This window comes from Ruegeria sediminis (assembly GCF_005938215.1).
GTDB classification, from domain to species: domain Bacteria; phylum Pseudomonadota; class Alphaproteobacteria; order Rhodobacterales; family Rhodobacteraceae; genus Ruegeria; species Ruegeria sediminis.
Window position 1 is genome coordinate 53,776 of record NZ_VCPD01000009.1, and the last position, 54,835, is coordinate 108,610.

Annotated in this window: 57 protein-coding genes (1 of these 57 cut by a window edge); 32 read left to right on the plus strand and 25 right to left on the minus strand. The window is 63.7% G+C overall.

What is annotated here, in order from left to right; all coding sequences use genetic code 11:
* The 9 genes from FGK63_RS18960 to trmD all read left to right on the plus strand — a co-directional run.
* Positions 1–304, plus strand: partial view of a radical SAM protein gene (locus tag FGK63_RS18960; protein ID WP_218961168.1) — the end only. The gene continues 839 nt to the left of window position 1, outside the view; only the last 304 of its 1,143 coding nucleotides appear in the window; the start codon falls outside the window, past its left edge; it ends in the stop codon at positions 302–304.
* 213 nt (positions 305–517) lie between these two features.
* Positions 518–2,020 (plus strand): signal recognition particle protein, encoded by a 1,503-nt coding sequence (gene ffh, locus FGK63_RS18965; RefSeq protein WP_138845247.1) that lies wholly within the window; start codon positions 518–520, stop codon positions 2,018–2,020.
* A gap of 4 nt (positions 2,021–2,024) precedes the next feature.
* Entirely contained in the window at positions 2,025–2,579 is a 555-nt protein-coding gene (locus FGK63_RS18970) for a GNAT family N-acetyltransferase (protein ID WP_138845248.1), read from the plus strand.
* The gene (locus FGK63_RS18975; protein ID WP_138845250.1) at positions 2,576–3,181 is read left to right on the plus strand and encodes a GNAT family N-acetyltransferase; all 606 of its coding nucleotides are present in this window, start codon (positions 2,576–2,578) and stop codon (positions 3,179–3,181) included. Before FGK63_RS18970 ends, FGK63_RS18975 begins: the two co-directional genes overlap by 4 nt.
* On the plus strand, positions 3,174–3,470 hold the full coding sequence (locus FGK63_RS18980; protein ID WP_425471880.1) for a chorismate mutase: 297 nt from the start codon (positions 3,174–3,176) through the stop codon (positions 3,468–3,470). Before FGK63_RS18975 ends, FGK63_RS18980 begins: the two co-directional genes overlap by 8 nt.
* Before the next feature lie 51 nt (positions 3,471–3,521).
* Positions 3,522–3,911, plus strand: coding sequence for a 30S ribosomal protein S16 (rpsP, locus tag FGK63_RS18985; protein ID WP_138845254.1), 390 nt, complete (start codon positions 3,522–3,524; stop codon positions 3,909–3,911).
* Between the two features lie 11 nt (positions 3,912–3,922).
* Positions 3,923–4,558, plus strand: coding sequence for a 5,6-dimethylbenzimidazole synthase (gene bluB / locus FGK63_RS18990; RefSeq protein WP_138845256.1), 636 nt, complete (start codon positions 3,923–3,925; stop codon positions 4,556–4,558).
* A 146-nt stretch (positions 4,559–4,704) separates the two neighbouring features.
* Positions 4,705–5,208 carry a ribosome maturation factor RimM gene (gene rimM, locus FGK63_RS18995; protein ID WP_138845258.1) on the plus strand — a complete coding sequence of 168 codons (504 nt, stop codon included), beginning with the start codon at positions 4,705–4,707 and terminating at the stop codon, positions 5,206–5,208.
* A 3-nt stretch (positions 5,209–5,211) separates the two neighbouring features.
* Positions 5,212–6,009, plus strand: coding sequence for a tRNA (guanosine(37)-N1)-methyltransferase TrmD (gene trmD / locus FGK63_RS19000; RefSeq protein WP_138845260.1), 798 nt, complete (start codon positions 5,212–5,214; stop codon positions 6,007–6,009).
* A 4-nt stretch (positions 6,010–6,013) separates the two neighbouring features.
* Here the strand turns inward: trmD and FGK63_RS19005 are convergent, their stop codons facing one another.
* Positions 6,014–6,814 (minus strand): glycoside hydrolase family 25 protein, encoded by an 801-nt coding sequence (locus FGK63_RS19005; RefSeq protein ID WP_138845262.1) that lies wholly within the window; start codon positions 6,812–6,814, stop codon positions 6,014–6,016.
* 404 nt (positions 6,815–7,218) lie between these two features.
* Here FGK63_RS19005 and rplS point away from each other — a divergent pair, with 404 nt between their 5' ends.
* The 4 genes from rplS (at position 7,219) to FGK63_RS19025 (ending at position 10,800) form a co-directional block, all read left to right on the plus strand.
* Positions 7,219–7,602: a 50S ribosomal protein L19 gene (gene rplS / locus FGK63_RS19010; RefSeq protein WP_138845264.1), complete on the plus strand. Its 384-nt coding sequence runs from the start codon at positions 7,219–7,221 to the stop codon at positions 7,600–7,602.
* Positions 7,603–7,613: 11 nt separating this feature from the next.
* A complete protein-coding gene (gene rpmE / locus FGK63_RS19015) occupies positions 7,614–7,835 on the plus strand; it encodes a 50S ribosomal protein L31 (RefSeq protein WP_138845265.1) in 222 nt (73 codons plus the stop codon).
* Between the two features lie 104 nt (positions 7,836–7,939).
* The gene (locus FGK63_RS19020; protein WP_138845267.1) at positions 7,940–9,859 is read left to right on the plus strand and encodes a DEAD/DEAH box helicase; all 1,920 of its coding nucleotides are present in this window, start codon (positions 7,940–7,942) and stop codon (positions 9,857–9,859) included.
* 131 nt (positions 9,860–9,990) lie between these two features.
* Positions 9,991–10,800, plus strand: a complete 810-nt coding sequence (locus FGK63_RS19025; RefSeq protein ID WP_138845269.1) for a division plane positioning ATPase MipZ — start codon at positions 9,991–9,993, stop codon at positions 10,798–10,800.
* Here FGK63_RS19025 and FGK63_RS19030 read toward each other — a convergent pair.
* Together FGK63_RS19030 and FGK63_RS19035 are read right to left on the minus strand one after the other, a co-directional pair.
* Complete coding sequence (locus FGK63_RS19030; protein ID WP_138845271.1) at positions 10,797–12,032, minus strand: adenylate/guanylate cyclase domain-containing protein; 1,236 nt, start codon at positions 12,030–12,032, stop codon at positions 10,797–10,799. The two genes, FGK63_RS19025 and FGK63_RS19030, sit on opposite strands and share 4 nt — an antisense overlap.
* A 60-nt stretch (positions 12,033–12,092) precedes the next feature.
* Complete coding sequence (locus tag FGK63_RS19035) at positions 12,093–12,545, minus strand: MarR family winged helix-turn-helix transcriptional regulator (RefSeq protein WP_171052712.1); 453 nt, start codon at positions 12,543–12,545, stop codon at positions 12,093–12,095.
* Between the two features lie 57 nt (positions 12,546–12,602).
* Here FGK63_RS19035 and hmgA point away from each other — a divergent pair, with 57 nt between their 5' ends.
* The 9 genes from hmgA (at position 12,603) to FGK63_RS19080 (ending at position 20,887) form a co-directional block, all read left to right on the plus strand.
* Complete coding sequence (gene hmgA, locus FGK63_RS19040) at positions 12,603–13,958, plus strand: homogentisate 1,2-dioxygenase (RefSeq protein WP_138845273.1); 1,356 nt, start codon at positions 12,603–12,605, stop codon at positions 13,956–13,958.
* 44 nt (positions 13,959–14,002) lie between these two features.
* Entirely contained in the window at positions 14,003–15,259 is a 1,257-nt protein-coding gene (gene fahA / locus FGK63_RS19045) for a fumarylacetoacetase (protein ID WP_138845275.1), read from the plus strand.
* 10 nt (positions 15,260–15,269) lie between these two features.
* Positions 15,270–16,220: an MBL fold metallo-hydrolase gene (locus FGK63_RS19050; RefSeq protein WP_138845277.1), complete on the plus strand. Its 951-nt coding sequence runs from the start codon at positions 15,270–15,272 to the stop codon at positions 16,218–16,220.
* A 141-nt stretch (positions 16,221–16,361) separates the two neighbouring features.
* Positions 16,362–17,984, plus strand: a complete 1,623-nt coding sequence (locus FGK63_RS19055) for an FAD-dependent oxidoreductase (RefSeq protein ID WP_138845279.1) — start codon at positions 16,362–16,364, stop codon at positions 17,982–17,984.
* Positions 17,977–18,174, plus strand: coding sequence for a DUF2783 domain-containing protein (locus tag FGK63_RS19060; protein ID WP_138845281.1), 198 nt, complete (start codon positions 17,977–17,979; stop codon positions 18,172–18,174). The genes FGK63_RS19055 and FGK63_RS19060 overlap by 8 nt, the downstream gene beginning before the upstream one ends.
* A gap of 5 nt (positions 18,175–18,179) precedes the next feature.
* Positions 18,180–18,722: a VOC family protein gene (locus tag FGK63_RS19065; RefSeq protein WP_138845283.1), complete on the plus strand. Its 543-nt coding sequence runs from the start codon at positions 18,180–18,182 to the stop codon at positions 18,720–18,722.
* Between the two features lie 69 nt (positions 18,723–18,791).
* Entirely contained in the window at positions 18,792–19,433 is a 642-nt protein-coding gene (gene maiA / locus FGK63_RS19070) for a maleylacetoacetate isomerase (protein WP_138845285.1), read from the plus strand.
* A gap of 75 nt (positions 19,434–19,508) precedes the next feature.
* On the plus strand, positions 19,509–20,468 hold the full coding sequence (locus FGK63_RS19075) for an agmatinase (RefSeq protein WP_138845287.1): 960 nt from the start codon (positions 19,509–19,511) through the stop codon (positions 20,466–20,468).
* Between the two features lie 83 nt (positions 20,469–20,551).
* Positions 20,552–20,887 (plus strand): DOPA 4,5-dioxygenase family protein, encoded by a 336-nt coding sequence (locus FGK63_RS19080; protein ID WP_138845289.1) that lies wholly within the window; start codon positions 20,552–20,554, stop codon positions 20,885–20,887.
* Positions 20,888–20,938: 51 nt separating this feature from the next.
* Here FGK63_RS19080 and FGK63_RS19085 read toward each other — a convergent pair whose 3' ends face one another.
* Positions 20,939–22,567 (minus strand): acyl-CoA synthetase, encoded by a 1,629-nt coding sequence (locus tag FGK63_RS19085; RefSeq protein WP_138845291.1) that lies wholly within the window; start codon positions 22,565–22,567, stop codon positions 20,939–20,941.
* A gap of 219 nt (positions 22,568–22,786) precedes the next feature.
* On the opposite strand from FGK63_RS19085, the gene FGK63_RS19090 reads away from it, so the two are divergent.
* The gene (locus FGK63_RS19090; RefSeq protein ID WP_138845293.1) at positions 22,787–24,184 is read left to right on the plus strand and encodes an aminotransferase family protein; all 1,398 of its coding nucleotides are present in this window, start codon (positions 22,787–22,789) and stop codon (positions 24,182–24,184) included.
* A 186-nt stretch (positions 24,185–24,370) separates the two neighbouring features.
* Positions 24,371–24,904 carry an outer membrane protein gene (locus tag FGK63_RS19095; protein ID WP_138845295.1) on the plus strand — a complete coding sequence of 178 codons (534 nt, stop codon included), beginning with the start codon at positions 24,371–24,373 and terminating at the stop codon, positions 24,902–24,904.
* Between the two features lie 49 nt (positions 24,905–24,953).
* On the opposite strand, the gene FGK63_RS19100 is transcribed toward FGK63_RS19095, so the two are convergent.
* Entirely contained in the window at positions 24,954–25,937 is a 984-nt protein-coding gene (locus tag FGK63_RS19100; RefSeq protein WP_138845297.1) for a quinone oxidoreductase family protein, read from the minus strand.
* Between the two features lie 195 nt (positions 25,938–26,132).
* Between FGK63_RS19100 and FGK63_RS19105 the strand changes: the two genes are divergently transcribed.
* Entirely contained in the window at positions 26,133–26,990 is an 858-nt protein-coding gene (locus FGK63_RS19105; protein ID WP_138845299.1) for a DUF2189 domain-containing protein, read from the plus strand.
* A 54-nt stretch (positions 26,991–27,044) separates the two neighbouring features.
* Here FGK63_RS19105 and FGK63_RS19110 read toward each other — a convergent pair whose 3' ends face one another.
* Both FGK63_RS19110 and FGK63_RS19115 read right to left on the minus strand, forming a co-directional pair.
* Positions 27,045–28,031 carry an NAD(P)H-quinone oxidoreductase gene (locus tag FGK63_RS19110; RefSeq protein ID WP_138845301.1) on the minus strand — a complete coding sequence of 329 codons (987 nt, stop codon included), beginning with the start codon at positions 28,029–28,031 and terminating at the stop codon, positions 27,045–27,047.
* A 72-nt stretch (positions 28,032–28,103) separates the two neighbouring features.
* On the minus strand, positions 28,104–28,796 hold the full coding sequence (locus FGK63_RS19115) for a COQ9 family protein (RefSeq protein ID WP_138845303.1): 693 nt from the start codon (positions 28,794–28,796) through the stop codon (positions 28,104–28,106).
* A 112-nt stretch (positions 28,797–28,908) separates the two neighbouring features.
* On the opposite strand from FGK63_RS19115, the gene rpsU reads away from it, so the two are divergent.
* Entirely contained in the window at positions 28,909–29,115 is a 207-nt protein-coding gene (gene rpsU, locus FGK63_RS19120; protein ID WP_005614280.1) for a 30S ribosomal protein S21, read from the plus strand.
* Between the two features lie 75 nt (positions 29,116–29,190).
* Here the strand turns inward: rpsU and FGK63_RS19125 are convergent, their stop codons facing one another.
* The 3 genes from FGK63_RS19125 to FGK63_RS19135 form a co-directional block, all read right to left on the minus strand.
* The gene (locus FGK63_RS19125; RefSeq protein WP_138845306.1) at positions 29,191–30,192 is read right to left on the minus strand and encodes a DMT family transporter; all 1,002 of its coding nucleotides are present in this window, start codon (positions 30,190–30,192) and stop codon (positions 29,191–29,193) included.
* A gap of 112 nt (positions 30,193–30,304) precedes the next feature.
* Positions 30,305–31,489 (minus strand): cytochrome P450, encoded by a 1,185-nt coding sequence (locus FGK63_RS19130; protein ID WP_246044089.1) that lies wholly within the window; start codon positions 31,487–31,489, stop codon positions 30,305–30,307.
* Between the two features lie 75 nt (positions 31,490–31,564).
* Positions 31,565–33,115: an arylsulfatase gene (locus FGK63_RS19135; protein WP_138845310.1), complete on the minus strand. Its 1,551-nt coding sequence runs from the start codon at positions 33,113–33,115 to the stop codon at positions 31,565–31,567.
* Positions 33,116–33,426: 311 nt separating this feature from the next.
* On the opposite strand from FGK63_RS19135, the gene FGK63_RS19140 reads away from it, so the two are divergent.
* Positions 33,427–34,809: a CAP domain-containing protein gene (locus FGK63_RS19140; RefSeq protein ID WP_138845313.1), complete on the plus strand. Its 1,383-nt coding sequence runs from the start codon at positions 33,427–33,429 to the stop codon at positions 34,807–34,809.
* A 95-nt stretch (positions 34,810–34,904) separates the two neighbouring features.
* On the opposite strand, the gene ppk2 is transcribed toward FGK63_RS19140, so the two are convergent.
* Positions 34,905–35,822 carry a polyphosphate kinase 2 gene (gene ppk2, locus FGK63_RS19145; RefSeq protein ID WP_138845366.1) on the minus strand — a complete coding sequence of 306 codons (918 nt, stop codon included), beginning with the start codon at positions 35,820–35,822 and terminating at the stop codon, positions 34,905–34,907.
* 243 nt (positions 35,823–36,065) lie between these two features.
* The gene (locus FGK63_RS19150) at positions 36,066–36,524 is read right to left on the minus strand and encodes an Lrp/AsnC family transcriptional regulator (protein ID WP_138845315.1); all 459 of its coding nucleotides are present in this window, start codon (positions 36,522–36,524) and stop codon (positions 36,066–36,068) included.
* A gap of 137 nt (positions 36,525–36,661) precedes the next feature.
* Between FGK63_RS19150 and ald the strand changes: the two genes are divergently transcribed.
* Positions 36,662–37,783, plus strand: coding sequence for an alanine dehydrogenase (ald, locus tag FGK63_RS19155; protein ID WP_138845317.1), 1,122 nt, complete (start codon positions 36,662–36,664; stop codon positions 37,781–37,783).
* A gap of 76 nt (positions 37,784–37,859) precedes the next feature.
* Here the strand turns inward: ald and FGK63_RS19160 are convergent, their stop codons facing one another.
* The 3 genes from FGK63_RS19160 to FGK63_RS19170 form a co-directional block, all read right to left on the minus strand.
* The gene (locus FGK63_RS19160; protein WP_425471882.1) at positions 37,860–38,621 is read right to left on the minus strand and encodes a mechanosensitive ion channel family protein; all 762 of its coding nucleotides are present in this window, start codon (positions 38,619–38,621) and stop codon (positions 37,860–37,862) included.
* Positions 38,622–38,818: 197 nt separating this feature from the next.
* Positions 38,819–39,268: a YtoQ family protein gene (locus FGK63_RS19165; protein ID WP_138845321.1), complete on the minus strand. Its 450-nt coding sequence runs from the start codon at positions 39,266–39,268 to the stop codon at positions 38,819–38,821.
* A gap of 92 nt (positions 39,269–39,360) precedes the next feature.
* The gene (locus FGK63_RS19170) at positions 39,361–39,990 is read right to left on the minus strand and encodes a class I SAM-dependent methyltransferase (protein ID WP_138845323.1); all 630 of its coding nucleotides are present in this window, start codon (positions 39,988–39,990) and stop codon (positions 39,361–39,363) included.
* A gap of 84 nt (positions 39,991–40,074) precedes the next feature.
* Here FGK63_RS19170 and FGK63_RS19175 point away from each other — a divergent pair, with 84 nt between their 5' ends.
* The gene (locus FGK63_RS19175) at positions 40,075–40,959 is read left to right on the plus strand and encodes a LysR family transcriptional regulator (RefSeq protein ID WP_138845325.1); all 885 of its coding nucleotides are present in this window, start codon (positions 40,075–40,077) and stop codon (positions 40,957–40,959) included.
* Positions 40,960–41,024: 65 nt separating this feature from the next.
* Here the strand turns inward: FGK63_RS19175 and pheT are convergent, their stop codons facing one another.
* From pheT to pyk, 6 genes are all read right to left on the minus strand, one after another.
* Positions 41,025–43,421 carry a phenylalanine--tRNA ligase subunit beta gene (pheT, locus tag FGK63_RS19180; RefSeq protein ID WP_138845327.1) on the minus strand — a complete coding sequence of 799 codons (2,397 nt, stop codon included), beginning with the start codon at positions 43,419–43,421 and terminating at the stop codon, positions 41,025–41,027.
* Between the two features lie 74 nt (positions 43,422–43,495).
* Positions 43,496–44,569: a phenylalanine--tRNA ligase subunit alpha gene (gene pheS / locus FGK63_RS19185; RefSeq protein WP_138845329.1), complete on the minus strand. Its 1,074-nt coding sequence runs from the start codon at positions 44,567–44,569 to the stop codon at positions 43,496–43,498.
* Between the two features lie 140 nt (positions 44,570–44,709).
* Complete coding sequence (locus FGK63_RS19190) at positions 44,710–45,864, minus strand: WD40/YVTN/BNR-like repeat-containing protein (protein WP_138845331.1); 1,155 nt, start codon at positions 45,862–45,864, stop codon at positions 44,710–44,712.
* Between the two features lie 150 nt (positions 45,865–46,014).
* Positions 46,015–46,380 carry a 50S ribosomal protein L20 gene (gene rplT, locus FGK63_RS19195; protein WP_138845333.1) on the minus strand — a complete coding sequence of 122 codons (366 nt, stop codon included), beginning with the start codon at positions 46,378–46,380 and terminating at the stop codon, positions 46,015–46,017.
* Positions 46,381–46,395: 15 nt separating this feature from the next.
* On the minus strand, positions 46,396–46,596 hold the full coding sequence (gene rpmI / locus FGK63_RS19200; protein ID WP_130403305.1) for a 50S ribosomal protein L35: 201 nt from the start codon (positions 46,594–46,596) through the stop codon (positions 46,396–46,398).
* Positions 46,597–46,749: 153 nt separating this feature from the next.
* Entirely contained in the window at positions 46,750–48,195 is a 1,446-nt protein-coding gene (gene pyk / locus FGK63_RS19205) for a pyruvate kinase (RefSeq protein ID WP_138845335.1), read from the minus strand.
* Positions 48,196–48,312: 117 nt separating this feature from the next.
* Between pyk and FGK63_RS19210 the strand changes: the two genes are divergently transcribed.
* Positions 48,313–49,050 (plus strand): N-formylglutamate amidohydrolase, encoded by a 738-nt coding sequence (locus FGK63_RS19210; protein WP_138845337.1) that lies wholly within the window; start codon positions 48,313–48,315, stop codon positions 49,048–49,050.
* A 133-nt stretch (positions 49,051–49,183) separates the two neighbouring features.
* Positions 49,184–49,498: a DUF1244 domain-containing protein gene (locus tag FGK63_RS19215; RefSeq protein ID WP_138845339.1), complete on the plus strand. Its 315-nt coding sequence runs from the start codon at positions 49,184–49,186 to the stop codon at positions 49,496–49,498.
* Here the strand turns inward: FGK63_RS19215 and FGK63_RS19220 are convergent.
* The gene (locus tag FGK63_RS19220) at positions 49,485–50,675 is read right to left on the minus strand and encodes a CaiB/BaiF CoA transferase family protein (RefSeq protein WP_138845340.1); all 1,191 of its coding nucleotides are present in this window, start codon (positions 50,673–50,675) and stop codon (positions 49,485–49,487) included. The two genes, FGK63_RS19215 and FGK63_RS19220, sit on opposite strands and share 14 nt — an antisense overlap.
* A gap of 191 nt (positions 50,676–50,866) precedes the next feature.
* Between FGK63_RS19220 and FGK63_RS19225 the strand changes: the two genes are divergently transcribed.
* Positions 50,867–51,667 (plus strand): DODA-type extradiol aromatic ring-opening family dioxygenase, encoded by an 801-nt coding sequence (locus FGK63_RS19225; RefSeq protein WP_138845341.1) that lies wholly within the window; start codon positions 50,867–50,869, stop codon positions 51,665–51,667.
* A gap of 17 nt (positions 51,668–51,684) precedes the next feature.
* On the opposite strand, the gene FGK63_RS19230 is transcribed toward FGK63_RS19225, so the two are convergent.
* The 3 genes from FGK63_RS19230 to dgcN form a co-directional block, all read right to left on the minus strand.
* Positions 51,685–52,545 (minus strand): D-amino-acid transaminase, encoded by an 861-nt coding sequence (locus FGK63_RS19230; protein ID WP_138845342.1) that lies wholly within the window; start codon positions 52,543–52,545, stop codon positions 51,685–51,687.
* A gap of 10 nt (positions 52,546–52,555) precedes the next feature.
* The gene (dgcA, locus tag FGK63_RS19235; protein ID WP_138845343.1) at positions 52,556–53,521 is read right to left on the minus strand and encodes an N-acetyl-D-Glu racemase DgcA; all 966 of its coding nucleotides are present in this window, start codon (positions 53,519–53,521) and stop codon (positions 52,556–52,558) included.
* A 76-nt stretch (positions 53,522–53,597) separates the two neighbouring features.
* Entirely contained in the window at positions 53,598–54,599 is a 1,002-nt protein-coding gene (gene dgcN / locus FGK63_RS19240; RefSeq protein WP_138845344.1) for an N-acetyltransferase DgcN, read from the minus strand.
* Positions 54,600–54,835: the final 236 nt, after the last annotated feature.

Sequence of the window (54,835 nt, forward strand, 5' to 3'; positions counted from 1 at the left end):
CGAGCAGCGCGATCCCATCGGCAACATCCGCGAGCGTCCTTTCACCGAGATCTGGCGATCGCATCATGCCGACACAGTGCGACGGTCGATCGCCTGCAAGGAATGCTTCTGTACGAATGAGGTATTCATGTGGCCCAGCATCGTTTTCCAGCCCTTCTCGCTGGTCAGCTCCGTTCTGAGATCACATGTCTGGGAAAACGTCCCGCCTCTTGGGCCGGGTGAGAAGGCCGATTACACGGACGCCGCGCGTCCCCTTGCCAAACCGCCTGTGAACCCGGCCGCTGCGCTGCGCAAGGCGACCTGACCGTCGATCGGGCCGGCATAGCTTGACAGCGCAAGGCGCGGCGCGTAAATCACCCCGAAATCCGGGATGGCCAGTTGCCTTCCGGTCCCTTGAGTCGTTCAGGGATCGCCCTCCACCAGCGCGTTGCGCCCGTGGGGGCGATTGTGCATTGATCCATTCGTCCCCAACTTTCGGGGGCGGCAACGTGAAACCGGCAAAGGAGCCAGGAGAGCCATGTTTGAAAATCTGTCCGAACGCCTCTCCGGCGTCTTCGACCGCCTGACCAAACAGGGCGCCCTGTCCGAAGAGGACGTCAAAACCGCGCTTCGGGAAGTGCGCGTCGCTCTGCTGGAAGCCGACGTGTCGCTGCCCGTTGCCCGCGACTTCGTCAAGAAGGTGCAAGAACAGGCCACCGGGCAGGCAGTGACCAAATCGATCACTCCGGGACAGCAGGTGGTGAAGATCGTGCATGACGCGCTGGTCGACGTGCTGCGCGGCGAGGACGACCCCGGCAAGCTGAAGATCGACAACCCGCCTGCGCCGATCCTGATGGTCGGCCTGCAGGGTTCGGGCAAGACGACCACGACAGGCAAGCTCGCCAAGCGGCTGAAAGAGAAAGAGGGCAAGAAGGTCCTGATGGCCTCGCTCGACGTCTACCGGCCGGCGGCGATGGATCAGCTGTCCGTGCTGGGTGCGCAGATCGGCGTCGATACCCTGCCGATCGTGCCGGGCCAGAAGCCCGTGGACATCGCCAAGCGCGCCAAGCAGCAGGCGACGCTGGGCGGCTATGACGTCTACATGCTGGATACCGCGGGCCGCCTGCACATCGACGAAGTGCTGATGGACGAGGTCGAGCAGGTTCGTAACGTGGTGACCCCGCGCGAAACGCTGCTGGTGGTCGACGGGCTGACCGGCCAGGTCGCCGTCGAGGTGGCCGAAGAATTCGACGCCAAGGTCGGCATCTCCGGCGTGGTCCTGACCCGGATGGACGGAGACGGGCGCGGCGGCGCGGCCCTGTCGATGCGCGCCGTGACCGGCAAGCCGATCCGCTTCGTGGGTCTGGGCGAGAAGATGGACGCGCTGGAGACCTTCGAGCCGGACCGGATCGCGGGCCGCATCCTCGGCATGGGCGACATCGTCGCGCTGGTGGAGAAGGCGCAGGAGACCATCGAGGCCGAGCAGGCCGAGCGCATGATGAAGCGCATGGTCAAGGGTCAGTTCAACATGAACGACCTGAGGATGCAGCTGGAGCAGATGCTGCAGATGGGCGGAATGCAGGGCATGATGGGCATGATGCCGGGCATGGGCAAGATGGCCAAGCAGATGGAAGACGCCGGTCTGGATGACAAGATCCTGCGCCAGCAGATCGCCATGATCCAGTCGATGACCAAGAAAGAGCGCGCCAACCCGCAGATTCTTCAGGCCAGCCGCAAGAAGCGCGTCGCCGCGGGTTCGGGCATGGATGTCTCGGACCTCAACAAGCTGCTCAAGATGCACCGGCAGATGTCCGACATGATGAAGAAGATGGGCAAGATGGGCAAAGGCAAGATGCTGAAACAGGCCATGAAGGGCATGTTCGGCAAAGGCGGTCCCAGTCCCGAAGAGATGGCAGCCGGCATGGACCCCAAGGCGCTGGAACAGGCGGCCAAGGCAATGGGCGGCGGCAGGGGATTGCCCGGCATGGGCGGCGGCATGGGCCTGCCTGCGGGCCTGAGCGGGTTCGGAAAGAAGAAGTGATCTGATGGTGGCTCTCGACCTCCATATCCCGCGGCTTGAAACCGAGCGCCTGGTCCTGCGCGCGCCATGCGAGGCCGATTTCCAGGCCGAAGCCGAATTCTTCGCCTCGGACGCGTCGCGCTATGTCGGCGGGCCCAAACGCCCGGACGAGACGTGGCGGATGCTGGCGCTTTTGCTGGGCCATTGGGCGATGCGCGGCTATGGCTTCTGGGGCGTCGAGGAAAAGGAAACCGGCGCCTATGTCGGGCATGTCGGCCTTTGGTTTCCCCACAGCTGGCCCGAGCCGGAAATCGGCTGGACCCTGATGAACAACGCCACCGGCAAGGGGTATGCGACCGAAGCGGCGCTGGCCGCGCGGGCGCATGCCTATGACATCCTCGGCTGGGACACCGCCATTTCGCTGATCGACCCGGCCAATACCGCCAGCCAGGCCGTGGCCCGGCGCCTGGGCGCCGCGTTCGATCACACTTATGAACACCCGGAATTCGGCACCATGCACATCTGGCGCCATCCTGGCCCGGAAGATCTGGTCAATGGCGGGATGGAGGCCTACGCATGAGCGAGATCAACATTCCCGTCATCGAAACCAAGCGCCTCGTCCTGCGCGGCCCCGAGCCCGAGGACTATCCGAACTTCAAGGCCACCTTCACCAGCTACCGCGCGCGGTTCATGGGTGGTCCGCTGAACACCTATGAAGCGTGGATGCTCTATGCCGCCGAGATCGGACACTGGCAGATCCGCGGCTACGGCATGTGGATGATCCATGACAAGCGGACTGACGAGACCTATGGCATGACCGGTGGATGGAAGCCCGCGGGCTGGCCCGAGGCCGAGATCGCCTGGGTGATCTGGCCGGATGCGGCGGGCCACGGCTACGCACTCGAGGCGACTCATGCCGCACGGCGCTATTTCTATACCCAGCGCGGCTGGGAAAGCGCGGTCAGCTACATCGACCCGAAGAACCTCGACTCGATCCGCCTGGCCGAGCGCCTGGGCGCCAAGAAGGATCACGACGCCCCGACGATCGACGGCAGTGATGCGGTCTATCGCCATCCCTCGCCGGCGCAGTTGAACGGCACCCAACTGGCGCACGGGATCGAGATGGAGATCAGCCACTATGCCGACCCTCTCTTCAAACCGAAAGGATGGGCCCTTGACTGACGCCGCCACCCGCGCCGCCGCCGTGCTGAAAGAGCACCGCGAAAGCATCGACCGCCTGGATGCCATCCTCGTCTACACGCTGGGCGAGCGGTTCAAGCACACGCAGGCCGTCGGCAGGCTCAAGGCAGAACACGAGCTTCCCCCGTCCGATCCCGCGCGCGAAGCGGAGCAGATCGCACGGCTCGAAGACCTGGCGAAGGAGGCCGACCTGGACCCCGATTTCGCCAAGGCTTTCCTGACCTTCATCATTCAGGAGGTCATCCGACACCACAAGAAACACCAGGAATAACCGGACAGCAATTCAACCTGGACCGGTCAACGCCATCAAAGGAGAAAAACCATGGCAATGAAAATCCGTCTGGCCCGTGGCGGCTCGAAGAAACGCCCCTTCTACCGCATCGTGGCGGCCGACAGCCGCATGCCGCGCGACGGCCGCTTCATCGAGAAGCTGGGCACCTACAACCCGCTGCTGCCGAAAGACAGCGAAGATCGCGTGAAGATGGATGTCGAGCGCGTCCAGTACTGGCTGGGCCAGGGCGCGCAGCCGACCGACCGGATCGCCCGCATGCTGGAAGCCGCCGGCGTCAAGGAAAAGACCGAGCGCAGCAACCCCAAGAAAGCCGTTCCCGGCAAGAAGGCCACGGAACGCTCCGAGGAAAAAGCTGCCAAGGCTGCTGAGGCCGCCGAAGCCGCTGCCGCGCCGGCAGAAGAAGCCGCTGCTGAAGAATAAGCAGGTTCCGCGTGCGGGTTCAGACCTTCAGCGAAGACTTCCGCACGCAGTTGCATCTGCTGATGCGGCTCCGGCGCGACGTGCGCCGGTTCCGCACCGATCCCGTGGACGAGGCAGTGCTCGCGCGCTGCCTCGACGCGTTTCGATTGGCCCCGTCGGTGGGGCTGAGCGAACCCTGGCGCGTGATCCGCGTAGACAGCGCGGAGGCGCGCGCCGCCGCACTGAAGAATTTCGAGACCGCCAATGCCGAGGCGCTGACCGGCTATTCCGGCGACAAGGCGCGGCTCTACAGCCGGCTCAAGCTGTCGGGAATGCAGGATGCGCCGGTGCAGTTGGCCGTCTATTGCGATGACGCCACCGACAAGGGTCACGGGCTGGGCGCCGGAACCATGCCCGAGATGCGCCGCTATTCGGTGGTGACGGCCATCACGCTGTTCTGGCTCAGCCTGCGGGCCGAGGGGCTTGGCCTTGGCTGGGTGTCGATCCTTGATCCCGACCAGCTGGCCCGAGACCTGGCCGTGCCGGGGGATTGGCGCCTGATCGGCTATTTCTGCGTTGGCTGGCCGCAGGAGGTTTCGGAAACTCCGGAACTGGAAACGGTGGGCTGGGAATCCAGAAGCCCGCACCTGATGATCGAAACGCGGTGAGCGCAGATGTTCAGACCGATCAGATTTGTGCTGCTCATGGCAACCGCCTTCATCGTCGGGGTATTCTACGAACGCAACGCCCATACCGACAGGTGTCTTGATGCCGGCGGGCGGGTCGTGTCCAACTTGTGCGAAGGAGGGCAGAGATGAGCGATCTGGTGTGTGTCGGTTCGGTCGCGGGTTCCTTTGGCGTGCGCGGCGAAGTGCGACTGAAAAGCTTTTGCGCCAACCCCGAGGACATCGAGACTTATTCGCCCCTGACCGACGAAACGGGTCAGGAGCGTTATCCGCTTGTCCTGACTCGCCCGGTAAAGAACGGCTTCGCGGCCCGTCTTGGCGGCATCGAGACCAAGGAACAGGCCGACGCAATCAAGGGTCTGCGCCTGTTCGCGCGCCGCGACCAGCTGCCTTCGCTGCCCGATGACGAATTCTACCATGCCGATCTGATCGGGCTCGAAGTCTATGACACCGGCGGCGCGCTGCTGGGGCGGGTCAAGTCGGTGCAGAACCACGGGGCCGCGGACCTGCTGGAAATCCACGGGCCCGGGCTGAAATCCACGGTGCTGCTGCCCTTCACGATGGCTGCGGTGCCCACGGTCGATCTGGCGCAGGGCCGCATCGTCGCCGACCCGCCGGAAGGGTTGTTCTGAGCCATGTCCGATACCCCCTCGCGCTCGCACGGCCGCAAGTCGATCCGTCCGGTCCTCAAACCCCGCGAACTCATGACCCCGACTCCGGACCTGCACGGGCTTTGGAAGGCGAAGGTCATCACCCTGTTCCCTTCGGCCTTTCCCGGCGTGCTGGGCGAAAGCCTGACCGGCAAGGCGCTGCAGGAGGGGCTGTGGCAGCTGGAAACCGTCGATTTGCGACAATTCGGCATCGGCAAGCATCGCAACGTCGACGACACGCCGGCGGGCGGGGGCGCAGGCATGGTGCTGCGCGCCGATGTGCTGGGCGACGCGATCGAACACGCGATGGCGGGCGTGCGCGGCAACTGGCCTATCATCTATCTCAGCCCGCGCGGCCGCCGCATGGATCAGCCGCTGATGCGAAACCTCGCCCGGTGCGACGGCGTCACCCTGCTCTGCGGCCGCTTTGAGGGCGTCGATGAGCGGGTGCTGGAGCACTACGGCGTCCAGGAAGTGTCACTGGGCGACTTCGTGATGACCGGGGGCGAGATCGCGGCGCAGGCGCTGATCGACGCGACGGTCCGCCTGATCCCCGGCGTTCTGGGCAACCAGGCCTCGGCCGAGGAGGAAAGCTTTTCCTCGGGGCTGCTGGAACATCCGCAATACACGCGCCCGGCCGAATGGAAGGGCAAGCCGATCCCCGAAGTGCTGATGTCCGGGCATCACGGCCGCGTCGAGGAATGGCGCCGCCGGATGTCGGAAGAGATCACCAAGGCGCGCCGCCCGGACCTGTGGGAGGTCTACAAGAACCGGGACGGCTGATCGGTCAGCGGATTACGCCCGCCTTCCAGCGCAGCCAGGTTTCAGGCGCGTCATGGAACACGTTGATGTCGACCTCGCCATCGATGCCCGGCACCAGGCCGGTTCCCGTGTACTGCCAGAACCGCCAGAACGCGCCCGGATAGACCTGTCGTGGATGGCCGGCGACCGAGCGCAACCAGAATTCGGTTCCGTGCAGGCGACCGATACCGGTGTCGCGATAGAAATCGACGGTGGTGTATACGATCGGCCTGCGGCCGTAATGGGCCTCCAGGATATCCAGGAAGATGTCCGCCTCGGCGCGGATTTTGTCGCCGTCGGGGCGAATGGTGCAAGTCTTGGAATAGGGCGTCCATTCCATGTCCAGCACATGCGGAAGATCCGCGCCGCGCGGCACGTGGCGAATGAACCACCTGGCTTGCTCGGCGGCCGGGCGGCAGAAATAGAAGTAATGATAGGCGCCCCAGGGCACGCCCGCGGCCTGCGCTCCACGCCGGTGGGTTTCGAATTTCGGATCCGCCACATCGCCGCCTTCGGTGGCCTTGATGAAGGCGAAGTTCACGCCGGCCGCACGGGCAACCTGCCAGTCGATGTTGCCCTGCCAGCGGGAAATGTCGATGCCGTGGATCGGGTAGGATTCGGGACCGCGCCCCTCCCACGAATGCGGATCGGCATCGCCGAACTTGGGATAGGTCACGAGCGAGCGCGCCTCGGCCCGATAGTCTGGCCCGGCGACGGGCTCGGGCGCGCGGCGGCCGCAGGAAACAACCACCACCAGCACCAGGAACAGCGACAGAACATTTCGCATCAAATCACCCTGCCTCGACGATCCACGAAGGAATCTGTTTTGTTTTGTTGCCGCCAGATTGCTTTTTTCACGGCGGATGGCAATGCTGCTGATGGCTGGGAACGGATTTCCCGCGACCCGACGCCGATATTCCGGGAAATCGCGCCTTCGGGGCTTGATCCCGGCCGTCAAATTCCCTAAACGACCGAAATCCGGAATCGCCTGCGGCGGCTCCGGCGTTTTGGCTTGCACCGTACCTGACCGCCCGGCTTTCTTCAGTCTCTGGCGCAAAACGGACAGGCCGGACCGAAGGAACATTCGACCTGACCTCTGGCGGGCCGCCTTTGCGGGATCCGATGGAGACCAAGAGCTCTCAGGCCGTGCGCAACTTCGTGGGCCAACCACGAGCAGATAGGAGAACTGCGATGGACCTGATCGCACAGCTCGAGGCGGAACAGATTGCCGCCCTGGGGAAAGAAATCCCCGATTTCAAAGCCGGTGACACCATCCGCGTCGGCTACAAGGTGACCGAAGGGTCGCGCACCCGTGTGCAGAACTACGAAGGCGTCTGCATCGCGCGCAAGAACGGCAATGGCATCGCCGGCTCGTTCACCGTCCGCAAAATCTCGTTCGGCGAAGGCGTGGAGCGCGTGTTCCCGCTGTACTCGACCAACATCGACAGCATCACCGTTGTCCGCCGCGGCAAAGTCCGCCGCGCCAAACTGTACTACCTGCGTTCGCGCCGCGGCAAATCCGCCCGTATCGCAGAAGTCACCAACTACAAGACCAAGGCCGACGCCGAGGCGTAAGGAGCGGATCCATGAAAAAAGACATCCATCCCGACTACCACCTCATCGACGTCAAGCTGACCGATGGCACCGTGGTTCAGATGAAATCCACCTGGGGCGCCGAAGGCGACACCCTTGCCCTTGAGATCGATCCCGCATCGCACCCGGCCTGGACCGGCGGCTCCTCGCGCCTGATGGATGCCGGCGGCCGCGTGTCGAAATTCAAGAAGAAATACGAAGGCCTCGGCTTCTAAGCCGTTCAAGCCTGTTCAGACGCCAAAGGCTGCCTTTGCGAAGGCAGCCTTTTTTGATTTTCCCCATCCGCGCGCGTCCTTGCCCGCGAGAAAGCTGTCCCCTCGTGAAACAAGCCCTTGCCGACGCGCTTCAAGAACGCGGCTATGATACCCTGACCCCCGTGCAGCAGGCCGTGACCGAACCGGAACTGGAGGGCCGCGACCTGCTGGTTTCGGCGCAGACCGGTTCCGGCAAGACCGTAGGTTTCGGCCTGGCGCTGGCGCCGACCCTGCTGGACGGCGAAACTTTCGATGATGCGGCCGAACCGCTGGCATTGATCATCGCGCCGACCCGAGAGCTGGCGATGCAGGTAAAGCGCGAACTGGCCTGGCTCTATGCGAAAACCGGCGCCGTCGTGGCATCCTGCGTAGGGGGCATGGACATGCGCGACGAACGCCGCGCGCTGGAGCGGGGCGCCCATATCGTCGTCGCCACGCCCGGCCGGCTGCGCGACCACATCATGCGCGGCTCGATCGACCTGACCCGGGTGCGCGGCATCGTTCTGGACGAGGCCGATGAAATGCTGGACCTCGGGTTCCGCGAGGATCTCGAGGTCATTCTCGGCGAAGCGCCCGAAACCCGCAGAACCCTGATGTTCTCGGCCACCGTGCCAAAGGGTATCGCCGCGCTCGCGCAAAGCTATCAGAAGGACGCACAGCGCGTCACGGCGCTGGCCGAGTCCCGGCAGCATGCGGATATCGAGTACCGGCTGATGCAAGTGGCTCCGCAGGACGCGGAAAACGCCATCATCAACGTCCTGCGGTACTACGAGGCGCCCAATGCCATCGTTTTCGCCAACACGCGCGCCATGGTGAGCCGCCTGACGACGCGCCTGTCGAACCGCGGGTTCTCGGTCGTGGCGCTGTCGGGCGAATTGACCCAGAGCGAGCGCACCAACGCCTTGCAGGCCATGCGTGACGGACGGGCGCGGATCTGTGTGGCGACCGACGTCGCCGCCCGCGGCATCGACCTGCCCGGCCTCGATCTGGTGGTCCACGCCGAACTGCCGTCCAACCACGAGACCCTGCTGCACCGGTCGGGCAGAACCGGGCGGGCGGGCCGCAAGGGCGTGAGCGTCCTGATCGCGCCGCCAAAGGTCCGCGCCAAGGCGCAACGCCTGCTGGGCTGGGCCAAGGTCAGTGCGGAAACCTGCGAAGCGCCCTCGGCCGAGGCCGTTCTTGAGCGTGACGAAACCCGAATGCTGGCCGACCCCGCCTGGCAGGAGCAACCGAGCGATACGGAACAAGCCGCGGCGGCACGGCTGCTGGAGCGGTTTTCGCCCGAGCAGATCGCGGCAGCCTTCCTGCGCCTCTATCGCAGCCGCCATTCGGCGCCCGAGGAACTTGGCGCGGTCCAGATGGAAAAACGCCAGAAAACCCGAGCCGAGTTCGGTCCAAGCGTGTGGTTCTCCATATCGGGCGGCCGGGCTGCGGGCGCGGAACCGCGCCACTACCTGCCGATGCTGTGCAAGGCCGGCGACCTCGACCGCGACGCGATCGGCGCGATCCGCGTGCAGGACCGGGAAACCTTCGTCGAGATCAGGGAAGCAGCCGTTGAGGGGTTCCTGAAAGCCCTCGATGGCAGGACCGAGATCGAGCCGGGCGCGGTTCTGACTCGCCTGGCCAATGCCCCCGACATCAAGACTTCGCCGCGCCCGCCAATGAAGTCAAAGCCGGCGCCTCATCGCGGCAAGGGCGCCAAACCGGCGAAATCCGCGCGGCCGCCCCACAAGATCAAGTCACCGGAGGATCGCCCAGACCCGGCGCCGGAGCGGCCCGCCGCAGCAGCCAAACCCAAGCGGAAACCGCCCGCAAAGGCAGGACACAAACCCAGGGAACAGACCCGCAAAGGCCCGCAACCCCCTGTCGGGAAACCGAATAGCAAAAAGAACAAGGCGCGGCGTGCCGCAGATGGACGAACGCCGACCCCAAAGGGCGGAGACGCGCGGCCGCATCGGGCCACGAAAAAGCCCAAGGCACGTTGATGCAACCGGGGCGCAGGTCTGGCAGGACTTGCGCCTTTCCTGTCTCTCACAGCTTTTCTTACAAGAGAACACAACATATAGTGGCTCTAACAAAATCGTGGTGAAGCGAGACTGACAAGGGACTATTGGCAATGGCGCACATCATCGTCGTCGGAAACGAAAAGGGCGGGGCGGGCAAATCCACGGTCTCGATGCATGTGGCGACGGCGCTGGCGCGGCTTGGCCACAAGGTCAGCTCGCTGGACCTGGACCTGCGGCAGCGCACCCTGGGGCGCTATTTCGAGAACCGCCGCAGCTTCATCAACGGCTCGGAACTGAAACTGCCAAGCCCCTACCACCACGATCTGCCGGAAATCGACCCCGCCTCGCTGAAACCGGGCGAGAACATCTATGACCACCGCCTGTCCGCCGCGGTGGCGGAGCTGGAAAGCGACAGCGACTTCATCCTGATCGACTGCCCGGGTTCGCACACGCGTCTCAGCCAGGTGGCGCATTCATTGGCGGATACGCTCATCACGCCGCTCAACGACAGTTTCATCGATTTCGACCTGCTGGCGCGGATCGACACCAAGGGCGAAAAGATCCTGGGGCCTTCGGTCTATTCCGAAATGGTCTGGAACGCCCGTCAACTGCGCGCGCAGGCCGGGTTGAAGCCGGTCGACTGGGTCGTGGTCCGCAACCGCGTCGGCACCCAGCGCATGGTCAACAAGGAGAAGATGCAGCGCGCCATCGACATGCTGTCCAAGCGCATCGGGTTCCGCGTGGCCTCGGGCTTTTCCGAGCGCGTCATCTTCCGCGAACTGTTCCCCCGCGGCCTGACCCTGCTTGACCTCAAGGATATCGGCGTCAAGCAGCTGAACATCTCGAACATCGCGGCGCGTCAGGAATTGCGCGACATGATGAAGGAACTCAACCTGCCCGGCGTCGAAATCGACTTCTAACCGGACGGGCTGTAGAGCGTGAAAAGCTCCTTGGGTTCGGGCACGCCGCGCAGCATGTAGCGGCCCAGCGAAACCAGATCCTGTCCGCCGCTGCCCGCCGCGCGGGCGACATCATCCGAGATCAGTATCCTCTGGTCCAGCGCCCGGTGCATTCCGGCGATGCGCGCGGTCTGGTTCACCGCTGGTCCGATGACGGTGAAGTCCAGTCGGCTTTCCGCCCCGATATTGCCATAGAGGATCTCGCCCGCGTGCAGGGCGAGGGTATAGTTCGCCGCCGGCAATCCCGCGGTTTCGCGCTCGGCGCTCTTTTCGGCCATACGCCGCTGAAGAATGGTGACCGCCTGCAGCGCCGCCTGCACATCCTCTTCGATTTCACCGACGTCGAACATCGCCATCAGACCATCACCCATGAATTTAAGGATGTTGCCGCCACAGGACTCGACGACGTCGACCGCGACTGCGAGGTAGTCGTTCAGCATCGCGATGATCTCGGGACCGGGAATCCGCTCGGACAGGCTGGTGAAATCCTGCAGATCGAAGTTCCAGATCACCGCGTCTATCTTTTGCAGCGATCCGCGCCGGATTTCACCCGACAGCACACGATGTCCCGCATCCCGGCCCAGGTAGACCCGCAGCAGGTCCTGCGCCATTTTCCGGTTGGCGGCGGATTTCAGAGCCAGCCCGAGATATGGCAGGCCCGAACGGATGAACGACAGGTGGCTGTCCTCGAATCCGCCGGTGTGATCGGTGGTCCAGGACAGAAGTACGCCTTCGGGAACGTTTTCCGGGTCGATCGGCGCCCCTGGGGTCAGCTTTTCAAGCACGACCGCCATCGCGACGTAGTCGGTCGCACCCTTCTCGCGCAACTCGTTGAGCAAGGGAAACCGGCTGGATTCGTTCTGATCGACCAGTTTTTCACGCAACTCGCTGGACCCGGTCCTGAGCAGCTCGTAGAGCGGGCTGGCGAGCCATTGCTCTTGCGGGACATCGCGATGCTCGTAGTTCTCGTGTTCGCTGTCCTGATCCCGGTACCAGCTGTATCCCGTGCCTCCGTATGTCGGGTGAAACGCGCTCTGCGCCGCATGGAAACGCACCAGGGGCACGCCGGCCTCGACAAGCCGCACACAGTAGCCTTCCAGGATTTCCTGCTGCTCGGCGCCTTCCAGCCCCTGTTTGAGCAGCCAGTGAACCAGGCTGCCGTTTTCCTGGGGGTTTGCGTGGCTCGTCGTCATCAGGGGTCTCCGTTCCGCCCATGTCCGATCTGGGGTCGTCAACCGCGGATTACCAGTGCATCACTCCATCCCGGCCAGCCGACGCAGCATCATGCGCAACAATGCCGCCTCGCCTCTGGTGAAATGCGCTGCGAGCTTGGCGTCGTATTCCTCGGCGATGCCGCGCAACTCGCGATACACTGCCGCCCCGTTGGCCGTCAGAGTCAACCGTTCGACGCGCCGGTCCTTGTCGTCGCGCGTTCGGGTCAGATAGCGGCGTTGTTCCAGCTTGTGCACGGCCCGGCTGATCTTGGTCTTGTGGATCTTGGCGCGCTCACCGATCTCCTTGGCGGTCATTTCGCCGTAATTCCCCAGATGGAACAGCACCCGCCACTCGGTGCGCAGCATACCGTAGCGATTCTTGTAGACCTGCTGGAATTCCAGCGAACTTTCCTCGGCGGCCTGATTCAGCAGGAAAGGCAGGAAATTTCGCAGGTCGAAGTCATCTTTTTCGGTGATTTTCGCATTTGCCATGCTTGTTAGTTACAAAATCAACTATTATCCGACAAGCAGCAAACGGAGGAACGCGCCATGAATCGTCCGACTAACCCGCACAAACTGACCCAAGCCGGCACGCCTGTCGGCACCACCGAAGGTTATATGCCCGGATTCGGAAACGACTTTGAGACCGAGGCCCTGCCTGGCGCCCTGCCGCAGGGCATGAACAGCCCGCAAAAATGTAACTATGGGCTTTATGGCGAACAGCTGAGCGGCACCGCCTTCACCGCGACGGTACCGGAGCGGACCTGGTGCTACCGCATCCGCCCCTCGGTGAAACACTCGCATCGTTATGCGAAGATTGACCTGCCCTATTGGAAATCCGCGCCCTGCGTGGACCCGGACGTGATCAGCCTCGGCCAGTACCGATGGGATCCGGTGCCGCATTCCGACGAGGGGCTGACCTGGCTCACCGGTATGCGCACCATGACCACCGCCGGCGACGTCAACACCCAGGTCGGCATGGCCAGCCACATCTACCTCGTCACCGAATCCATGGTGGATGACTATTTCTTCTCGGCCGACAGCGAACTGCTGGTGGTGCCGCAGGAAGGCCGCCTGCGCTTCGCCACCGAGCTTGGAATCATCGACCTGGAGCCCAAGGAAATCGCCATCATCCCGCGCGGACTGGTCTATCGCGTCGAAGTGCTGGAGGGGCCGTGCCGCGGTTTCGTCTGCGAGAATTACGGCCAAAAGTTCGAACTTCCGGGCCGCGGCCCGATCGGGGCGAACTGCATGGCCAACCCGCGCGATTTCAAGACGCCGGTCGCCGCCTTCGAGGACCGCGACGCTCCTTCGACCGTTACCGTGAAATGGTGCGGCCAGTTCCACACCACCAATATCGGCCACAGCCCGCTGGACGTGGTCGCCTGGCACGGCAACTATGCGCCCTGCAAATACGATCTGCGCAACTACTGCCCCGTCGGCGCGATCCTGTTCGACCACCCGGACCCGTCGATCTTTACCGTCCTGACCGCGCCTTCCGGAGTGCCGGGCACGGCAAACATCGATTTCGTGCTGTTCCGCGAACGCTGGATGGTGATGGAGGGCACGTTCCGCCCGCCGTGGTACCACAAGAACATCATGTCCGAGCTGATGGGCAACATCTACGGCCAGTACGACGCGAAACCGCAGGGCTTCGTGCCCGGCGGCATGAGCCTGCACAACATGATGCTGCCGCACGGGCCGGACAAGGAAGCCTTTGAAAAGGCGTCGAACGCCAATCTGGGCCCGGACAAGCTGGACCGGACCATGTCCTTCATGTTCGAGACCCGTTTCCCGCAGCATCTGACTGCTTTCGCGGCCAACGAGGCGCCGCTGCAGGACGACTACATCGACTGCTGGACATCGCTCGAGAAAAAGTTCGACGGCACGCCCGGCAAGAAATGAGGACGGCGGGGGTTCGACCCGCCGCACCGAAGAAGGAAACACAAATGCCCCTGATGAAATCCTGGGTCGCCTCGGCCAACGACCCGAGCCATCCCTTTCCGCTCAACAACCTGCCCTACGGCGTCTTTTCGACCGCAGGCGCGGACCCGCGCTGCGGCGTCGCCATCGGCGACATGATCCTGGACGTCACCGCCGCCGAGGCCGAGGGTCTGATCGCGCTGAGCGACATCCCCCTGTTCGACGTGCCGTTCTGGAACGAGTTGATGGAAGAAGGCCCCGCCGTCTGGGCCGCCTTGCGCGAGCGTCTGATCGCGCTGCTGTCGGATGGGGCGGCCGAGCGTGAAAAGGTCGAACCGCTGCTGGTTCCGATGGACGCCGCCGAGTTGCACATGCCCTTCGCCGTCAGCGAATACACCGACTTCTACGCGGGCCGGAACCACGCCTTCAACGTCGGCACCATGTTCCGCGGGCCGGAAAACGCGCTGCCGCCCAACTGGCTGCACATCCCGATCGGCTACAATGGACGCGCGTCCTCGGTCGTGGTGTCTGGCACCGACATACGCCGCCCTTGGGGGCAGCTGAAATCCCCGGATCACGACAAGCCCGCCTTCCTGCCCTGCCGCCGCTTCGACATCGAGCTGGAGATGGGCGCGATCGTCGGCACCCCGTCCGACGGCCCGATCACCGTGCAGGAGGCAGACGACCACATCTTTGGCTACGTCCTGCTGAACGACTGGTCGGCGCGCGACATCCAGGCTTGGGAATACCAGCCTCTGGGTCCGTTCCAGGCCAAGGCGACCGCCACCTCGATCAGCCCGTGGATCGTGACCAAGGCGGCTCTGGAGCCGTTCCGCTGCGACACGCCTGCGCGCGAATTCGAGCTGCTGGATCACCTCAAGGACTGCGGCCCGATGCTATATGACATCGACCTTGAAGTGACGATGGCGCCCGAAGGCAAGGAGGCCACCACCATCGCGCGGACCAACTACAAGGAAATGTACTATTCCGCCGCGCAGCAACTGGCGCACCACACCACCTCGGGCTGCCCGATGAATACCGGCGACCTGCTGGGCTCGGGCACCATTTCCGGCGCGACCAAGCCGGAGCGCGGATCATTGCTCGAACTCAGCTGGGGCGGCAAGGAGCCGTTAACGCTGAACACCGGCGAAACACGCAGCTTCATCGAGGACGGCGACACGCTGACCCTCAAGGGCGCCGCAAAGGGTGATGGCTACACCATCGGGTTCGGCGATTGCGTCGGCTCGGTCCTGCCCGCCCTCGAAAACCCCTACGCACGATAAGGAAACCATCATGGCCAAGGCATTCGCGTCCCAGGGGGACATGACGGAAAAGAAGATCTCTTTCACCGAGGTTGGCGAAGGGCTTTACGCCTTTACCGCCGAGGGCGACCCGAATTCGGGCGTCATCATCGGCGATGACAGCGTGATGATCGTCGAAGCGCAGGCGACGCCGCGGCTTGCGAACAAGGTGATCGAATGCGTGCGCTCGGTGACGGACAAGCCGATCACCCATGTGACGCTGACCCATTATCACGCGGTGCGGGTGCTGGGCGCCAGCGCATTCGGCGCGCTGCAGATCATCATGTCGGACATGGCCCGCGCCATGGTCGTCGAGCGCGGACAGGAGGATTGGGACAGCGAGTTCCAGCGCTTTCCCCGTCTCTTCGAAGGGCATGAGAGCATCCCCGGTCTGACCTGGCCCACCACGACCTTCAGCGACACGATGACGGTCTATCTGGGCAACCGCCGGATCGATCTGATGCATCTGGGCCGCGCCCATACCGCCGGCGACATCGTGGTCCATGTGCCGGATCAGAACGTCATGTTCACCGGCGACATCGTGGAATACCACTCGGCCTGCTACTGCGGCGACGGGCATTTCGGCGACTGGGGCGACACGCTGGACGAAATCAAATGGTTCGATGTCGACGCCATCGCTCCCGGCCGCGGCGACGCGCTGATCGGTAAAGAGCTGGTGAACGCCGCCATCGAGAACACCCGCGACTTCGTCGAAAGCACCTATCGCCCCGCCGCCCGGGTGGCCGCCCGCAACGGCTCCCTGAAAGAAGCATGGGATGCGGTGCGCGCCGAATGCGATCCGAGGTTCGCGGATTACGCCATCTACGAACACTGCCTGCCGTTCAACGTCGCCCGCGCCTATGACGAGGCCCGCGGCATCGACACCCCGCGCATCTGGACCGCCCAGCGCGACCTCGAGATGTGGGAGGCCCTGCAAGGCTGACCCGGACCCCTGGGGCGATATTGATTCAGATCGTGTTGCCCCGGGAAAAACGATGAGACCATGGATCAAGACCTCCGCCGACCGCCCGGCGGAGAACAGGGAAGTTGCGCCCCGGGCGCACAGCATTTGGGAGGAGTGCCCGTGAACAAGATCTTCGAAGTACCGCTCTATGCCTACGAGCGCAGCCCCGATCAGGACGCCCCCTCGCCGGTGCGCCACAAGGTGATCGTGGTCGGCGCCGGGCCGATCGGCCTGGCCGCCGCCATCGACCTGGCCCAGCAGGGCGTCGAAGTGGTGGTGCTGGACGACAACGACAAGGTCAGCTTCGGCAGCCGCGCCATCTGTTTCGCCAAGCGCCCACTCGAGATTCTCGACCGCCTCGGATGCGGGCAACCGATGGTGGACAAGGGCGTGGTCTGGAACGTCGGCAAGGTCTTCTTCAACGACCGGGAGGTCTATGAGTTCAACCTGCTCCCGGAAAAGGGCCACGAGCGCCCGGCGTTCATCAACCTGCAGCAATATTATTTCGAGGAATACCTGGTGAACCGGGTCCGGGTGTTGCAGGCAGAAGGAGCGCCCATAGAAATCCGCGGCCGCAACAAGGTCGAAGCCGTCGGAACCCATCCGGATCACGTCAAGCTCGAGGTGGAAACGCCCGAAGGCGCCTATACGGTCGAGGCGGACTGGCTGATCGCCTGCGACGGCGCGGGCTCGCCCATTCGCTCGATGCTGGGGCTGGATTTCGTGGGTCGGGTGTTCGAAGACAACTTCCTGATCGCCGACGTGATCATGGAGGCCGATTTCCCGACCGAACGCTGGTTCTGGTTCGACCCGCCCTTCAACAAGGGGCAGTCGGCGTTGCTGCACAAGCAACCCGATGGCGTGTGGCGCATCGACCTGCAACTGGGCTGGGACATCGACAAGGAGCGCGAGAAACGCCCCGAGAACGTCATCCCGCGTCTCAAGGCGATGCTGGGCGACGATGTTCATTTCGAACTCGAATGGGTTTCGATCTACACGTTCCAGTGCCGCAGGATGGAGAAATTCCGGCATGGCCGGGTGATCTTTGCCGGCGACGCCGCGCACCAGGTCTCGCCCTTCGGCGCGCGCGGCGCGAATTCGGGTCTGCAGGATACCGACAACCTCTGCTGGAAGCTGAAGCTGGTCATGGACGGCAAGGCGCCGGAAAGCCTGCTGGACAGTTATGATGTCGAACGGCTCCACGGCGCCGACGAGAACATCCTGAATTCCACCCGCTCGACCGATTTCATCACCCCGAAATCCGTGATGTCCCGCATCCTGCGCGACGCGGTTCTGGACCTCAGCGAGCATTACGAGTTCGCCCGCCCGCTGGTGAATTCCGGCCGCCTCAGCGTGCCCTGCACTTATGACGGATCGCCGCTGAACTCGGCCGACGCGCTGGACGGGCCCGAACGGACGCGCCCCGGCTCGCCCTGCCCCGATGCGCCGGTCAAGGACGGGTTCCTGCTGCCAATGCTGGCCGGTAAGTTCACGCTGCTGACGATCGACACGGATGCGCCCGAGATGATCGAGGAAGACGGAATCGAGGTCACGCGTGTTGCGCTCTCGGTCAAGGACGACCCGACGCAGGAGCTCAAGCGCCGGTATCTCGGCAACGCCGAAAGCGCCGTCTACCTGATCCGGCCGGACCAGCATGTCGCCGCGCGCCGTCCGAATTTCGATGAACCCATGATCCGGCAGGCGATCCGCCGGGCCGCCGGAAAGGAGCACGCCCATGTCTGACCTCATCCTGAAGCCGAACATCGACGACGCCGATGAATTCTATGCCGACCTGCTGGCGGCCCACGAGGGGCTGGACAAGGCGGACAGCGACGCGCTGAACGCCCGCCTGCTGCTGGTACTGGCCAACCATATAGGCGACCGCACGATCCTGAGCCAGGCGCTCGCGGCCGCCACCCTGAAAAAGGAGTGAACCCCATGAAAATCGAACAGATCCACCACGTCGCCTATCGCTGCAAGGACGCAAAGGAAACCGTCGAGTGGTACGGCAAGATGCTGAACATGGATTTCATCCTCGCGATTGCCGAGGATCACGTCCCGTCGACCCACGAGCCCGACCCCTACATGCACCTGTTCCTGGATGCCGGGAACGGCAACGTTCTGGCCTTCTTCGAACTGCCGACCAAGCCCGAGATGGGTCGCGATCCGAACACGCCGAAATGGGTGCAGCACATCGCCTTCAAGGTGAAGGACCGTGACGAACTGATCAAGTTCAAGGACCATCTGGAGGCCAATGGCGTCGAGGTTCTGGGCGTCACCGACCATTCGATCTTCCATTCGATCTACTTCTTCGACCCGAACGGTCACCGGGTCGAACTGGCCTGCCCTGATCCGGAGGAAGAGGCGATGCTGGCTAAGCTCGACGCGGTGAAATGGGAGATGCTCGAAGAATGGTCCAGGACCAAGAAGGCGCCCAAACATGCGGACTGGCTGCATGCCAAGGAACTGAATAAGGTCTGACCGCGAGAGAGACCTTGCAATACCGGCAACCGGCGCGCGCCGGTTGCCTTGCCTTTCTGGAGGAACGGGATGAGCGAAGTGGTGCTCTATGACTATTGGCGATCGTCGGCCAGCTACCGGCTGCGGATCGCGCTGAACCTTGCGGCCATCCCCTACACCTCGATCCCGGTGGACCTGACCAAGGGTGAGCAGCGCAGCCCCGACCACCTGGCCCGCAACCCGCAGGGCCTTGTTCCGGTTCTCAAAATCGATGGGCTGCAGCTGACGCAATCCCTGGCGATCCTCGACTACCTGGATCAGACCCGCGGCCTGGACCTGCTGCCCACCGATCCGGCCGCCCGCGCCAGGGCGCAGGCGCTGGCCCATGCGATCGCGGTGGATATTCACCCGGTCTGCAACCTGCAGGTGGCCCGGCACGCGACCGCCTTGACCGGCGGCGCCGAAGGGATGCCGGGGGATTGGATGAAGCATTTCATCCGGCCCGGGCTGATGGCGTTCGAAACCATGCTGGCCGGGTTCGAGCAATCCCCCTTCTGCACCGGCAGCACGCCCGGGTTGGCCGATATCTGCCTCATGCCGCAGATCTACAACGCGCGGAGGTGGGAGGTGAAACTGTCGGACATGCCGCGCATTCTAAGCGTCGAGGCTGCCTGTTCCGAACTCCCGGCCTTTGCCGCCGCGCATCCGGATGCCTGCGCGCCGGCGGGCTGAAACGTACCTTCCCACTGGACAGCGACCCTGGCCTCTCTCTTACTGTAGGACGACAACGCATGAGGAGAGCGCGTCATGGCGAAACAAGGATACGAAGGCGGGCGGCTGAACCTGCCGTTCGTCGGCATCTGCACGTTCGGGAAATACCCCTATGTCGAGGACTGGGACGCAATCGATGCCGATGTGGCGGTTCTGGGCGCGCCTTTCGATTTCGGCTGCCAGTGGCGTTCGGGCGCGCGGATGGGGCCTCGGGCCATTCGCGAGGCCTCAACCCTGTTCTCGTTCGGCCATGCCGGCGCCTATGACTTCGAGGACGACATCACTTACCTGGACCCGGCCAAGGTCACCATCGTCGATATCGGCGACGCCGATATCGTTCATACGGACACCCTGAAAAGCCACGCCAACATCGAATACGGCGTTCGCAAGATCCTCAAGGCCGGCGCGCTGCCTGTTGTCATCGGCGGCGACCACTCGGTGAACATTCCCTGCATCAACGCGTTCGACGATCAGGATCCGATCCATGTGGTTCAGATCGACGCCCATCTCGATTTCGTGGATGTACGCCACGGTGTCCGGTTCGGTCACGGCAATCCGATGCGCCGCGCCGCTGAAAAGCCGCATGTCACCGGACTGACCCAGATCGGCATTCGCAACGTCTCGTCCACGGCCAAGGACGGATACGACGCCGCGCGTGCCATGGGTTCGGACATCCAGTCGGTCCGGCATGTGCGCCGCATGGGAATCGACGCGATGCTGTCGCGGATCCCCGAAGGCGCGCGTTACTACCTGACCGTCGACATCGACGCCTTCGATCCCTCCATCGCGCCGGGCACTGGCACGCCAAGCCACGGCGGATTCCTGTATTACGAAGTGCTGGAACTGATCGACGGTCTGGCCCGGCGGGGCGAGATCGTCGGCATGGACCTGGTCGAAGTCGCGCCGGACTACGACCCGACCGGCGGCACCTCCGTTCTGGCGGCGCAGTTGCTGATGAACACGATCGGGCGCGTCCTGCATCACCGGAACCCTTGAACGCACACGATGTGTTGGCCGATGCGGAGTTGGAGATTTGCCGGAGAGCGTGCAGAATCGCGCTGACGCCGAAGGAGTTCTTCATGCCCGAAATCACCGGCTACCACGCCCACATCTATTTCGACGCCGACACGCAGGACACCGCGCGGCAGGTCTGCGAAGAGGCCGCGCGCCTGTTTCCGGTGCAGATGGGCCGAATGCATGCGCGCAAGGTGGGCCCGCATCCGCGGTGGAGTTGCCAGTTGGCGTTTGCGGCCGATGCCTTTGACCGGGTCATTCCCTGGCTGATGCTGAATCGGCAGGGGTTGACGGTATTCACGCATCCCGAGACCGGCGACCACCTGGCCGACCATCGTGACCGGGCGATCTGGATGGGCGAGACGCTGGAACTTGACCTGTCCATTTTCGACAAGTCCTAGCCAAACGGAAAGCCGCCGGACGGCGGCTTTCCGTCCGTTCCCGTCTCCCCGCTACAAGGACTTTGCCTGTTCGCGCAGAACGAATTTCTGGATCTTGCCGGTCGAAGTCTTGGGCAGAGCGCCGAACACCACCGTCTTGGGCGCCTTGAAATGGGCCATGTTGTCCCGGCAAAAGGCGATCAGTTCCGCATCGGTCGCCTCGGCGCCGGGCTTGAGCTCGACGAAGGCGCAGGGCGTTTCGCCCCATTTCTCGTCCGGGCGCGCCACCACGGCGGCTTCCATGACTGCCGGGTGCTTGTACAGGATCCCCTCGACCTCGACCGACGAGATATTCTCGCCGCCCGAGATGATGATGTCCTTGGACCGGTCCTTGAGCGCGATGTAACCGTCGGGATGCATCACCCCCAGATCGCCTGACGCGAACCAGCCGCCCTTGAATGCCTTGTCCGTGGCTTCGGGGTTCTTCAGATACCCTTTCATCACGATATTGCCCTGCATGAAGATCTCGCCCATGGTCTCGCCATCGGCCGGAACCGGCTCCATCGTCTCGGGATCGGCCACCATCAGGCCCGACAGCGCCACGTATTTCACGCCCTGCCGCACCTTAAGGGCCGCGCGTTCCGCGGCGCCTTTGTCGTTCCACCCGTCCTTCCAGGCGCAAACCACCGACGGGCCGTAGGTTTCCGTCAACCCGTAGACATGGGTCACGTTGATCCCCATCGCCTCCATCTTTTCGATGACGGCGGCCGGCGGCGGCGCGCCGGCGGTCATCGCCTTGATGTCGTGATCGAATTTCTTGAGTGCGTCCGGGGCGTTCGCCAGCATGTTCAGGACGATGGGCGCACCGCAAAAATGCGTCACCTTCTCCTCTCGGAAGGCGCGATAGATCGGCTCGTCCCGCACCGCCCGCAGACAGACCGAAACGCCCGCGTTGACGGCCATTGTCCAGGGAAAGCACCAGCCGTTGCAGTGAAACATGGGCAGCGTCCACAGATAGACCGAATGTTGCGGCATTCCCCAGGTCAGGATGTTCGAGGTCGCGTTCAGCGCCGCGCCGCGATGGTGATAGACCACGCCTTTCGGGTTGCCGGTCGTGCCCGACGTGTAGTTCAGCGCGATCGCGTCCCATTCGTCGCCCGGCAGCGACCACTCGAATTCGGGATCGCCCTCGGCCAGCAGCGCCTCGTAGGTCAGTGCGCCCAGTTTTTCGCCGCCGTCGAAGCTCGGGTCCTCGATGTCGATGACCAGGAGATCAGGCTTGTCGGCCTGCGCCAGCGCCTCTTTCACGACGCCCGAGAACTCGGGATCGACGATCAGCGCCTTGGATTCGGCGTGTTCCAGAATGAAGGCGATGATCGGAGCGTCGAGCCGGGTGTTGATGGCGTTCAGAACTGCTCCGGCCATCGGCACGCCGAAATGCGCTTCGTACAATTCGGGTATGTTGGCGGCGATGATCGAAACCGTGTCGCCGCGCCCGATCCCCCGCGACGCAAGCGCCCCGGCCAGCCGGCGGCACCGGGCATAGGTCTCCGCCCAGGTATACCGGCGATCGTTGTAGACGACCGACGGAAAGTCGGGATAGACCGCCGCGGTTCTCTCGATATAGGTCAGCGGCGAAAGGGCCGTGAAATTGGCCCGGTTTTTATCCAGATGGCGCTCGTATATATTTGGCGATGTCATCTGCCATTCCTCCCTGGTGGTCGAACCGAGTTTGAGCACAATCCCCGGGTTCTGACAAACCCGTAATGATACCTAACCGGACCGGACTGGCGATACGCGATCGGGCGAACTGGCCCTATAAAACGCTGGCCTTTCGCGATGATCTGGAACATGGAAAAAGTCTGCCCGGACGGGACAATTCCCGATTCCCGCACACGCCTTACATTGAAAGGACCTGTCATGGACGGCACGTTCAACGAAAACGACCTCAGCCGCGTGGTCGAAGCCGACCGCGCCCATATCTGGCACCACCTGATCCAGCACAAACCGTTCGAGACCAACGACCCGCGCATCATTGTCGAGGGCAAGGGCATGCGGGTCTGGGACCAGAAGGGCAAGGAGCACCTGGACGCCGTTTCCGGCGGCGTCTGGACCGTCAACGTCGGCTACGGCCGCGAGTCCATCTGCAAGGCGGTCTACGATCAGCTGATGAAGCTGTGCTATTTCGCCAACTCCGCCGGATCCATCCCAGGCGCGATCTTCGCCGAGAACCTGATCGCCAAGATGCCGGGCATGAGCCGGGTCTACTACACCAACTCGGGATCCGAAGCGAACGAGAAGGCGTTCAAGATGGTCCGCCAGATCGCGCACAAGCGTTACGGTGGAAAGAAGACCAAGATCCTGTATCGCGACCGCGACTATCACGGCTCGACCCTGGCGGCGATGTCGGCAGGCGGGCAGGATGAGCGCAACGCGCAATACGGTCCCTTCGCCCCGGACTTCGTGCGCGTCCCGCATTGCATGGAATACCGCAAGCATGAGCTGGGCCTGGAAGACCTGTCCGGCGAGGCGTTCGGTCAGGCGGCGGCTGATGCCATCGAACAGGTGATCCTGCGCGAAGGCCCCGACACCGTCGGCGCGCTGTGCCTCGAGCCGGTCACCGCCGGCGGCGGCGTGATCGAAGCGCCCGAGGGTTACTGGCAGCGGGTGCAGGAGATCTGCAAGAAGTACGAAGTGCTGCTGCACATCGACGAGGTGGTGTGCGGCGTCGGACGGACCGGTACCTGGTTCGGCTATCAGCAGTACGGCATCAAGCCGGACTTCGTGACCATGGCCAAGGGCGTCGCCTCGGGCTATGCGGCGATCGCCTGCATGGTGACCACCGAAGAGGTGTTCGACATGTTCAAGGACAATGCCGACGATCCGCTGAACTATTTCCGCGATATCTCGACCTTCGGCGGCTGCACCGCCGGCCCCGCCGCGGCGATCGAGAACATGCGCATCATCGAAGACGAGAACCTGCTGCAGAACTGCACCAACATGGGCGAGCGCATGATGGGCAACCTGCAGGCCCTGATGGACAAGCACAAGGTCATCGGAGACGTGCGCGGCAAGGGCCTGTTCCTTGGCGCCGAACTGGTGGCGGACCGGGCGACCAAAGAGCCGGTGAACGAGAAACAGGCGCAGGCCGTTGTGGCCGACTGCATGGCGCAGGGCGTCATCATCGGCGTGACCAACCGTTCGGTGCCCGGCAAGAACAACACGCTCTGCTTCTCGCCCGCGCTGATCGCCACGGCCGACGACATCGACCAGATCACCGACGCCGTGGACGGCGCCCTGGGACGCGTCTTCGGCTGAACGATCCTGCTCCCGCCGCCGTCTCCTTTTTGATGGCAGGCTTCCCTCGGAACCGGCGCACCTGATGCGCCGGTTTTTTCTTGCCTCGGACATTTAGTGATCCGGTCGCCCGACCGGCGCGTAGTGGTCGTTGGAAGCTCGCAGGCAAATGCGCTGCCGCGGCATTTCGAACGAAAGGATAGGATGATGACAGGAAAATTGGCACTTATCGCCTCGGTCGCGACCCTTGCGGCAGGATCGACCATGGCGCAATCGTCGGGCGATTGGACGGGGTTCTATGCCGGTGCCCAGATCGGCTACGCCGATATCGGCACCAGCCTTTCCGGCGTCGACGGAGATGGCGCGATCGGCGGCATCATCTTGGGTTACGATTATGACCTGGGCGATTGGGTTGTCGGCGGCGGCTTTGACTATGACTGGAGCGACGTCGATCTGTCCGGCGCGGCAACCGTCGAGGATGTCTGGCGCTTGAAGGCGCGGGCGGGCTACAAGGTCAACCCGCAAGGTCTGCTGTACGGGGTTGCAGGCTATGCCGAAGCAAGCACGGACACGCTCGGCAGCGATGACGGCTGGTTCGTCGGTGCAGGTTACGAACAGATCGTGGCACCGAACGTCAGCATCGCGGGCGAGCTGCTGTATCACGAGTTCGACAATTTCAACGCAACCGGGGTGGACGTTGACGCAACGACCATCCAGATCCGCGCGGCTTACCGCTTCTGAACGCATGTTTGCGAAATGAGCAGGCCCGGCACTAGGTGCCGGGCCCGTTTCACAACTCCAGAATGGTGCTGCCAGTCGTCTTCCGCGCCTCCAGCGCGCGATGGGCATCAGCGACCTGCTCCAGATGGAAGCGCTGGTCGATATGCAACTTGACCTCGTTCCCCTCGACCTTCCCGAACAGACGCCGGGCCATCGCCTGACAGATCGTATGATCGGCCACATGCGTCCACAAGGATGGCCGGGTCAGCTTGAGCGAGCCCTTCTGGCTCAGAATACCTATGTTCACCGGCGGCACTGGCCCCGAGGAATTGCCGAAGGAAATCATCATACCGAGCGGCTTGAGACAGTCGAGCGACCCTTCGAACGTGTCGGCCCCGACCGAGTCCATCACAGCGTCGACGCCCTTGCCATCCGTCAGTTCCCGCACCCGTTCGACGAAGTTCTCGGTCCTGTAATTGATGCAATGGGTTGCGCCGTTGAAATGCGCCAGCCGACATTTCTCGTCCGTGCCGGCCGTCCCGATCAGGGTGATCCCCTCGGACTTGGCCCATTGGCAGGCGATCAGCCCCACCCCACCGGCGGCCGCGTGGAACAGGACGGTATCGCCCCGCTTGAGCGGCGTCGTGCGGTGAAACAGGTACTCAACCGTCATGCCCTTGAGCATCATCGCCGCGGCCTGATCGAAGGAGATCGCATCGGGCAACGGGCAGACCTGCGCGGCCGGCATCACCCGCGCTTCGCAATAGGCGCCGGGCGGGACGGCGGCATAGGCCGCCCGCTGTCCGGGTTCGAGATGGGTCACATCCTCGCCCACCGCCTCGATGACGCCCGCGGCTTCCATGCCCAGCGCATGCGGCAGTTTCAGCGGATAGAGCCCGGTGCGCTGATAGACGTCGATGAAGTTCAGACCGCACGCATGATGCCGGATGCGGACCTCGCCCGGCCCCGGCTCGCCCAACGGCCGGTCCTCGAACTTCATGACCTCCGGCCCGCCGGTCTCGTGAATCACAACAGTGCGTGCAGTTTCGTGCATGGTTGCCTCCTCGTGTTTGACGCCAAGCTAGCATGTCTCTGCGGACTGGCAATCACCTGCATCTCGCAGAGGTGATTCGCCGGTGAGCGAAGATGTGATATCATCGTGACATGGCGTTGCCGGCTGATCCGGCCAACGGCAACCCGAAAGCCGGACATCTCCCGGGGCGCGACCACGCCAAGGAAAGGGAAGATCATGGCGAAAACAATTGGAAATCCGGTCAGTTGGTTCGCCCGCAACCTCGGAGCGACCAGCGACCACGTCACGGAAAGCGTAAGCCAGATCGGCAGCGCCGACACAAAGCACCTGCCCATGGTGCAAACCTTGACCATGCAGGATCTGCGCGCCTGCCTGAGAGCCGGTTATGACGATTTTCTGGCCGCCCGCGCGGACGCGGTCTTTGTCGTGCTTGTCTATCCTCTGGTGGGCCTGATCATGGTCGGGTTCGGGCTGCGCATGGACATGGTGCCGCTGCTTGCTCCATTGGTCATGGGTTTTGCCCTTATCGGCCCGGTCGCAGCCGTCGGGTTGTACGAAATCAGCCGCAGGCGGGAACGGGGTGACGAGGTGCATTGGCTGGACGCGTTCGGCGTCTTCCGCTCGCCGTCCTTCGGGGCGATCCTCGCGCTCGGCTTCTACCTGGTGATGATTTTTCTCGTGTGGCTGATGGTTGCCCAAGGCATCTACGCCAACACGCTTGGTCCAGAGCCGCCGGCATCGCTCGGCGCGTTCGTCGGCGATGTCTTCACCACCAGCGCCGGCTGGAGCATGATTCTGCTCGGTACCTGCGTCGGGTTCATCTTCGCCCTCGTGACACTCGCCATCAGTGTCGTCAGTTTTCCGCTGCTGCTTGACCGCAAGGTCGGCGTACCGGTGGCGGTCGTGACATCGTATCGGGTGTTCCGTCAAAATCCTGACGTCATTCTTGCATGGGGTTTCATCGTCGTCGCCTTGCTGGCGATCGGCTCGATCCCGCTTTTGCTGGGGTTGATCGTCGTGCTGCCGGTGCTTGGCCACGCGACCTGGCATTTGTACAGGCGCGCCATCGCCTGATGCCATCGGCACGGCGCGCGCGGAACCGGAGGTCCGCGCGCGCCCGTTCAATTCTCAGCCGGAAACCTTCAGAACGATCTTGCCGATATGGCCCGAGCTTTCCATCCGCGCATGGGCCGCCGCGGCGTCGGCCAGATCGAATTCGCTGTCCATCACCGGCGCCACTTTGCCGGCATCGAGCAGTGGCCAGACCGCTTCCCGCAAGTCCTGCGCGATCCGGGCCTTTGCCAGGTCGCTCTGCGGTCGCAGGGTGCTGCCGGTCAGCGTCAGGCGCTTGACCATCATCAGGGCAAAGTTCAGTTCGACCACCGGCCCTTGAAGAAAGGCGATTTGCACCAACCGTCCGTCGTCGGCCAGCGCCTTGACGTTGCGCGGGATGTAGTCGCCCCCGACCATGTCGAGGATCAGGTTCGCCCCGCCTTCGGTCCGCATCACCTTCACGAAGTCCTCTTCGCGGTAGTTGATCGCCCGCTCGGCACCCAGCTTCACACAGGCATCGCATTTTTCTGCCGAACCGGCCGTCGCGAACACGCGCGCGCCGAATGCATGGGCAAGTTGAATGGCCGTCGTGCCAATGCCGCTGGAGCCGCCATGGACGAGAAAACGTTCGCCGGCCTTCAGCCCGCCACGGGTGAAGACGTTGGACCAAACGGTGAAAAAGGTTTCGGGCAGGCAGGCTGCCTCTTTCATAGCCGTGCCTGCGGGCACCGGCAGGCAATGCGCTGCGGGCGTCGCCACGTATTCGGCATAGCCCCCGCCCGGCAGCAGGGCGCAAACCTTGTCGCCGACGGAAAGACCTTCGACTCCGGAACCGACGGCCACGACCTCGCCCGAGGCTTCCAGGCCGGGCAGATCGCTTGCGCCCGGCGGCGGGTCATAGGCGCCTGCGCGTTGCAGCGCATCGGGGCGGTTCACTCCGGCATAGGCAACCCTGAGGACCACCTGACCGTTTGCAGGTTCCGGCACGGGGCGCTGGGTCAGTTTCAGGACATCCGGCCCGCCGGGGCTGGTGATCTCGACGGCGCGCATCATCTGGGTCATCGGCAATCCTCCTTTGCGCAAGGCCTAACAGGCAGGTACGCCGAGGCATAGCTGCAAGCGACTGATTCTCGACTATTTCCGCGGGGACAGCGATCCCGGCAAATCCGAACCGGACCGCGACGGGGCGCGGATCTGGCCGGCCAGCCAGTTCGGCACCGCCAGAAAGGGCTTGAGCAGCGGGTTGGCATTGACCTGCGCCTTGACCTTTTCGAACTGCATCACGCCGTCGATCCGGCGATCCAGAAACTCCCACGTCGCCTGGTGATCCGACGTCTGGTCCCCCAGCCAATAGAGCAGGGTCGCGGAATAGACCGCCGAAAGCGATGCCCGCTTGGTATACCAGTTCACGTCGTCGGACGTGTCGCCCAGCGCGGTCCAGATCAGATCGCAAGTTTCCCAGACCGCCTTGGCTCCGTCTGCGGCGTGAGTCGGCAACGAAAACAGGGTCGCGCCGCGGCGCACGGCCTCCTTGTCCTCAACCGCTTCCAGACGGAACCGCACCGCCGCCGCAATCTTGTCCCGGAAGCGCATGTCGCCCAGATCTTCGGATCGCAACCTTTCGAGCATCGCGGCATCGCCCCGCGCATGAAAGGCAAGCGCCAGATCCACCGCGCCGCGCGGGCACACCGCACGGGCCAGAGCATCGTCCAGACCGGTGTCCGCGATGGCGGCACGAAAGCAAGTCTCGGACCAGCCATCGAAGGGCACATGACCAAGCGCGGCGTCCAGCAATTGCTCTTTCACATCCTCGTAGGGCATCGTCATTTCAGCTCTCCCGATTTCAACCCCAGTACTAGACAAGTTGGCGGGGCTTTGCTATACGGCGACTTCCTGCAAATTTCCTTGCAACTCAACTTAGAAAGGTGGTGACAACCACATGCAGGTTAGTGTTCGCGACAACAATGTCGATCAGGCGCTCCGTGCCCTGAAGAAAAAGCTGCAGCGCGAAGGCGTGTTCCGTGAAATGAAGCTCAAGCAACATTTCGAGAAGCCGTCCGAGAAAAAAGCGCGCGAGAAAGCTGAAGCGATCCGCCGTGCCCGTAAACTGGCGCGCAAGAAAGCCCAGCGCGAAGGTCTGCTCTAAGCATTCCCTCTCCAGCTTTGGATGACACTATTTGACGACCCCCGCGGCCCTGCCCGGGGGTTTGTCGTTTTCCCCCTAGCGTTGCCGCAGCAGGCTGGCCCCCTTGGGCCGCATCACCCGCCGACCGCGCAGGGTTTCACGGAACACGATCAGCAAGCCTGCGCCCCCGATCAGCGTCAGGCCGATCCACGTGGACATGTTCGGCAATGCGCCGAACATCAGGTATCCCCAAAGAACCGACCAAGGCAGATAGGTATATTCGAAGGTGGTCACGACGCTGGCCTCGGCCAGACGGTACGCCTGGCTGAGGGCAAAGAACCCGACGCCCGAGATGCCGCCCAGGGCAAGCAGCAACAGCCAGTCGGCCGGAGTTGGCGAAACCCAGTCCCGGTATAGAAATGCGATGCTTGGATGCGGCGAGCCTGACTCCAGCCCCGAAAAAACTGCGCCCAGCACCCCGCCCACTACGACGAAAAAGACCACCGCGAACAGTGACATCATCCCGCCGTTGCTGCGGTTGCCCAGACGCCGGGTGCAGATGATCGAGATGGCATAGCTGATCGCCGCCAGCAGCGCCAACACCGCCGCCGGTTCGAACACGGCCGCGCCCGGCTGCACGATGACGACCACCCCGACCAGCCCGACCGCGACAGCAAACCAGCGGTACAGACCGACCCGTTCGCTCAGGAAGACGGTCGCCAGGATGGTGACGAAGATCGGCGTCGAGAAGGTGATGGCCGCCGTCTCGGCCATGCCGATCGCCGCCAGCGCCATGTAGTAGGCCATGAAAAACCCGAACGTGGACGCCGCGCGCAGCAGTTGCAACGGGACGGAGCCCAGCTTGAGCGGCCAGAGCGACCCCTCGTACCAGGCGATCGCCGCCACCAGCGGCAGCGCGAAGACGCTGCGCCAAAACACGATCTGATGCACCGCGAACTCGCCGCTCAGGCTCTTGATGATGACGTCCTGTATGGGAAAAAGCGTGGTGGCCAGGAGCAACCACATGATGCCGACGACGGGCCGCGAGTCATATGCTGCGGCGGCGATCGGGGCGGAAAGGTGATAGGTGGCGGCCATCTGGGTCTCTCGGAACTCGGGTCCGGGACAGGCTGGCCGATCGGGAATTCAGGTCTTGCCGTTCCGCGACAGAAAGGTCGCATTCGGGCACCCGGAGCGAAATCCGGAACGCCTACCAAGTCACCCGCACTTCGAGCGGTCCGCGGAACGCCCAGCCTCCGAAGCGCCCCTCGCCCGCCAGGCTGAGATTTGGGAAGCGTTCGAACAGCATCGGCAGCGCCACGTCTCCGATCAGCGCCCGCGCCGCCCAGGCGCCGGCGCAGAAATGCGGGCCCGCGCCGAACGTGATGGCGGCCGAGATGTCCTGATCCAGATCGAACCTGTCCGGATTGGCGAAGACGGCCGCGTCCCGGTTTCCGGATCCGAACATCAGGAACACCCGGTCCTCGGGCTCGAAGGTCACGTCGTCCAGAAGATATCTCCGGGCCACGCGCCGGGGGGACATGCCGATGGGCGAGATCCATCGGGCATATTCCTCGAAGGCGTGTTTCCACTCCACCTCGCCCGAGCGCACGCGCGCCAGAGCCTCGGGATGCGACAGCAAGGCCCAGGCGGTGCCCGCTATCGCATCTCGGGGCTCATTCTGGCCGCCCGAGATCGCCAGCTTGATGTTCGCGCGCACCTGACCTTCGCTCAGACCCGCACGCCGCTGCACCGACAGAAGCGACATGTCGGGCGCGGCATCTTTCGCAGGGATCATCTCGTCGATGCAGGCGTCGATGGCGGCGGTGCAGGCATGGCAGTTCGCTTCGACATCCGGATCGCCGGCGTAGTTGGCGCAGCCGTCTATCATCCCCTGGCTCACGCGATCCATCTCGGCGGCGGTCATGTTGCTGAGGCCCGTGATGCTTTTCAGCGCTTCGCCAGAAACGGGCATCGCATAGTCGCGCACCAGATCGCAGCCGCCCTGCGCCGCAAGCCCGTCGAGCACCTTTTCCGCCGCCGCCCGGAACTGTGCTGTCCAGACCTGCTGCACCGTCTTTGGGGAAATGGTCGGAAAGATCGCCTTGCGATCGGCCATGTGCGCGTCGCCGTCCTTGCGCATCATGTTCTGACCCATGAGGACGGTCATCAACCCCTCGGGCTGGTCCGAGGAGAACACATCGATCTTCTTTTCGTTGACGAAGATGTCGTCGCGCCGGGTCAGCAAGGTGGCGCCAAGCTGCGGGACAAAAGCCACTGGGCAGTCGGTACGCATCCGCTTCAGATCCGGATAGGGGTCGGCCCAGAAGGCTTGCGGATCGATCTCGTAGACCGGGGCGTTCGACATCGGCGTTCCTCCCTTGCCCGCGATCATCGCATGCCAGGTTTTCTCCGTCAGCAAAAAGGCGGCCCCCGCAAGGACCGCCCGATTGCATCGGCATGTGGTGCCTCAGCCGCCCTGGTTGCGCTGCAGGCTTTGCAGGACCTGGTCGATCGAGAAACTGGCCGGCTTCTGGCGCGGCGGATATTTCTCGAACGTGCCGAGGAACTGGGCCACGAAGGCTTGCGCCGGCACCAGAAGATAGGTGCGTTCCAGCCGCCACTGCGAATAATTGATCGCCTCGTGCTGCGCCCGCTCGAACGGGTCGGAATAGAGGTCGATGATCTTGGGCAGGCGCAGGAAGGTCAGAGGATCCTGCCAGACGTCGAACCCCTCGGCCCGCTGCTCGGCGAACACCACTTTCCAACGGTTGTAGCGAAGGTTCACCAGATCGCCGCCATCCGAGAAATACAGGAACTCGCGCCGCGGCCCCTCTTCGGTTTCGCCGCGGAAATACGGCATGAAGTCGTAACCGTCGAGGTGAACCGGCTCGTTGCCTTCGCCGAAGGGCGCCTCGGTCAGCATCCGTTCCTTCATGTCCCCGTCGCCCAGGGCCGACATGAAGGTCGGGAACCAGTCGAGATGGCTGATGATCTGGTGCGACTTGCGCCCCGGCTCGATCACGCCCGGCCACTTTATCATCATCGGAACGCGGTAGCCGCCTTCCCAGTTGTCGTTCTTCTCGCCCTTGAACGGCGTGGTGCCGCCATCGGGCCAGGAAAAGACCTCGGCCCCGTTGTCGGTCGAATACATCACGATGGTGTTGTCGGCGATGCCCAACTCTTCGAGCTTGTCGAGCATCTGTCCGACCATCTTGTCATGTTCGACCATCCCGTCGGGATAGACGCCCAGACCGGTCACGCCCTGGCTTTCCTCCTTGAGGTGGGTGAAGATGTGCATCCGGGTGGTGTTGTACCACAGGAAGAACGGCTTATCCTGTTCGACAGCGCGTTCCATGAAATCGACCGCGCCGGCGGTCACCTCCTCGTCGATGGTCTCCATCCGCTTGCGGGTCAGCGGGCCGGTATCCTCGACCGAACCGTCAGCCGAGGACCGGATTACCCCACGCGGGCCGAAGTTTTCCCGGAATGCCGGGTCCTTTGGGTAATCGACATTCTCGGGCTCTTCCTCTGCATTCAGGTGGTAGAGGTTGCCGAAAAACTCGTCGAAGCCGTGGTTGGTGGGCAGGTGCTCATCCCGGTCGCCCAGGTGGTTCTTGCCGTACTGGCCGGTCATGTAGCCCTTGGACTTCATGTATTCGGCGATGGTCGGGTCCTTTTCCGACATGCCTTCCTTGGCGCCCGGCAGGCCCACTTTCAGCAACCCGGTGCGGAAGCCCGATTGGCCGGTGATGAACGACGCGCGACCGGCCGTGCAGGATTGTTCGCCATAACCATGGGTGAACAGTATCCCTTCGTTGGCGATGCGGTCGATGTTGGGAGTTTCATATCCCATCATGCCCTGGTTGTAGGCGCTGATGTTCCAGTATCCGATGTCGTCGCCCCAGATGACCAGGACGTTGGGCTGATCAGCGGCCCACGCGGCGGCGCCCCCCAATGCTCCAAGCGAAAGCGTCGCGGAGGCGACAAGCTTTCTGGCCAGGTTCTCAAGTGGTCGCATGAAACTCTCCCATTATGAAATCAATATGTTATGGCGGCCGAGCGGCCGCAGAGATGATGCGTCGGGAGCCCCCATAAATCAAATTAATTTGGCCCAAATCGCACAGGCGGGATTGCGCTCCCGTCGGCGCTGAGGCGCGCGCAACCAGCGACTGAGTCTTGGCAAGCGCGAATCAGCCGATCGAATCCCCCGTGGGCGGCACCCCTCCGCCGGTATCGGCGGCCCTTGCATTCCCGCTCTTTCCGATCGGGCGCAACCGCGTCTAATCGCCTTAGCTCGTTATTGGGCGCAGGCAACCAACGGAAACATACATGACACAGGCAAGCCAAGTTGAGCGCGAGATGCTCGCTCTCATCAATCAGGAACGCACGTCCCGGGGCCTTACTCCGGTAGAGCTGGAGACCCGGCTGAACAAATCGGCCGAGGATCACAGCGGCTGGATGCTGAGCAGCGACTCCTTTTCCCACACCGGCCAGAATGGCTCGAGCGCGCATGACCGGATGAAGGACGCAGGGTTCGAGTTTTCCGGCAACTGGAGGTCCGGCGAGAACATCGCCTGGCAATCCGAACGCGGCGCACCCGGCCTCAGCGACGACGTGGTGGATCTGCATCGCAGCTTGATGAACAGCCCCCAGCACCGCGCGAACATCCTGAACCCCGACTTCAAATATGTCGGCATCGGCATCGAATACGGGGATCTGAACGGTTGGGATGCGGTCGTGGTCACGCAGAACTTCGCGGCGACGGACGCCCCCGTCGTGCTCGATGTGCCGTCGGCCCCCGCGCCGCAAGCTCCGGCTCCCGCAACTCCTGCCCCGGCAATTCCGGTCGTCGAAGCGCCGGAGGCGAACACGCCGCAGCCGGAGGGAACCGAGCAGATCGTTGTTGCCGACGTCCCCGCCCCTGCCACGGGTGACGAAGGAGCCAACGTCCCGGAAACCGGTGAAGGCAGCGGACCGACCGCACCCGAACCCGTCGCCCAAGCGCCCGAGGCGGAAGATTCCGGTGAAGAAATCATCGTGGCTGGAGACGAGGGCGAAGGTCAGGAAACCGGCGAAACCGAAGAAGGCTCGGCCGAAACGCCCGTTGCCGCAGAGGGTGACGCCGAGGACACCGAGGAAGAAATCGTCGTTGCGGGTGACGCCAGCGAAGGCGAAGAAACCGGCGAGACCGAGGAAGGCTCTGCCGTTGAAGAGGCCGAGCCCGAGAACTCCGAGGAGGAGATCCTTGTGGCCGGGGACGAGGGCGAAGGCGAGGAGCCCGGCGAGACTGAGGACGACTCTGCCGGCGAAACGCCCGGGACCGAAGAGACCGAGCTGGAGGGCAACGAGGAAGAAATCGTTATGGCCAGCGAAGGCGATGAGACTGGCGAGGCTGAACCCGAACCCGCCTTCGCAGAGAGCGAAGGCACTGGCAGGCACGGGACCAAGGCGGATGCCGAGGCAATCATCGCCAAAGTTCTGTCGAATATCGCCCGGATCGAATGGGATATGCCGAAATCCGAGTCCGACGATCTTGGCGACTTTTTCGGCACCGATCTCGGCCAGTGGATGAAAGCCAAACTTGCCGACAAGGGCCAGGACATGCAGTTCGACTGCGAGTCCATTGCCGAATCGAAATCGGACTCCGAACAGCGCGAGGACATGCCGCTCCTGCGGGTCCAGAACGACAACGGGTTCTTCGATTTCGGCTGAACGGAACAATCACAGCAAGGGCGCCGATTTGGCGCCCTTGCCTCAGTGACTGACGGCCGGCAATCCGCGATGGCCTCGCCACGTTACCCTATGCCTCAGTAGATCTTCGGTACGTACAATTCGTCCGGCAGAACCCGGCGCTCGTAGTCCGGGTTGTACTTGCGATCGGGCAGCGTGACCTTTTCCTGCGGCACTTCCTCGTAGGGGATCTTGGTCAGAATGTGCTCGATGCAGTTCAGACGCTCGCGCTTCTTGTCGTTGCCCTCGACGATGTACCACGGCGCCTCGGGGATGTTGGTGCGGAAGAACATGTCCTCCTTTGCCTTGGTGTAAGCCTCCCAGCGGATGCGGGATTCCAGGTCCATTGGCGACAGCTTCCACTGTTTCATCGGGTCGTGGATCCGCATGAGGAATCGCAACTGCTGCTCCTCGTCCGAGATCGAGAACCAGTATTTGAGCAGGATGATGCCCGAGCGGACCAGCATCCGCTCGAATTCGGGAACGTCCTGGAAGAACTGTTCGACCTGATCCTCGGTCGCAAAGCCCATGACGCGCTCGACCCCGGCCCGGTTGTACCAGGACCGGTCGAAGAACACGATCTCGCCGGCTGCCGGCAGATGCGGCACGTAGCGCTGGAAATACCACTGGCTCTGTTCGCGGCGGCTTGGCGCCGGCAGGGCCACCACCCGGGCGACGCGCGGGTTCAGGCGCTGGGTGATCCGCTTGATCACGCCGCCTTTGCCGGCGCTGTCGCGGCCTTCGAACAGGATGCAGACCTTGGCCCCGGTATGCACCACCCAGTCCTGCACCTTGATCAGTTCCGCCTGCAGCCGCAGGAGGTTGCGGAAATAGACTTTGCGGTCCAGCATGTCCGGGTGCTGCTGTCGGTATATTCGTCTGATCTCCATCGACAGCATCGGTTCGCTGAACTCGATCTCGAAATCCTCGTCCAGCGTGTCCTGCAGTTCCGCTTCCAGCCAATCCTTGGGGGCGTCGTCTTTTTCGTAGGCCAATGTCTGTTCCCTGTCTTCTGAGGTGTCCTGACCATAGGCGAGGCGTGTGAACTCCCGGTGTCGGCGCGACAGCGCGGCAATCGGAAATCGAACGCGCGCCTTCCGGCTCAACAATTCGCCGGCGCCGCGCCTTGGGGACATGCAATTTCTTGAATGACGAATGTGACCTTCAACCGGGACAGTTACAAGGTCTAGATTCGGACCGCGTCGCTAGTTTTCTGTCGGCCCTGGTGGCCGGGCCGGTCAAACCGGTAGCGCCGTCGTCTTGAAGACCGTCCGCAACGCGAATGAGCTTTGCATCTGCGCCACGCCGGGAAGGCGCGACAGGTATTGCTTGTGGATGCGCGCGAAATCCTCGGTGTTTTCGGCCACGACCTTGAGGATGTAATCCGCGGTACCCGCCATCAGGTGGCATTCCAGCACATCGGGAATCCGCGAAACCGCTTTTTCAAATGCGTCCAGCACCTCTTCGGCCTGACCCTGCAGGGTGATCTCGACGAAGACCGTGGTGGGCACGCCCATCTTGCGCGCGTCGAGCAGCGCCACGTAGTCGCGGATATACCCGTCGGCCTCAAGCCGCTGCACCCGCCGGTGACAGGCCGAGGGCGACAGGTTGACCTGATCCGAAAGCTCGGCATTGGACATCCGCCCCTTCTTTTGAAGCGCCGCCAGGATCCGTCGATCGGTTGCATCAAGGCCCATTCACGCACATCCTTTGCATGGTTATTCGAATTCTTGGAATATTATCCCGCAATTTCCCGAAAAGGCGAGGTGGCTTTCACAGAAATTGCGCCTAAGTCTGCTCATAATTTGCGCAGATTGTGAACGGAGAGACCACAATGAAAATCGGTTGCCCCAAGGAAATCAAACCGCAGGAGTTCCGCGTCGGCATGACCCCGAACGCAGCTCAGGAAGCGGTTGCCAATGGCCACGAGGTCATCATCGAAACCAAAGCGGGTATCGGATCCGGCTTTGACGACGCCGCCTACGTCGCCGCCGGCGCCCGCATCGTCGATACCGCCGAAGAGGTATTTGCCACCGCCGACATGATCGTCAAGGTCAAGGAACCGCAAGCGGTTGAGCGCAAGATGCTGCGCGAGGACCAGGTGTTGTTCACCTACCTTCACCTTGCCCCGGATCCGGAGCAGACCAAGGACCTGCTGGCCTCGGGTTGCACCGCAATCGCATATGAGACGGTGACCGACGACCGCGGCGGCCTGCCGCTGCTGGCGCCGATGTCCGAGGTCGCGGGCCGCCTTGCGCCGCAGGTCGGTGCCTGGACGCTGCAAAAGGCCAATGGCGGCCGCGGCGTTCTGATGGGCGGCGTGCCCGGCGTCGGTCCTGCCAAGGTGGTCGTGATCGGCGGCGGCGTCGTTGGCACGCATGCGGCCCGTATCGCGGCGGGCATGGGCGCGGATGTGACGGTTCTCGACCGTTCGCTGCCGCGCCTGCGCTATCTCGACGATGCCTTCCGCGGCCAGTTCAAGAACCAGTATTCGACCGCAGGCGCCACTGCCGAACTGATTCAGGACGCAGACATGGTGATCGGCGCGGTGCTGATCCCCGGCGCGGCCGCTCCCAAATTGATCAGTCGCGCGCAGCTTGGCACCATGAAGCCCGGCGCAGTGCTGGTGGACGTCGCCATCGATCAGGGCGGGTGCTTCGAAACTTCGCGCCCGACCACCCACGCCGATCCGATCTACGACGTTGACGGCATCATGCATTACTGCGTCGCCAACATGCCCGGAGCCGTGGCGCGGACCTCGACCATCGCGCTCGGCAACGCCACCATGCCCTTCATGCTGGCGCTGGCCAACAAGGGCTGGCGTCAGGCTTGCCAAGACGACCCGCACCTGCTGGCTGGGCTTAACGTCCATGCAGGCCAGCTGACCTATGTCGAGGTCGGCAAGGCCCTGGGCATCGACGTGGTGTCGCCGACCCTGGTGGTCAAGGCCGCCTGATCTTCAGGCGCAGGCACGTGACAAAGGCTCGTCCCGGTTGGGGCGGGCCTTTCTTGCCAGATGTTCGGCAAACGGCTCAGGCCTTTTTCTGGATTTCCACCGAGTGCGGATAGGGGATCGAGATGCCCTTTGAATCAAACGCCTCTTTCACCGCCTTGGTGAGCTCGAACTTCAGATCCCAGTAGTCAGAGGCGGCACACCACAGCCGCGCGGTCAGATCGACCGAACTTTCGCCCAGATTGGTGACTCGCACCCAGGGCTCCGGGTCCGACATGATGCGGCTGTCCGACTTGGCGATGTCGAGAATGATCTGCATCGCCTTATCGGCGCTGTCGTTGTAGTCGATGCCGAACACCAGATCGACGCGCCGCGTATCATGTGCCGAATAGTTGGTGATGATCGATCCCCAGGCCTGACCGTTGGGCACGATGATCTGAACGTTGTCCGGCGTCACCAGTTCCGTCGTGAAGAGGTTCAGATCCACGACGGTACCCGAAGTGCCGCCGACGTCGATAAACTGGCCCAGCTTGTAGGGCCGGAACACGACCAGCATCACGCCGGCGGCCAGATCGCTGAGCGTCCCCTGCAACGCCAGACCGATGGCCAGAGATGCCGCACCCAAAATGGCGACGATGCTTGTCGCCTGTATCCCGAAGATGCCCAGAACCGCGATGAGGACGATCGCCAAGATCACCCATTTCACGACGCTGGCCGAAAAATTGCCGAGCGTCGGGTCGATCTTCGGCGTTGCATTGATCTTTCGGCGAACCATGCCGCTGATCGCCCCGGCAGCAATCCAACCCAGAATGAGTACGATCAGTGCCTTGACTGCACTCATCAACACCGGTGCAAACTCGCCCGCCTGCGTCATCAATTCTTCCACGTGCCACTCCCTTGCGATCAACAGCCAAAATGCGCCTCAAGCGCCCAATTGGCCGGATGATCGGTGAAAACCGGACAGAGGTCTAGGTGCCGGGCGCCCGAGAATTCCCCCCGCGACCGCGAACCGGGAAACTGCCGGGCTGGTTGGGTCGATCAGCCCGGCAGTTTCCCGGTCAGGACATAACGCAGGATCTCAACCACCTGATGCGGCTCCGCGGCGACGGCCAGCGCGGCCGCGTCCACCTCCTTCAGCGCGTGCTGATGATCGGGGCCGTGCAGGACGATGATCGACTTGCCCAGCGCGGCGGCATATCCCGCGTCGAAGGCCGCGTTCCACTGTTTGTACTTGTCGCCGAAACGCACGACCACGACATCGGCCTCCGCTATCCCCTTGCGGGTGCGGATCGCGTTCACCATCGCGCCCTTGTGGTCATGCCAGTACTTGTTCGGCTCGGCGCCGAGAATGGCAACGCCGCAATCATCGCTGGCGGCGTGGTCGGTCACCGGGCCGTTGAAGGTGATGTCCAGCCCCTGCGCGCCTTCGACGATCTGCTCGCGCCAATCGGTGTGGATTTCCCCAGACAGGTATACGTTCAAGCCCATGTTCACCTCCGTTTTCCGTTGCGCCGCAACTTAGCCCCGTGGGATCCAAAGCCCAATGGCGGAATGAACAAAGGTGTTTAAGGCGTTCCGGATCAAATCCGCCGCGCCACGACGAAGCGGCGCGCGTCCTTGACCGGGAAGCTGTCCCGTTCCACGAACTCGAAGCCCGCCCGCTTTATGGCCGCGTCCAGTTCCGCCTCGGACATGAAGCGCACGAAGGGCGCCTTGCCGAAGACCTGCATGACCGGCACGACCATCCGCATGAACCGGTAGCGCAGACTGCCATTCTTCGGCGCACAGAAGGTCTTGGACACGAACAGGCCGCCCGGCTTGAGCGTGTTCCGCACCTTGGCGAGGGTTCCGTCCAGGTCTTCGACCAGATGCAGCAGGTTGAAGGCCAGCACCGCGTCGAACGGCCCTTCGGGCGGATTGCCGGCCTCGGCCTCGACGAAGCTCACGTTGGTTGCCGATTGCTCCGCCGCCTTGCGGGCGCCAACGGCCAGCATTCCGGCCGACACGTCGCTTGCCACGATCTCGGCCACGTTCGGCGCCAGTTTCAACGCCGTGGTTCCGGTGCCGCAACCCAGTTCCAGCACCTTGTCCGAGGACTTCAGATAGGAAGCCGTTCTGCGCAGGGTATGTTCGTAGGATTCCATGTCCCGAACCGGCGTACGGGCGTATTTTTCGGCGATTCCGTCCCAGAATTTTGCAGTCGCGTTCATGTCCGTTCTCCTTTGCCCGATAGTTAGTCATGCAAGGATCAAAGATAAATTGCCGAAATTCGCAGAGTATTTATACAATATTGCATGACATATCTCGGCGATTTCGACTGGAACCACATCAGGGCCTTCCTGGCGACGGCGGAAACCGGATCGCTTTCGGCGGCGGCGCGCCGGTTGCGGCAGACCCAGCCGACGCTCAGCCGGCAGGTCGCCGCGCTGGAGGCCGATCTGGGGGTGATGCTGTTCGAACGCGTCGGGCGGTCTTTGGAACTGACCCAGGCCGGGCTGGAACTGCTGGAGCACACCCGCGCCATGGGCAGGGCGGCCAACCGGATCTCGCTGACCGCATCGGGTCAGGCCCAGTCGATCGAAGGCGAAGTGCGCATCACCGCAAGCGATATCATGTCCGCCTATGTCCTGCCCGACGTGCTCCGCACGATCCGCGAACACGCGCCGCTTCTGCGGATTGACGTGGTCGCCGCCAACGATATCCGCGACCTGATGCGGCGCGAGGCGGATATCGCCATCCGTCACGTGCGGCCCGACCAACCCGATCTGATTGCGCGCCTCGTGCGCGAGGCCAGGGCGCATTTCTACGCCGCGTCGGCCTATCTCGATCAGAAGGGGCGGCCCAAGACCAAGTCCGATCTTGCCGCGCATGACTTCGTGAGCTTTGGAGACCCTGAGCAGATGATGGAGTTTCTCGCGCCGATGGGCATCCGCTTGAACCGGCGGAATTTCAGGATCGGATCGCAAAGCGGGATCGTCGCCTGGGAATATGTCCGGCAAGGGTTCGGTGTGTCGCCGATGTCGGAAGAGGTGGGCCAAGCGACGCCGGGGGTCGAACGCCTGTTGCCGGACATGGACCCGATCCTGTTTCCGGTCTGGCTGACCACGCATCGAGAGTTGCACACCAGCCGGCGCATCAGGCTTGTCTACGATCTGCTGGCCGAACACCTGACCGAATAAAGCCCGCGGGCAGTCTGGGAATGCGCGCCCCTAGGCGCGTCAATCCCGTTTGCGTCAGTTCAAAGTCAGCCGCGCAGCACGCCGCCGGTCGCCTTGGTCACCTTGTCGATGATCTTGGCCGCCACTGCTTCGATGTCCTTTTCCTTCAGCGTGGCCTCGGTCGGCTGCAGGCGCACGGTGATGGCAAGGGATTTCTTGCCCTCGCCCAAGGCGCCGCCGATGAACTCGTCAAAGACCCGGACGTCCTCGATCAGCGCCTTGTCCGCGCCCGCGGCGGCATTGACCAGCGTCAGTGCCTCGACCTCTGCATCGACCACGAAGGCGAAATCGCGCTCGACCGCCTGCAGGTCACGCAGTTCCAGCGCCGAGCGGGTCGCCCCGGCCTTGCGCGGCAGCGGAACCTGGTCGGGCCAGATGGTGAAGGCCATGGCCGGACCCTTGACGTCCATCGCCTTGAGCACGCGGGGATGCAACTCGCCAAAGACGCCCAGCACCTTTTTCGGGCCGAGACAGATCTTGCCGTGCCGTCCCGGGTGCCACCAGCCTTCGGCCCCGCGCTGGATCTGGACCTTGGCGGGAGCGCCGATGGCGGCCAGAACCGCCTCGGCGTCGGCCTTGACATCGAAGACATCGACCGGTCGCGAGGAGCCATGCACATCCTTTGGCCCGGTCCGCCCCACCAAAAGCCCCGAGATCTGGGTGCGCTGATCACCCGGTTCGCCGCCGTCAAACGCGGGGCCGGCTTCGAACAGGGCCAGGTCCGCGAAGCCGCGCGCCTGGTTGCGGGCCGCAGCCTGCAAAAGGCCCGGCAGCAGATCCGGTCGCATGTGGCTCATCTCGGACGAGATCGGGTTTTCCAGCATCGTCGCGTCATCGCCGCCGCCGAACAGCTCGGCGGACGCCTTGTCGATGAACGTGTATGTCACGCATTCGTTGTAGCCCAGCGCCGCGCAGGTGCGCCGCGCCATCGCCTGCCGACGCTGGCCGGGCGTCATCACCGGCTTGGGGATGCCGGGGGTAAGGCGGGGCAGCGGCTTGCCCTGAAGCTTGGTGAGAGACGCGATGCGCGCCACTTCCTCGACCAGATCGGCCTCGCCCATGATGTCGGGGCGCCAGCTGGGCACATGCGCCATGCTGCCCTCCAGCCGGAAACCCAGACGGGTCAGCGTCTGGCGCTGCTCGCTTTCCGGAATGTCCATGCCGACCAGCGACTGCACCCGCTCGGCATCCAGCTTGTAGGCCCGCGAATGGTCCGGCACCTTGCCCGCGACGACGACCTTGGAGGCCTCGCCGCCGCAAATGTCGAGGATCAACTGGGTCGCGTGCTCCAGCCCTTCCAGCGTGTACTGCGGGTCCACCCCGCGCTCGAAGCGGTAGCGCGCATCCGAATTGACCTTGAGCGCCCGACCCGCCAGCGCGATCTGGACATGGTTCCAATAGGCGCTTTCGAGAAAGACGTTCACAGTCTCTCCGGTCACGCCGGTCTCTTGCCCGCCCATGATGCCGGCGATGGATTCCGGGCCGTTGCCGTCCGAGATCACCATCATGCCGGGTTGCAGGGTGTATTCCTTCTCGTCCAGCGCCACCAGCCTTTCACCGCCCTTCGCGCGATGTACCCGCAGGTCGCCCGAGACCTTGTCCGCATCGAAGACGTGCAGCGGCCGGTTGTGGTCGAAGGTCATGTAGTTGGTGATGTCCACCAGTGCCGAGATCGGGCGCAGGCCGATGGCCCTCAGCTGATCCTGCAGCCATTGCGGGCTGGGGCCGTTGCGGACGCCGCGGATCACGCGCCCGGTGAACAGCGGGCAGCCGTCCAGCGTGTCCTCGTCGATCGTGACCTTGATCGGGCTTACGAATTCGCCCGGCACCGGCGTATAGTCGCGGATCTTGAGCGTGCCGAGACCCCGCGCCGCCAGGTCCCGGGCGATCCCCGCCACGCCCAGCGCATCGGGACGGTTCGGGGTGATGGCGATCTCGATCACCGGATCGACCTTGGCAGGGTCGTTCGCGGCCAGCCAGTCGACAAAACGCTCACCGACCTCTCCCGAGGGCAGTTCGATGATGCCGTCATGTTCATCCGACAGCTCCATCTCGCGCTCGGATGCCATCATGCCGAAGCTTTCGATGCCGCGGATCTTGCCGACCTGGATGGTGGTGTCGATGCCGGGCACGTAGGTTCCCGGCTTGGCGACGACGACGGTGATGCCTTCGCGGGCGTTGGGCGCACCGCAGATGATCTGCTTTTCGCCCTCGTCGGTCTCGACCTTGCAGACCCGCAGCCGGTCGGCATCAGGGTGCTGCTCGGCGTGTTTCACATAGCCCAGGGTGAAATCCTTGAGCCGGTCGGCGGGGTTGATGATGTCCTCGACCTCGAGCCCGAGATCGGTCAGCGCCTCGGCGATCTCGTCCACGGTGGCGGTGGTGTCGAGGTGGTCTTTCAGCCAGGAGAGGGTGAATTTCATGTCTTTGATCCCGTCCGGTAGGGCGGGGCTTACCCGCCGAAATATCGCAATGGCGGGGTCCACCCCGCCCTACATCATCGTGACAAACCGCCATGCAGGTTCGGCATGTCCAGCGCCGCGAACCCGTAGTGCCGCAGCCAGCGCAGGTCTGAATCGAAGAAGGCCCGCAGGTCGGGGATGCCGTATTTCAGCATCGCCAGACGGTCGATGCCGATGCCGAAGGCAAAGCCCTGATAGACCTCGGGGTCGATGCCGCCGGCGGCGATCACCTTGGGGTGCACCATACCGGAGCCCAGGATCTCCATCCAGTCGTCGCCTTCGCCGATCTTCAGCTGGCCGCCCTCCCACGAGCAGCGGATATCGACCTCGGCCGAGGGTTCGGTGAAGGGGAAATGCGAGGCGCGGAAGCGCAGTTCGACATCGTCGACCTCGAAGAACGCCTTGACGAATTCCTCCAGCACCCATTTCAGGTTCGCCATCGAGATGTCCTTGTCGATGGCAAGCCCCTCGACCTGATGGAACATCGGCGTGTGGGTCTGGTCGTAATCGGCGCGATATACGCCGCCCGGACAGATCACCCGGATCGGCGCGCCCTGCAGTTCCATCGAACGGATCTGCACCGGCGAGGTATGGGTGCGCAGCACGTGAGGCGGGCGGTTGTCGCCCGGCGCGCGGTGCATGTAGAACGTGTCCATCTCGGCCCGCGCGGGGTGGTGGCCGGGGATGTTCAGCGCGTCGAAATTGTGCCAGTCGGTCTCGATCCGCGGCCCTTCGGCCACCGAGAATCCCAGTTCGGCAAAGATCGCGGTCAGTTCTTCGCTGGCCTGGCTGACCGGGTGCAGCGTCCCCTGCCCGCGCGGACGGCCCGGCAACGTGACGTCGAGCCATTCGGTGCGCAGACGCTCGTCCAGCGCGGCATCGGCCAGCGCGGCCTTCTTGGCGGCCAGCGCCGAGTTGATCTCTTCTTTCAGCGCGTTCAGCGCCGGGCCTGCAACCTGCCGTTCCTCGGGCGTCATCTTGCCCAGTTCGCGCATTTTCAGGGCCACCTCGCCCTTTTTTCCCACGGCGGCGACGCGGATCGCCTCGAGCGCGTTTTCGTCGCCGGCTTCCGCAATCTGCCCGAGATATTTTGCCTTAAGATCGTCCATGACGGTCCCCTGAATTTGGTTGGAAACCTGCTATCGGCCTATCGGCACGAATGCAAGACAGCCGCCCTGATCCGGCCCGCGATTGTCCGGGGTGGCGACGAAGTGTTGCCGGAAGAAGTCGGTTGGCGGATCGCCGTCCCTCAGTCGAGGATTTCGACGGACAGAATCGTTGGCAGGTGCCGTGCCACCTCGGCCCAATTGTCGCCCTCGTCGATGCTGGCGAAGACCGAGCCGCTGTTGGTGCCAAAGTAGATGCCGGCGGGGTCGCGGCTGTCGCCCGCCATCGCCTGGCGCAGGACGGTGAAATAGCACGCCTGTTGCGGCAGCCCGTTGCGCAGGTCCTGCCAGGTCCTGCCGCCGTCGCGCGACCGCCAGACCGCCGCCGACGCCTCTGGCGGATAGCGCCCGATGCTGTCGCCGTTGAGCGGCAGCGTCCAGATCACGTCGGGGTCGCGCGGGTGAACCCGGATCGGAAAGCCGAAAGTTGACGGCAGCCCCGCCGTAATGTCCTCCCAGCTGCGGCCGCCGTCGGCCGATCGCCAGACGCCATGATGGTTCTGCTGGTAGAGCAAGTCCGTCTGGCCGGGCGCCCGCATCATGTTGTGGACGCAGTGCCCGGTTTCGCCGTCGCGCGGCGCGGCCGGGTGGTCGTGATGTCCACAGCTTTCCGCATTGGCGAGCCGGTTTCGGCGGTCCCAGGAGGTTCCGCCATCCTCACTGGCGAATACGCCCGCGGCCGAGATGCCGACCCACAGTTTTGCGGGCTCAACCGGATCCGGCACGATCGTGTGCAGGACCAGCCCGGCGGCGCCGGGGTTCCAGCTTTCCGCCGAAGGATGGTTCGCCAGACCGTCGAGTTCGTGCCATGTCCGCCCGCCATCTTCGCTGGCCAGCAAGGTCGCGGGCTTGGTCCCTGCAAGCAGCCGCCCATGCGCATGGCAGAGCGACCAGACCTGCGAAAACCTGTCCGCGAAGGGCAGTGGCGTATCGGTCCAGCCGATCATGCCGGCAAAATCGACGTCATTGGCAGCCCAATCGTCCAACTCTCCCTTCGTAAGCCGCGTGACTTCCCAGTTCTTGCCGCCGTCGTCCGAGCGCCAGACCCCCGCGCCGTGCCAGTCGCTGCCTCCGCCGGCCCAGAGTGTGCCGGTCTCGTCGTCCCCGATCAGGTGATTTATCGGCCACCCGTCGCAATGAGGGCCATCGACGCTCCAGTTTTCCCGGCCCGCATCGCCGCGCAACAGGAACGCGCCCTTGGTCGTTCCCACAAGAATGGTGATGTCATTCGCGTTCATGAGCGCATGTCTCCCGCTGGAACACAGGATACCACGTGGCCGGGCGGTCGTGCAGTTGTTTCCGGCGCGGTCCGGCGACGGGGGCAGCGCCAACAAGAAAAAGGCCGCTCCCGGGGGAACGGCCTTGTTTCACTGTCTCTCGAAAGAGGATCAGGCTGCCAGAGCGGCCTGCGCCTTGGCGACGATCGCGCCGAACGCTTCCGGTTCGTGCACGGCCAGGTCGGCCAGAACTTTGCGGTCCACTTCGATGCCGGCCAGGGTCAGGCCATTGATGAAGCGGGAATAGGTCAGGGCCTCGTCATGCGAACGCACGGCGGCGTTGATCCGCTGGATCCACAGGGCGCGGAAATTGCGCTTGCGGTTCTTGCGGTCGCGGGTTGCGTACTGGTTGGCCTTGTCGACGGCCTGACGGGCAACCTTGAAGGTGTTCTTGCGGCGGCCATAGTAACCTTTGGCGGCCTTGATGACCTTCTTGTGACGGGCGTGAGTCGTGGTTCCACCTTTAACGCGGGACATCTCTCAAATCTCCTCTTAGCGGTCGTAGGGCATGTAGCCCTTGACGATCTTGGCGTCGGGGGCGGACAGGGTGGTGGTGCCACGGGCGTCGCGGATGAATTTCTTTGTCCGCTTGATCATGCCGTGACGCTTGCCGGCCTGGGCCGACAGGACCTTACCGGTCGCAGTCACCTTGAAGCGCTTCTTGGCGCTCGACTTGGTCTTCATCTTGGGCATTTCCGTCTCCTTTTCGCGGGTTCGGTTCTTGACGCGACTCGGCATGCCACTTTGGCCGGTCGCGCGGTCAGAGGCGCCGTTTACGCAAGTCTTGCCGCGCTGGCAAGGGGGTTTTGCCCGGTTTATGCGCGGCAAAAGCGGAATTTCCCGCAATCAGCCCGGATCGGTGTTGTAGATCAGCCGCTCGTCGCAAGGGGCCACGCGCAGGATATTGGTGGTGCCGGGCACGTTGAACGGCACGCCGGCGGTCACAACGATCTGATCGGTCTCGCTGGCGAACCCGCCCGAGCGGGCGGCCCGCGCCGCGTTCACGACGGCGCCCTTGAACCGCTGGAGTTCGGGCGTCATCACGCAGTGGCAGCCCCAGCTCAGGCACAACCGCCGTGCGGTGCCGGTGAGCGAAGTCATGGCGATGATCGGAACGCCGGGCCGCTCGCGGGCGGTCAGCAGGGCCGTCGTGCCGCTCTGGGTGAAGCAGCAGATCGCCTTGATGTCGGTCTTTTCCGCGATTTCGCGCGCGGCGGCGACGATGGCGTCGGCCACGGTCGATCCCTTGGCCGTGCGCGAGGCGTTGATGATCTGGGTGTAGGTGGGGTCCGCCTCGACCTCGATCGCCACCCGGTCCATCGTCTTGACCGCATCGACCGGATAGCTGCCCGCCGCCGATTCCGCGCTCAGCATGATGGCGTCGGTGCCTTCGTAGATGGCGGTCGCCACGTCCGAGACCTCGGCCCGCGTGGGCATCGGGCTTTCGATCATGCTTTCCAGCATCTGCGTCGCCACGATCACCGGCTTGGCGGCAGCCCGGCACTTGCGCACCAGGCGTTTCTGGATCGGCGGCACCGCTGAAACCGGCAGTTCCACCCCAAGATCGCCGCGCGCGACCATGATCCCGTCCGAAGCGTCCAGGATGTCGTCGAAGGACTGCACCGCCGCGGGTTTTTCGATCTTGGACAGGATCGCGGCGCGGCCGTCGGCCAGCGCGCGGGCCTCGAACACGTCCTTGGCGCGCTGAACGAAACTCAGCGCCAGCCAGTCGACGCCCAGTTGGCAGACGAATTCCAGATCGTCGCGATCTTTTTCCGACAGCGCCGCCAGCGGCAGCACCACGTCCGGGACGTTCACGCCCTTGCGGTTCGAGATGGTGCCGCCGGTCTTCACCTTGCAGTCGGCGAAATCCCGGCCGCAGCGTTCCACCACCAGCCTGATCTTGCCGTCGTTGACCAGCAGATGCGCGCCGGGCTCGAGCGCCTCGAAAATCTCGGGATGCGGCAGGCAGACCCTGTGCGCGCCCCCGGCCGTCTCATCCAGATCGAGCCGGAACGCCGCGCCTTCCTCCAACTCCTCGGAGCCGTTGGCGAAGACACCGACCCGCAGTTTGGGCCCCTGAAGGTCGGCCAGAATCGCGATCGGGCTACCCAGGTCCTTTTCCACCTGCCGGATGATCCGGTGCTTTTCGCGAATCTCGTCGTGGCTGCCGTGGCTCATGTTCAGACGGAACACGTCGGCGCCCGCCTCGTGCAGGGCTCGGATCATGTCGTATGTTTCCGACGCCGGTCCCAGCGTCGCCACGATTTTCACATTTCTCAGGCGTCGCATTGGCCTTGCTCTCCTTCGTCCGTCGATGTTACCGCAAACAGTGCCTGCGCCGCTTATCGCCCAATTCCCTTTCCCAGGCAACTGCCCTACACCTGCGCCAAACAAGATGACAGGCTGATGACGTACACCCCCTTTTTCATTCACGGCGAGGATCGCCCGTCCCGCTGGCTGATCACCTGCGATCACGCGACCAACATGGTTCCGCCCGACATCAACGGCGGCGATCTGGGCCTGCCGCGCGAGGACATGGAGCGTCATATCGCCTATGACGTGGGTGCCTACGAGGTCTCAAGGCACCTGGGCGAGATCCTGAACGCGCCGGTGATCGCGGCCAATTTCTCGCGCCTGGTGATCGACCCGAATCGCGGCGAGGACGATCCGACCATTCTGATGAAGCTCTACGACGGTTCGATCATACCGGGAAACCGGCACGCCGACGAAGCCGAACGCGAGCGGCGGCTGAACATGTGCTACCGGCCCTATCACGACGCTCTGGCGCGCATGGCGGCCCTGCCCCACGCGGTGATCCTGTCGATGCACTCTTTCACCCGCCAATTGCGCGGGCGCGATCCGCGCCCTTGGCATATCGGCGTCCTACATACGGAGGACGAGCGGCTGTCGCGCCCGCTGATCGATCGCCTGCGGGCCGAGGACGACCTGTGCGTGGGGGTGAATGAACCTTATGGCGGGCACCTGCCCGGCGATGCCATCGACAAACATTGCACCGCCTACAATCGCCCGAACGTGCTGATCGAACTGCGCAACGACCTTATCGCCGACCACGCGGGGCAACGCGCCTGGGCCGAACGTCTGGCGCCGATGCTCGAAAGCGCCTTGGCGGACAGCGGCATCTGATCCTGTCGAGCCGTCGCGCCGCATTCTTGGCGGCCGCTGCCCCGGCCTCTTGCGCAGCGGACGTCCGTCGTTTGTTGTATCCGGGCGCACGCATTGCTAACTCGGATGCAAGACACTCAGTTGGAGCGACGACATGGACCAGCAAACCGAAATCGAACTTCAGGCCGCCGCCTTTCGCCGCCTGCAGAAGCACCTGATGGAGGCCCGCACGGACGTTCAGAACATCGACCTGATGAACCTGGCCGGCTTCTGCCGGAATTGCCTTGCGCGTTGGTATCAGGAAGCTGCCAACGAAAAAGGCATTGAAATGGGCAAGGACGAGGCGCGCGAGATCTTCTACGGCATGACCATGGACGAGTGGAAGGCCAACTACCAGACCGAGGCCAGCGCCGAAAAGCAGGCCGAATTCAAGGTCGCGTTCGAGGAGAACGTTCTCAAGAAGGGCTGAACACCACCCCGCGCGCGGCCAGATCGTCGAATTCGGCCGCGCCGACGCCCAGTTCCTCGAGTACTGCCCGGCTGTCCGCCCCATGCGCCCGAGGCGCGCTGTCAAGCGTGGGCGCGCCGCGATCGTAGGTGAACCCGGCTACGGCAAAGCGGCCGTCCCCCACCTGCTGCACAACCGTCCGCGAGGCGAGTTGCGGCTCGGTCAGCGTTTCGGCCAGCCCCCGCACCCGCGCGGCAGGGACGTGATGGTCGTTGAGGATTTCCTCCCACTCCGCTGCCGGTCTTGTGCGCATCGCTTCGGCCAACAGCGCCCGATCGCCCGGACGCCGCGCGGCGATGTCCGCGCGTGGCGTCGATGCGACCTCTTCGGCCACGTCTCCCCGTCCGACAGCCCGCATGAGATTCGCCAACTGCGCGTTTGAATAGGCGCCGATCATCAGCGTTCCGTCCGCAGTTTCATAGGTCGCATAGCCCGCCAGGGACGGGTCATGGTTGCCATGCGGTTTGGGCGCCGCTCCGGTCGCCAAGGTGGTCGCGGTGTGAGAGTTCATCAGCATCAGCGCGCAATCCGCCATCGCCACATCGATCCGCCGCCCCAGCCCGGTCCGCGCCCTGTCGAAAAGCGCCGCGGCGATCGCCATGGCGGCCTGCGCGCCGGTTCCGTAGTCGACCATCGCCGGGCCCACCCGCACCGGGTCGCTTCCCGCCTCGCCATTCGCGGCCATAACGCCCGCAAAAGCCTGGATTACCACGTCATAGGCCGGATCTGCCGCCTTGGGCCCCGAAACTCCGAACCCGCTGATCGCGCAATAGATCAGATCGGGCTTCAGGGCGGCCAGCCGGTCATAGCCCAGCCCCAGCGCATCGACTGCGCGGGCGGTGTAGTTCTGCACCACCACGTCCGCGGTCGCCACCAGGCGGTTGAAGATCCCACGCCCCTCAGGCGATTTCAGGTCCAGCGCCAGCGTCCGCTTGCCGCCGCCTTGGGCCTGAAACGACAAACCCATGCCCTTGGCGTTCAGAGCGGAGTCCGCCCCTTCTTCCCGCGTCATGTCCGGTCGATCCACCGGTTCGATTTTGATGACCTCGGCGCCCAGTACCGCCAGCTGATAGGCGCAGAACGGCCCCGCAAAGACATGGGTCAAATCGAGCACGCGCAAGCCTTCGAATGGTCTCATCTCGATCTCCTCCTGAACGAAACCTTAGCGCACATGAACAACCAGACTGGGCCGTTTGCGCCGGATCGCGTCGCATTTGCCAATTCAAGGCGGCAGCGCGCACAAACCTTGTTCGCGATGCGCGATACCGTTTCCAGTTTTGGCGGTCTATTCTGTCCGGCGAAAACCCGTCCAACTCCTTCGAGGCCGGCATGTCGGAACAATTGCCCACCTACTTCATATCGCATGGCGGCGGCCCGTGGCCCTGGCTGCCGCAGATGCGGCGCCGGTTCGCCGCGCTGGAAACCTCTCTGGCGAGGATGCCGGAAGAGATCGGCCGGCGCCCCTCAGCGGTCCTGATGATCTCGGGACATTGGGAGGAAAGCGATGCCTACGCGGTCATGTCCTCGGCCCGCCCACCGATGGTCTACGACTATTCCGGCTTTCCCCCGGAAACCTACGAAATCACCTACCCTGCTCCCGGCGCGCCCGATTTGGCGCAACGGACCGCCACGTTGATCGCGGACGCCGGGTTGCCCGCCCGGCTGGATGCGGAACAGGGTTTCGATCACGGCACCTTCGCCCCTATGGCGGTGATCTATCCGGATGCGGACATGCCGACCTTCCAGGTCTCGCTGCGCAGCCACTACGATCCGGCCGAGCACCTGGCCCTGGGCCGCGCACTGGCGCCACTCCGACAAGAGGGCGTTCTGATCGTGGGGTCGGGCCTCAGCTATCACAATCTGCGCCTGATGGGGCGTGAGGGCGAGGTGCCCTCGGCAGAGTTCGACGCCTGGCTGGATGCCACCCTGTCGCTGGAACCGCAGGCGCGAAACAAGGCTCTGCTCGAATGGGAATCCGCGCCCTATGCGCGCGTCTGCCACGCGCAGGAGGACCACCTGGTGCCGCTTTTCGTGGCGGTGGGGGCTGCCGACGACGCCCCTGCCACGAGGGTCTACCACGAAACCCAGTTCTTCGGCGCCTTGACCGCCTCGAGCTACCGGTTCGGCTGATCCGCCGGCTGTGACCGTCAGATCGCTGTCTTGCGGCTTTCGTCCAGATAGATCTCGCGTAGGCGCTTCGCGATCGGCCCCGGCGTTCCGTCGCCAAGCTGCACGCCGTCGATCTCGACCACCGGCATCACGAAAGCGCTGGCGGATGTGGTGAAAGCCTCATCCGCTTCCCTCGCCTCGTCGATGGTGAACAGGCGCTCTTCGACCTCCATCTGCGCTTCCGCGGCCAGGCGCAGAACCGCCTTGCGGGTGATGCCGTGCAGGATGTCGTTGGACAATGGTCGGGTGACGATCTTGCCGTTCTTGACGAAATACGCGTTGTTCGAGGTCCCTTCGGTCACATACCCGTCCTCGACCATCCACGCGTCGTCGCAACCCGCTGCCTTGGCCATCATCTTGCCCATCGAAGGGTACAACAACTGGGTGGTCTTGATGTCGCGGCGGCCCCACCGGATATCCGCGATCGAGATGATGCGGGCGCCCTTCCTCGCGGCCGGATTGTCGGCAAGACTGGGTTTGTCCTGGGTGAAAAGCACGAGGGTCGGCCTGACATCTTCGGCAGGAAACGCGAAATCCCGGTCCCCGTCCGACCCCCGGGTGACCTGCAGATAGACCAGCCCTTCGTCGATGCCGTTGCGCCGGACCAGTTCGCGGTGGATCTCGAGCAATTCGGTCTCGCTGCAAGGCTGCTGCATGTCGAGCTCGGACAGCGAGCGGGCCAGCCGCACCGCGTGACCGTGGAAGTCGATCAGCTTGCCGTCCAGCACGCTGGTCACCTCGTAAACGGCGTCCGCCATAAGGAAGCCACGGTCGAAAATCGAAACCTTGGCTTCGGTCTCGGGCAGGTATTCGCCATTCACGTAAACGGTGCGGGTCATGTTCGTCTCCTCAGCCCCAGAGCGCCGCCGCGGGCGGATGAACTCCGGCTTCGTCAAATATCAGCGGGGTGTCGCGGTCTTCGGCCAAGAGAAGCGGCCCGTCAAGGTCCGTCACCATCGCACCCTGCGCCAGCAGTGTCGCAGGCGCCATGGCCAGCGAGGATCCGACCATGCACCCCACCATGATCCCGTAGCCCTGGCTCAGCGCCGCCTCGCGCAGCCTGAGCGCCTCCGTCAGGCCGCCGGTCTTGTCCAGCTTTATGTTGATGACGTCGTACTTGCCTTTCAGCGCAGGCAGGCTGGCGCGGTCGTGGCAGGATTCGTCGGCGCAAACCGGAACGGGGCGTTCCATGCCGATCAGTGCCTCGTCCTCGCCGGCGGGCAAGGGCTGTTCGACCAGCGCAACGCCCAACCGAAGCAGGTGCGGTGCCAGATCGGCGTAGACTTCGGCAGACCAGCCTTCATTTGCATCGACGATGATTCTGACCTTCGGCGCGCCCGAACGCACCGCCTCCAGACGCGGCATGTCGTCGGGTGTTCCCAGCTTGATCTTCAGGACGGGCCTGTGCGCGTTCTTCGCCGCCTGTTCACGCATGGCCTCCGGAGTGTCCAGCGACAGCGTATAAGCCGTGATCTCGGGCCGCGGTTCGGGCAGCCCTGCCATGTCCCAGACCCGCTTTCCGGCGCGCTTGGCCTCGAGATCCCAAAGCGCGCAATCCACCGCGTTGCGCGCCGCGCCCGCAGGCAGAAGGTCCATCAGCGCCTCGCGGTCGAAACGCTCGGGCAGCCCGGAAATCTCGGCCTCGACCGACCCGAGCGTCTCGCCATAGCGGGCATAAGGCACACATTCACCCCAGCCGTGATGCGCCCCGTCCGTGATCCGGGCCGTCAACACCTTGGCTTCGGTCCGCGACCCGCGCGAGATGGTGAACACCTGCGCCAGCCGAAACACGTCACGAGTGACCTCGATCTTCACGCGACCGCTCCTTCATCTTTTCCCAAATACTCCCGCCGGAGGCATCCCCAAGCGGGCAGTCGGCGCCACGGTTGGATCACATCGCCGCCAGCGCGTCCACCAGCTTGCCTGACCCGAAGCGGAACGGGTCGGTCGCGGGCAGGCCCATGTCGGCCTCAACCCGCGCGAGATAGGCCATTGCCTCGTCCTCGGGCATATGCTGGGTGTTCACCGACACGCCAACCACCTTGCAGTCTGGGTTCGCGACATGCGCCATCTGCAGCGCGGTGTCGCGCAGCACGTCGAGCGACGGCAACGTGTAGCCCGGCAGGCCGCGCATGTGCGAGCGGGTAGGTTCGTGGCAGAGGATCAGCGCGTCAGGCTGGCCACCATGGATCAGCGCCAGGGTCACGCCCGAGAACGAAACGTGGAACAGCGAGCCCTGCCCTTCGATCAGGTCCCAGTGGTCCGCGTCATTGTCGGGCGTGAGCCATTCGATCGAACCGGCCATGAAATCGGCGACGACCGCATCGAGCGGAACGCCATCTCCGGTGATCAGGATGCCGGTCTGCCCGGTGGCGCGGAACGTCGACTTCATGCCGCGCGCGCGCATCTCGGCATCCATCGCCATCGCGGTATACATCTTGCCCACCGAACAGTCGGTCCCGACCGCCAGGCACCGCTTGCCCTTGCGCCTGACCCCGTTGGCGATCGGATAATCCACCACCGGAACGCGCACGTCATGCAGCGTGCGCCCCGTCGCTTCGGCCACGGCGACCAGATCCGGTTCATCGCGCAGCAGGTTGTGAAGGCCTGAGGCCAGGTCAAAGCCCTCTTCCAAGGCCATGACCAGCACCTTCTTCCATTCCTGGCTGATCACACCGCCGCGGTTCGCCACGCCGATCACAAGTGTCTTGGCGCCGGCCTCGCGGGCTTCGACCAGGTCCATGTCCTTGAGACCCAGATCCGCCTTGCAACCGTCCATGCGGTACTGACCCACGGCATTCTCCGGGCGCCAGTCCTTGATGCCCTGGGCAACCTTGGCCGCCAATTGGTCGGGCGCATCGCCCAAAAACAGCAGATACGGTGTCTCGATCATTGCGGTGCACTCCTTTGATTCCGGCATAAACTAATGAACCGGCGCTACGAGCGTTTCGCTTTTTTCCCGAAGCACGCACATTGCCACGGGAAAATATTGCGCCGTTGAACAATGCCACGCAAAATCCTTCGACGCCTTCTCGGGGAACGATCCATTGTCGGCTCTCCTCATCCATCTTTCGGCGATTGCTGCAATTGCAATGCTGCGTGCGCACAAAGATGCTTGCGCCGCTTCGC

What these genes read in the sequence shown, in the direction of transcription:
- FGK63_RS19060 (WP_138845281.1), top strand. Translation starts at nt 17,977, where the DNA reads ATGTCTGACCTCATCCTGAAGCCGAACATCGACGACGCCGATGAATTC.
- FGK63_RS18970 (WP_138845248.1), top strand. Translation starts at nt 2,025, where the DNA reads ATGGTGGCTCTCGACCTCCATATCCCGCGGCTTGAAACCGAGCGCCTG.
- FGK63_RS19105 (WP_138845299.1), top strand. Translation starts at nt 26,133, where the DNA reads ATGGCGAAAACAATTGGAAATCCGGTCAGTTGGTTCGCCCGCAACCTC.
- FGK63_RS19025 (WP_138845269.1), top strand. Translation starts at nt 9,991, where the DNA reads ATGGCGCACATCATCGTCGTCGGAAACGAAAAGGGCGGGGCGGGCAAA.
- FGK63_RS19140 (WP_138845313.1), top strand. Translation starts at nt 33,427, where the DNA reads ATGACACAGGCAAGCCAAGTTGAGCGCGAGATGCTCGCTCTCATCAAT.
- pheS (WP_138845329.1), bottom strand. Translation starts at nt 44,569, where the DNA reads ATGGACGATCTTAAGGCAAAATATCTCGGGCAGATTGCGGAAGCCGGC.
- FGK63_RS19175 (WP_138845325.1), top strand. Translation starts at nt 40,075, where the DNA reads ATGACATATCTCGGCGATTTCGACTGGAACCACATCAGGGCCTTCCTG.
- trmD (WP_138845260.1), top strand. Translation starts at nt 5,212, where the DNA reads ATGTCCGATACCCCCTCGCGCTCGCACGGCCGCAAGTCGATCCGTCCG.
- rimM (WP_138845258.1), top strand. Translation starts at nt 4,705, where the DNA reads ATGAGCGATCTGGTGTGTGTCGGTTCGGTCGCGGGTTCCTTTGGCGTG.
- hmgA (WP_138845273.1), top strand. Translation starts at nt 12,603, where the DNA reads ATGAATCGTCCGACTAACCCGCACAAACTGACCCAAGCCGGCACGCCT.
- FGK63_RS19005 (WP_138845262.1), bottom strand. Translation starts at nt 6,814, where the DNA reads ATGCGAAATGTTCTGTCGCTGTTCCTGGTGCTGGTGGTGGTTGTTTCC.
- FGK63_RS19220 (WP_138845340.1), bottom strand. Translation starts at nt 50,675, where the DNA reads ATGAGACCATTCGAAGGCTTGCGCGTGCTCGATTTGACCCATGTCTTT.
- FGK63_RS19080 (WP_138845289.1), top strand. Translation starts at nt 20,552, where the DNA reads ATGCCCGAAATCACCGGCTACCACGCCCACATCTATTTCGACGCCGAC.
- pyk (WP_138845335.1), bottom strand. Translation starts at nt 48,195, where the DNA reads ATGCGACGCCTGAGAAATGTGAAAATCGTGGCGACGCTGGGACCGGCG.
- FGK63_RS19130 (WP_246044089.1), bottom strand. Translation starts at nt 31,489, where the DNA reads ATGATCGCGGGCAAGGGAGGAACGCCGATGTCGAACGCCCCGGTCTAC.
- FGK63_RS19110 (WP_138845301.1), bottom strand. Translation starts at nt 28,031, where the DNA reads ATGACCCAGATGATGCGCGCCGTCGAGATCACCAGCCCCGGCGGGCCG.
- FGK63_RS19085 (WP_138845291.1), bottom strand. Translation starts at nt 22,567, where the DNA reads ATGACATCGCCAAATATATACGAGCGCCATCTGGATAAAAACCGGGCC.
- rpmI (WP_130403305.1), bottom strand. Translation starts at nt 46,596, where the DNA reads ATGCCCAAGATGAAGACCAAGTCGAGCGCCAAGAAGCGCTTCAAGGTG.
- FGK63_RS19100 (WP_138845297.1), bottom strand. Translation starts at nt 25,937, where the DNA reads ATGCACGAAACTGCACGCACTGTTGTGATTCACGAGACCGGCGGGCCG.
- FGK63_RS19050 (WP_138845277.1), top strand. Translation starts at nt 15,270, where the DNA reads ATGGCCAAGGCATTCGCGTCCCAGGGGGACATGACGGAAAAGAAGATC.
- rpmE (WP_138845265.1), top strand. Translation starts at nt 7,614, where the DNA reads ATGAAAAAAGACATCCATCCCGACTACCACCTCATCGACGTCAAGCTG.
- FGK63_RS19225 (WP_138845341.1), top strand. Translation starts at nt 50,867, where the DNA reads ATGTCGGAACAATTGCCCACCTACTTCATATCGCATGGCGGCGGCCCG.
- FGK63_RS19035 (WP_171052712.1), bottom strand. Translation starts at nt 12,545, where the DNA reads ATGGCAAATGCGAAAATCACCGAAAAAGATGACTTCGACCTGCGAAAT.
- FGK63_RS19125 (WP_138845306.1), bottom strand. Translation starts at nt 30,192, where the DNA reads ATGGCCGCCACCTATCACCTTTCCGCCCCGATCGCCGCCGCAGCATAT.
- FGK63_RS19030 (WP_138845271.1), bottom strand. Translation starts at nt 12,032, where the DNA reads ATGACGACGAGCCACGCAAACCCCCAGGAAAACGGCAGCCTGGTTCAC.
- FGK63_RS19215 (WP_138845339.1), top strand. Translation starts at nt 49,184, where the DNA reads ATGGACCAGCAAACCGAAATCGAACTTCAGGCCGCCGCCTTTCGCCGC.
- FGK63_RS19150 (WP_138845315.1), bottom strand. Translation starts at nt 36,524, where the DNA reads ATGGGCCTTGATGCAACCGATCGACGGATCCTGGCGGCGCTTCAAAAG.
- FGK63_RS19160 (WP_425471882.1), bottom strand. Translation starts at nt 38,621, where the DNA reads ATGAGTGCAGTCAAGGCACTGATCGTACTCATTCTGGGTTGGATTGCT.
- pheT (WP_138845327.1), bottom strand. Translation starts at nt 43,421, where the DNA reads ATGAAATTCACCCTCTCCTGGCTGAAAGACCACCTCGACACCACCGCC.
- FGK63_RS19210 (WP_138845337.1), top strand. Translation starts at nt 48,313, where the DNA reads ATGACGTACACCCCCTTTTTCATTCACGGCGAGGATCGCCCGTCCCGC.
- FGK63_RS19095 (WP_138845295.1), top strand. Translation starts at nt 24,371, where the DNA reads ATGACAGGAAAATTGGCACTTATCGCCTCGGTCGCGACCCTTGCGGCA.
- rplT (WP_138845333.1), bottom strand. Translation starts at nt 46,380, where the DNA reads ATGTCCCGCGTTAAAGGTGGAACCACGACTCACGCCCGTCACAAGAAG.
- FGK63_RS19075 (WP_138845287.1), top strand. Translation starts at nt 19,509, where the DNA reads ATGGCGAAACAAGGATACGAAGGCGGGCGGCTGAACCTGCCGTTCGTC.
- dgcN (WP_138845344.1), bottom strand. Translation starts at nt 54,599, where the DNA reads ATGATCGAGACACCGTATCTGCTGTTTTTGGGCGATGCGCCCGACCAA.
- ffh (WP_138845247.1), top strand. Translation starts at nt 518, where the DNA reads ATGTTTGAAAATCTGTCCGAACGCCTCTCCGGCGTCTTCGACCGCCTG.
- fahA (WP_138845275.1), top strand. Translation starts at nt 14,003, where the DNA reads ATGCCCCTGATGAAATCCTGGGTCGCCTCGGCCAACGACCCGAGCCAT.
- FGK63_RS19170 (WP_138845323.1), bottom strand. Translation starts at nt 39,990, where the DNA reads ATGAACGCGACTGCAAAATTCTGGGACGGAATCGCCGAAAAATACGCC.
- FGK63_RS19230 (WP_138845342.1), bottom strand. Translation starts at nt 52,545, where the DNA reads ATGACCCGCACCGTTTACGTGAATGGCGAATACCTGCCCGAGACCGAA.
- FGK63_RS19165 (WP_138845321.1), bottom strand. Translation starts at nt 39,268, where the DNA reads ATGGGCTTGAACGTATACCTGTCTGGGGAAATCCACACCGATTGGCGC.
- rplS (WP_138845264.1), top strand. Translation starts at nt 7,219, where the DNA reads ATGGACCTGATCGCACAGCTCGAGGCGGAACAGATTGCCGCCCTGGGG.
- FGK63_RS19065 (WP_138845283.1), top strand. Translation starts at nt 18,180, where the DNA reads ATGAAAATCGAACAGATCCACCACGTCGCCTATCGCTGCAAGGACGCA.
- FGK63_RS19190 (WP_138845331.1), bottom strand. Translation starts at nt 45,864, where the DNA reads ATGAACGCGAATGACATCACCATTCTTGTGGGAACGACCAAGGGCGCG.
- rpsP (WP_138845254.1), top strand. Translation starts at nt 3,522, where the DNA reads ATGGCAATGAAAATCCGTCTGGCCCGTGGCGGCTCGAAGAAACGCCCC.
- maiA (WP_138845285.1), top strand. Translation starts at nt 18,792, where the DNA reads ATGAGCGAAGTGGTGCTCTATGACTATTGGCGATCGTCGGCCAGCTAC.
- FGK63_RS19115 (WP_138845303.1), bottom strand. Translation starts at nt 28,796, where the DNA reads ATGACGATGCCCTACGAGGATGTGAAAGAGCAATTGCTGGACGCCGCG.
- ald (WP_138845317.1), top strand. Translation starts at nt 36,662, where the DNA reads ATGAAAATCGGTTGCCCCAAGGAAATCAAACCGCAGGAGTTCCGCGTC.
- FGK63_RS19090 (WP_138845293.1), top strand. Translation starts at nt 22,787, where the DNA reads ATGGACGGCACGTTCAACGAAAACGACCTCAGCCGCGTGGTCGAAGCC.
- FGK63_RS19135 (WP_138845310.1), bottom strand. Translation starts at nt 33,115, where the DNA reads ATGCGACCACTTGAGAACCTGGCCAGAAAGCTTGTCGCCTCCGCGACG.
- rpsU (WP_005614280.1), top strand. Translation starts at nt 28,909, where the DNA reads ATGCAGGTTAGTGTTCGCGACAACAATGTCGATCAGGCGCTCCGTGCC.
- FGK63_RS18975 (WP_138845250.1), top strand. Translation starts at nt 2,576, where the DNA reads ATGAGCGAGATCAACATTCCCGTCATCGAAACCAAGCGCCTCGTCCTG.